Annotated in this window: 53 protein-coding genes and 1 pseudogene (2 of these 54 cut by a window edge); 29 read left to right on the top strand and 25 right to left on the bottom strand. The window is 50.2% G+C overall.

Annotated features, from left to right (window positions below):
* The 13 genes in view from EDF88_RS00520 to EDF88_RS00580 are tightly spaced (at most 53 nt apart) and all read right to left on the bottom strand, a layout consistent with a single transcriptional unit that may run on beyond the window.
* Window positions 1-552 carry the 5' portion of an AAA family ATPase gene (locus tag EDF88_RS00520; protein WP_134182178.1) on the bottom strand. The gene continues 1,026 nt to the left of window position 1, outside the view, so 552 of the gene's 1,578 nt are visible here — the first part of the coding sequence; the start codon lies at window positions 550-552; the stop codon falls past the left edge of the window.
* 24 nt (window positions 553-576) lie between these two features.
* Window positions 577-1,317: a type II secretion system protein N gene (locus EDF88_RS00525; protein ID WP_134182180.1), complete on the bottom strand. Its 741-nt coding sequence runs from the start codon at window positions 1,315-1,317 to the stop codon at window positions 577-579.
* Window positions 1,314-2,762 (bottom strand): type II secretion system protein GspL, encoded by a 1,449-nt coding sequence (gspL, locus tag EDF88_RS00530; RefSeq protein ID WP_134182182.1) that lies wholly within the window; start codon window positions 2,760-2,762, stop codon window positions 1,314-1,316. The genes EDF88_RS00525 and gspL overlap by 4 nt, the downstream gene beginning before the upstream one ends.
* Window positions 2,759-3,736, bottom strand: coding sequence for a type II secretion system minor pseudopilin GspK (gene gspK, locus EDF88_RS00535; RefSeq protein ID WP_134182184.1), 978 nt, complete (start codon window positions 3,734-3,736; stop codon window positions 2,759-2,761). The genes gspL and gspK overlap by 4 nt, the downstream gene beginning before the upstream one ends.
* Complete coding sequence (gspJ, locus tag EDF88_RS00540) at window positions 3,733-4,344, bottom strand: type II secretion system minor pseudopilin GspJ (protein WP_134182186.1); 612 nt, start codon at window positions 4,342-4,344, stop codon at window positions 3,733-3,735. Before gspJ ends, gspK begins: the two co-directional genes overlap by 4 nt.
* A complete protein-coding gene (gene gspI, locus EDF88_RS00545; RefSeq protein WP_208326112.1) occupies window positions 4,341-4,703 on the bottom strand; it encodes a type II secretion system minor pseudopilin GspI in 363 nt (120 codons plus the stop codon). The genes gspJ and gspI overlap by 4 nt, the downstream gene beginning before the upstream one ends.
* Window positions 4,700-5,215, bottom strand: a complete 516-nt coding sequence (gspH, locus tag EDF88_RS00550; protein WP_134182188.1) for a type II secretion system minor pseudopilin GspH — start codon at window positions 5,213-5,215, stop codon at window positions 4,700-4,702. The genes gspI and gspH overlap by 4 nt, the downstream gene beginning before the upstream one ends.
* Window positions 5,215-5,649: a type II secretion system major pseudopilin GspG gene (gspG, locus tag EDF88_RS00555; RefSeq protein ID WP_134182190.1), complete on the bottom strand. Its 435-nt coding sequence runs from the start codon at window positions 5,647-5,649 to the stop codon at window positions 5,215-5,217. Before gspG ends, gspH begins: the two co-directional genes overlap by 1 nt.
* A gap of 12 nt (window positions 5,650-5,661) precedes the next feature.
* Window positions 5,662-6,882 carry a type II secretion system inner membrane protein GspF gene (gene gspF / locus EDF88_RS00560; protein WP_134182192.1) on the bottom strand — a complete coding sequence of 407 codons (1,221 nt, stop codon included), beginning with the start codon at window positions 6,880-6,882 and terminating at the stop codon, window positions 5,662-5,664.
* A gap of 2 nt (window positions 6,883-6,884) precedes the next feature.
* Window positions 6,885-8,363 (bottom strand): type II secretion system ATPase GspE, encoded by a 1,479-nt coding sequence (gene gspE / locus EDF88_RS00565; RefSeq protein WP_134182194.1) that lies wholly within the window; start codon window positions 8,361-8,363, stop codon window positions 6,885-6,887.
* Window positions 8,356-10,317 (bottom strand): type II secretion system secretin GspD, encoded by a 1,962-nt coding sequence (gspD, locus tag EDF88_RS00570; protein ID WP_134182196.1) that lies wholly within the window; start codon window positions 10,315-10,317, stop codon window positions 8,356-8,358. Before gspD ends, gspE begins: the two co-directional genes overlap by 8 nt.
* Before the next feature lie 8 nt (window positions 10,318-10,325).
* A complete protein-coding gene (gene gspC / locus EDF88_RS00575) occupies window positions 10,326-11,114 on the bottom strand; it encodes a type II secretion system protein GspC (protein WP_134182198.1) in 789 nt (262 codons plus the stop codon).
* 53 nt (window positions 11,115-11,167) lie between these two features.
* Window positions 11,168-13,618 carry a glycoside hydrolase family 3 C-terminal domain-containing protein gene (locus EDF88_RS00580; protein WP_134182200.1) on the bottom strand — a complete coding sequence of 817 codons (2,451 nt, stop codon included), beginning with the start codon at window positions 13,616-13,618 and terminating at the stop codon, window positions 11,168-11,170.
* A gap of 726 nt (window positions 13,619-14,344) precedes the next feature.
* On the opposite strand from EDF88_RS00580, the gene EDF88_RS24625 reads away from it, so the two are divergent.
* The 4 genes from EDF88_RS24625 to EDF88_RS00600 all read left to right on the top strand — a co-directional run bounded on the left by EDF88_RS24625 (window position 14,345) and on the right by EDF88_RS00600 (window position 18,896).
* Window positions 14,345-14,902, top strand: a complete 558-nt coding sequence (locus EDF88_RS24625; protein WP_166671927.1) for a helix-turn-helix domain-containing protein — start codon at window positions 14,345-14,347, stop codon at window positions 14,900-14,902.
* A 337-nt stretch (window positions 14,903-15,239) separates the two neighbouring features.
* Window positions 15,240-16,256 carry an iron ABC transporter substrate-binding protein gene (locus tag EDF88_RS00590; RefSeq protein WP_134182204.1) on the top strand — a complete coding sequence of 339 codons (1,017 nt, stop codon included), beginning with the start codon at window positions 15,240-15,242 and terminating at the stop codon, window positions 16,254-16,256.
* A gap of 26 nt (window positions 16,257-16,282) precedes the next feature.
* Window positions 16,283-17,857 carry an iron ABC transporter permease gene (locus EDF88_RS00595; RefSeq protein WP_166671928.1) on the top strand — a complete coding sequence of 525 codons (1,575 nt, stop codon included), beginning with the start codon at window positions 16,283-16,285 and terminating at the stop codon, window positions 17,855-17,857.
* Between the two features lies 1 nt (window position 17,858).
* Window positions 17,859-18,896 carry an ABC transporter ATP-binding protein gene (locus EDF88_RS00600; protein ID WP_134182206.1) on the top strand — a complete coding sequence of 346 codons (1,038 nt, stop codon included), beginning with the start codon at window positions 17,859-17,861 and terminating at the stop codon, window positions 18,894-18,896.
* A gap of 9 nt (window positions 18,897-18,905) precedes the next feature.
* On the opposite strand, the gene EDF88_RS00605 is transcribed toward EDF88_RS00600, so the two are convergent.
* Both EDF88_RS00605 and EDF88_RS00610 read right to left on the bottom strand, forming a co-directional pair.
* A complete protein-coding gene (locus EDF88_RS00605; RefSeq protein ID WP_134182208.1) occupies window positions 18,906-19,382 on the bottom strand; it encodes a WbuC family cupin fold metalloprotein in 477 nt (158 codons plus the stop codon).
* A gap of 74 nt (window positions 19,383-19,456) precedes the next feature.
* Window positions 19,457-21,076: a phosphoethanolamine--lipid A transferase gene (locus EDF88_RS00610; RefSeq protein WP_134182210.1), complete on the bottom strand. Its 1,620-nt coding sequence runs from the start codon at window positions 21,074-21,076 to the stop codon at window positions 19,457-19,459.
* A 440-nt stretch (window positions 21,077-21,516) separates the two neighbouring features.
* On the opposite strand from EDF88_RS00610, the pseudogene arnB reads away from it, so the two are divergent.
* The 8 genes and pseudogenes from arnB (at window position 21,517) to nlpA (ending at window position 29,860) form a co-directional block, all read left to right on the top strand.
* Window positions 21,517-22,656: pseudogene (gene arnB, locus EDF88_RS00615) on the top strand (UDP-4-amino-4-deoxy-L-arabinose aminotransferase).
* A gap of 1 nt (window position 22,657) precedes the next feature.
* Window positions 22,658-23,641, top strand: coding sequence for an undecaprenyl-phosphate 4-deoxy-4-formamido-L-arabinose transferase (gene arnC / locus EDF88_RS00620; RefSeq protein WP_064511803.1), 984 nt, complete (start codon window positions 22,658-22,660; stop codon window positions 23,639-23,641).
* On the top strand, window positions 23,638-25,620 hold the full coding sequence (gene arnA, locus EDF88_RS00625) for a bifunctional UDP-4-amino-4-deoxy-L-arabinose formyltransferase/UDP-glucuronic acid oxidase ArnA (RefSeq protein ID WP_134182212.1): 1,983 nt from the start codon (window positions 23,638-23,640) through the stop codon (window positions 25,618-25,620). The genes arnC and arnA overlap by 4 nt, the downstream gene beginning before the upstream one ends.
* Entirely contained in the window at window positions 25,617-26,507 is an 891-nt protein-coding gene (gene arnD, locus EDF88_RS00630) for a 4-deoxy-4-formamido-L-arabinose-phosphoundecaprenol deformylase (protein WP_064511801.1), read from the top strand. The genes arnA and arnD overlap by 4 nt, the downstream gene beginning before the upstream one ends.
* 61 nt (window positions 26,508-26,568) lie before the next feature.
* A complete protein-coding gene (gene arnT, locus EDF88_RS00635) occupies window positions 26,569-28,230 on the top strand; it encodes a lipid IV(A) 4-amino-4-deoxy-L-arabinosyltransferase (RefSeq protein ID WP_134182214.1) in 1,662 nt (553 codons plus the stop codon).
* Window positions 28,227-28,550 (top strand): 4-amino-4-deoxy-L-arabinose-phosphoundecaprenol flippase subunit ArnE, encoded by a 324-nt coding sequence (gene arnE, locus EDF88_RS00640; protein WP_134182216.1) that lies wholly within the window; start codon window positions 28,227-28,229, stop codon window positions 28,548-28,550. The genes arnT and arnE overlap by 4 nt, the downstream gene beginning before the upstream one ends.
* On the top strand, window positions 28,547-28,927 hold the full coding sequence (arnF, locus tag EDF88_RS00645) for a 4-amino-4-deoxy-L-arabinose-phosphoundecaprenol flippase subunit ArnF (protein WP_074391969.1): 381 nt from the start codon (window positions 28,547-28,549) through the stop codon (window positions 28,925-28,927). Before arnE ends, arnF begins: the two co-directional genes overlap by 4 nt.
* Before the next feature lie 117 nt (window positions 28,928-29,044).
* Window positions 29,045-29,860, top strand: coding sequence for a lipoprotein NlpA (nlpA, locus tag EDF88_RS00650; RefSeq protein WP_064511797.1), 816 nt, complete (start codon window positions 29,045-29,047; stop codon window positions 29,858-29,860).
* Window positions 29,861-29,917: 57 nt separating this feature from the next.
* Here the strand turns inward: nlpA and EDF88_RS00655 are convergent, their stop codons facing one another.
* A complete protein-coding gene (locus EDF88_RS00655; RefSeq protein ID WP_064511796.1) occupies window positions 29,918-30,166 on the bottom strand; it encodes a DUF883 family protein in 249 nt (82 codons plus the stop codon).
* 136 nt (window positions 30,167-30,302) lie between these two features.
* Between EDF88_RS00655 and EDF88_RS00660 the strand changes: the two genes are divergently transcribed.
* Window positions 30,303-30,992, top strand: a complete 690-nt coding sequence (locus tag EDF88_RS00660; RefSeq protein WP_134182218.1) for a hypothetical protein — start codon at window positions 30,303-30,305, stop codon at window positions 30,990-30,992.
* 70 nt (window positions 30,993-31,062) lie between these two features.
* Here EDF88_RS00660 and paoC read toward each other — a convergent pair whose 3' ends face one another.
* The 5 genes from paoC to EDF88_RS00685 form a co-directional block, all read right to left on the bottom strand.
* Window positions 31,063-33,261, bottom strand: coding sequence for an aldehyde oxidoreductase molybdenum-binding subunit PaoC (gene paoC / locus EDF88_RS00665; RefSeq protein WP_134182220.1), 2,199 nt, complete (start codon window positions 33,259-33,261; stop codon window positions 31,063-31,065).
* 4 nt (window positions 33,262-33,265) lie between these two features.
* The gene (locus EDF88_RS00670) at window positions 33,266-34,216 is read right to left on the bottom strand and encodes a xanthine dehydrogenase family protein subunit M (RefSeq protein WP_134182222.1); all 951 of its coding nucleotides are present in this window, start codon (window positions 34,214-34,216) and stop codon (window positions 33,266-33,268) included.
* Window positions 34,213-34,836: an aldehyde dehydrogenase iron-sulfur subunit PaoA gene (paoA, locus tag EDF88_RS00675; RefSeq protein WP_134183210.1), complete on the bottom strand. Its 624-nt coding sequence runs from the start codon at window positions 34,834-34,836 to the stop codon at window positions 34,213-34,215. Before paoA ends, EDF88_RS00670 begins: the two co-directional genes overlap by 4 nt.
* Window positions 34,837-35,201: 365 nt before the next feature.
* The gene (locus EDF88_RS00680; protein ID WP_134182224.1) at window positions 35,202-35,990 is read right to left on the bottom strand and encodes a DeoR/GlpR family DNA-binding transcription regulator; all 789 of its coding nucleotides are present in this window, start codon (window positions 35,988-35,990) and stop codon (window positions 35,202-35,204) included.
* Window positions 35,991-36,028: 38 nt separating this feature from the next.
* Window positions 36,029-36,925, bottom strand: coding sequence for a PfkB family carbohydrate kinase (locus EDF88_RS00685; RefSeq protein ID WP_134182226.1), 897 nt, complete (start codon window positions 36,923-36,925; stop codon window positions 36,029-36,031).
* 172 nt (window positions 36,926-37,097) lie between these two features.
* Here EDF88_RS00685 and yihU point away from each other — a divergent pair, with 172 nt between their 5' ends.
* The 9 genes from yihU (at window position 37,098) to EDF88_RS00730 (ending at window position 46,587) form a co-directional block, all read left to right on the top strand.
* Window positions 37,098-37,988: a sulfolactaldehyde 3-reductase gene (gene yihU / locus EDF88_RS00690; RefSeq protein ID WP_134182228.1), complete on the top strand. Its 891-nt coding sequence runs from the start codon at window positions 37,098-37,100 to the stop codon at window positions 37,986-37,988.
* Window positions 37,989-38,015: 27 nt separating this feature from the next.
* Window positions 38,016-38,903: an aldolase gene (locus EDF88_RS00695; RefSeq protein WP_134182230.1), complete on the top strand. Its 888-nt coding sequence runs from the start codon at window positions 38,016-38,018 to the stop codon at window positions 38,901-38,903.
* A 33-nt stretch (window positions 38,904-38,936) separates the two neighbouring features.
* On the top strand, window positions 38,937-39,947 hold the full coding sequence (locus EDF88_RS00700; protein WP_134182232.1) for an alcohol dehydrogenase catalytic domain-containing protein: 1,011 nt from the start codon (window positions 38,937-38,939) through the stop codon (window positions 39,945-39,947).
* A gap of 69 nt (window positions 39,948-40,016) precedes the next feature.
* Entirely contained in the window at window positions 40,017-41,447 is a 1,431-nt protein-coding gene (locus EDF88_RS00705; protein ID WP_134182234.1) for an MFS transporter, read from the top strand.
* 92 nt (window positions 41,448-41,539) lie between these two features.
* Window positions 41,540-42,913 (top strand): MFS transporter, encoded by a 1,374-nt coding sequence (locus tag EDF88_RS00710; protein WP_134182236.1) that lies wholly within the window; start codon window positions 41,540-41,542, stop codon window positions 42,911-42,913.
* Window positions 42,903-43,790 carry an aldose 1-epimerase gene (locus EDF88_RS00715; RefSeq protein ID WP_134182238.1) on the top strand — a complete coding sequence of 296 codons (888 nt, stop codon included), beginning with the start codon at window positions 42,903-42,905 and terminating at the stop codon, window positions 43,788-43,790. The genes EDF88_RS00710 and EDF88_RS00715 overlap by 11 nt, the downstream gene beginning before the upstream one ends.
* A 336-nt stretch (window positions 43,791-44,126) precedes the next feature.
* Window positions 44,127-44,330: a hypothetical protein gene (locus tag EDF88_RS00720; protein WP_134182240.1), complete on the top strand. Its 204-nt coding sequence runs from the start codon at window positions 44,127-44,129 to the stop codon at window positions 44,328-44,330.
* Window positions 44,331-44,422: 92 nt separating this feature from the next.
* On the top strand, window positions 44,423-45,334 hold the full coding sequence (locus EDF88_RS00725; protein WP_166671929.1) for a LysR family transcriptional regulator: 912 nt from the start codon (window positions 44,423-44,425) through the stop codon (window positions 45,332-45,334).
* Window positions 45,335-45,498: 164 nt separating this feature from the next.
* Window positions 45,499-46,587, top strand: a complete 1,089-nt coding sequence (locus EDF88_RS00730) for an FUSC family protein (protein WP_134182244.1) — start codon at window positions 45,499-45,501, stop codon at window positions 46,585-46,587.
* A 110-nt stretch (window positions 46,588-46,697) separates the two neighbouring features.
* Here EDF88_RS00730 and EDF88_RS00735 read toward each other — a convergent pair whose 3' ends face one another.
* Complete coding sequence (locus tag EDF88_RS00735) at window positions 46,698-47,627, bottom strand: LysR family transcriptional regulator (protein WP_134182247.1); 930 nt, start codon at window positions 47,625-47,627, stop codon at window positions 46,698-46,700.
* A 150-nt stretch (window positions 47,628-47,777) separates the two neighbouring features.
* Here EDF88_RS00735 and EDF88_RS00740 point away from each other — a divergent pair, with 150 nt between their 5' ends.
* The 6 genes from EDF88_RS00740 to EDF88_RS00765 all read left to right on the top strand — a co-directional run bounded on the left by EDF88_RS00740 (window position 47,778) and on the right by EDF88_RS00765 (window position 52,891).
* Complete coding sequence (locus EDF88_RS00740; RefSeq protein ID WP_208326114.1) at window positions 47,778-48,563, top strand: gamma-glutamyl-gamma-aminobutyrate hydrolase family protein; 786 nt, start codon at window positions 47,778-47,780, stop codon at window positions 48,561-48,563.
* Window positions 48,535-49,620, top strand: a complete 1,086-nt coding sequence (locus EDF88_RS00745; protein ID WP_208326115.1) for a M14 family metallopeptidase — start codon at window positions 48,535-48,537, stop codon at window positions 49,618-49,620. The genes EDF88_RS00740 and EDF88_RS00745 overlap by 29 nt, the downstream gene beginning before the upstream one ends.
* Window positions 49,621-49,639: 19 nt before the next feature.
* A complete protein-coding gene (locus tag EDF88_RS00750; RefSeq protein ID WP_134182253.1) occupies window positions 49,640-51,001 on the top strand; it encodes an MFS transporter in 1,362 nt (453 codons plus the stop codon).
* Window positions 51,002-51,130: 129 nt separating this feature from the next.
* A complete protein-coding gene (locus EDF88_RS00755; protein WP_064511786.1) occupies window positions 51,131-52,276 on the top strand; it encodes a transglutaminase family protein in 1,146 nt (381 codons plus the stop codon).
* Complete coding sequence (locus EDF88_RS00760) at window positions 52,248-52,610, top strand: mercuric transporter MerT family protein (protein WP_134182255.1); 363 nt, start codon at window positions 52,248-52,250, stop codon at window positions 52,608-52,610. Before EDF88_RS00755 ends, EDF88_RS00760 begins: the two co-directional genes overlap by 29 nt.
* Window positions 52,607-52,891 (top strand): heavy-metal-associated domain-containing protein, encoded by a 285-nt coding sequence (locus EDF88_RS00765; RefSeq protein WP_064511785.1) that lies wholly within the window; start codon window positions 52,607-52,609, stop codon window positions 52,889-52,891. Before EDF88_RS00760 ends, EDF88_RS00765 begins: the two co-directional genes overlap by 4 nt.
* A gap of 75 nt (window positions 52,892-52,966) precedes the next feature.
* On the opposite strand, the gene EDF88_RS00770 is transcribed toward EDF88_RS00765, so the two are convergent.
* Complete coding sequence (locus tag EDF88_RS00770) at window positions 52,967-54,175, bottom strand: MFS transporter (protein ID WP_134182257.1); 1,209 nt, start codon at window positions 54,173-54,175, stop codon at window positions 52,967-52,969.
* 94 nt (window positions 54,176-54,269) lie between these two features.
* Between EDF88_RS00770 and EDF88_RS00775 the strand changes: the two genes are divergently transcribed.
* Window positions 54,270-55,205: a LysR family transcriptional regulator gene (locus EDF88_RS00775; RefSeq protein WP_134182259.1), complete on the top strand. Its 936-nt coding sequence runs from the start codon at window positions 54,270-54,272 to the stop codon at window positions 55,203-55,205.
* Window positions 55,206-55,230: 25 nt separating this feature from the next.
* Here EDF88_RS00775 and EDF88_RS00780 read toward each other — a convergent pair whose 3' ends face one another.
* A complete protein-coding gene (locus EDF88_RS00780; RefSeq protein ID WP_134182261.1) occupies window positions 55,231-56,202 on the bottom strand; it encodes a spore coat protein U domain-containing protein in 972 nt (323 codons plus the stop codon).
* Window positions 56,203-56,243: 41 nt separating this feature from the next.
* On the bottom strand, window positions 56,244-57,671 hold the 3' portion of the coding sequence (locus EDF88_RS00785) for a fimbria/pilus outer membrane usher protein (protein ID WP_243839563.1). It continues 492 nt past the right edge of the window; 1,428 of the gene's 1,920 nt are visible here — the last part of the coding sequence; its start codon lies beyond the right edge, outside the window — the gene reads right to left on this strand; it ends in the stop codon at window positions 56,244-56,246.

Here is a 57,671-nt window from a genome sequence, read left to right on the forward strand (position 1 = left end):
TGCCGACGGCGGTGTGAGGAAATAGCGTGTTGTTACCCGTTGCTTTACCTGAACCAGCCGAGGGCCATTAAGTTTATCTTCGAGTTCTGGTTGGCCGATAAGCACAATCGACAGCAATTTTCTGTCGTCAGTTTCAATATTGGTCAGGGCGCACAGTGTTTCAAGCTGTGCCTCGGTGAGATGCTGCGCTTCATCAATCAGTAATACCGCCTGTTTTCGCCCCCTGTGGTTATGACGTAAAAAGGTCTTCAGATCGGTTTCATCGGGCAAATGAAACGCGCGGCAAATTTGCGTCATTAGGGCTGTGGGGGAATTTAACGGGGCAATCAAATATGCCGTTTCGGTTTCGACTCCAGCTTGCAGGCAAATATGGCGAGTCAGGGTGGTTTTACCGGTGCCGGGTGAACCTACCAGGGTCATAAAACCGCCTGAGGAAATGGTGCGATGCAGCAGGTTCAGGGCTTCTCGATGCGCTGGGCTAAGGTAGAGATAATCAGGGTCGGGTGAGAGCGTAAAGGGTGCCGCATTCAGCGCGAAAAAATCCTGGTACATGGTTCATGTTCCTCTTACAGGCGCTTACCAACGCCCTGATGTTTCGAATGTATAACGGCCTTGTGATTCATGACCGGCACTTTGCGCCAGTAGCATCAATAACGCAGGAGGGAAAGCAGGGCCGGGCGTGACCTCACCTTGCAAACGATACTGTTGTGCTCCCTGTAACAAGAGCTGCCCTTTGCTGTGAAGTTGTTCGGATGTTTGCGTGATGTCAGCAAGCCATTGCTGGTTCACGCACTTGATGCGCAGGCGGGTATTGCCGGTATTCACAGTCGCGGCAATATCCACCAGGTTCCCATTACTCCAGCGCACATCGGCCACCGCCTCAATACAGTTGCGAGGAGTAAAACGAAGCTGTGTCAGATGAGCGTTTATGTCGCCACTGAGTTCGGCTGAAAGTCTCATGGCATTGCCCAAAACCGCCGCCGGGAAATGCAGCGTAGCCTCCTGAATGCTCCATTCGCCGTTCCAGCCAACAATCCCGCGCCCGTTGATCATGCGAGGATCCGCCAGTTCAATATCTGCCGCGATTTTTCCCTTGAGCAATGCCGCGCTACGCCAGTTCCAGCTAAGTGGGCCAACTTGTTGCTTGCCTAGCACTAAGGACTGCACCTGACCTTGCCAGAGCGTGCCGCTGGCACCCTGTAATGAGACTCCCGAGGACAAAGGCAGCCACTCGATGACAAAGCGGGCGGGTATCATCAATATCAGCCCCAGCAGATAACCCAGCACCACGGGCAGTAGCAGATATCGTTTTTTCATGAGCGGCTACGCCCGGATAGCACTAAACGCTCCACTTGCACGTTTCCCTGGCCTTTATCGGTCAGCTCAACCTGCTGTGGGACGATGCCATATTGAACTTCGAGGGTTTGTAGCCAGTTTGCCAACGAGGTAAAAGGCACTGGCGTGGCGTATTTGATCTCTAGTTCGTTGTCGTTGCGCGTCACCGGTGGGGCAGGCAAATGAGCAAGGGTACTGGTGCGGATCATTACATCGGCCATATTGGTGACTGGCTGCGAAATCGTCGGTTTTTGCCCGATCTCACTTTGCATCTGGGCCAGTTGAGCCTTCATTTGCTCAAGGTGCGACATTGCCGGGAGATTCTCTTTTTGGCGTTTTGGTTTCCGGCTGAGGTAAACCGTAATCGTGCCCGATTTGGTGTTTTCTTCACCAATACGCATTGAGAAACCAGTTGGAATTCGCTGTTCTATAGCCTGTAACGCGATAGCTGATGTGCCTGAAATTTGCACCTCCAACTCCTTTTGCGCAGCATCAAATTGCAATGTTTGCACGCGAACAGTAGCGGGAAGAACGCTATCAAGTGTTCGGGCTAAAGGCAGGAATTGGCTGTTTCGTCCCTCCATCTTCTTTTTAAATGCAAACCACGGGTCACTCATCGGTTTGCTACCCGGGAAGGCCTGGCGGTAGACAGATGTCATCTGCTCCTGAAGCGCAGATTGCTGGTGGCTCAAGTTGAGACTCTCCAACCCGCGGGCAGCAAGTACCATTACCAGGCTTGCGGCCAGCAAATACACTGGCGTTCGCCACATGCCGAAGCTACCGGATTTATTCCTCTGTGGGCGATATGTGCCTTGCAGCAAGGTGACGGGCGGAAGATGGACCGCACGCAGCGGCAAGGTTTGTGTTGTGGTTTGCCACCCCGAGACTTGCGTTGCGGGTAAACAGGCTATCAATTCATCTTCAAGCACCATGCCTTGCCAGCGCGATTCACGAATCAGATGCTGTTCATCAAGTGACCAGCGATATCCACCTACAGTTTGCGGCAGCGCTAAAACATCAGGCAGCATCCGGCTGGCTTGCAAACCTGCCTCATCCAGCCAACGCAACCACTCCTGCATTAAGGTGTGTTCTACCGCGGCCAGATGAACTAATGGTGATTCGTGGGCAAGCACCGCCATATGCAATCGGGCCGGGTCTTCAACCACTTCATCTTCAAGTAGAAAAGGCAGCGCGTTGCGGGTTTTATGCGTCAGTCTTCCTGGCAAATTAACGGAGCGCAGCACCAAATCACAGGCTGGCACCAGCGCAATTACCTGATTGCCAATAGCGTATTCCTGCAAGCTTGCGAGCGTTGCTGCATCGGGCAGTTCGCCGGAAAACAACAGCCGATCGTCTGCGGAGAATAGCCACCAGAACATAGGTTGATGTGCATGGCTTGCGAGACGGATTAATAAAGTTTCACTCATGGCCACACTCCCGTTTCACGGCTGCGAACGATAACCTTGCGGTCGCTGGCGCGATAAAAATGGCTGATCATTCGGCTGTGTTGTTGTTGGTTCTCGATGGTGAGTGACGAGACAAAATAGTCACTGTTCACCGTGAGTGAGTGAGAGATTTCTGGCCCGGCAATCCGCTCATCACCGCCAGGAATAAGGGCTAAAAACTCATCGACACTTTTCCAGCCTTCCGTTGGGCGGTGTTTAATCAGCTCACGGGCTGACTGAACGGACAGGATATTCAGAAACAGTGCTGACAACAGCGGGGCCTGTGGCTCCTCAAGTGTGTTGATATTCACCGCAAGAGAGCGCTCGGGCAGAGCACAAACTAGTGGCATGAGTGCTTGATATAACTCTCCACTTATACCTTTGACAGCACGTAATTCGCTCAGGTGTCTCATCGGTTGGTTAGCGGGTAAATAGGGCGGATTAAGGGCCATATAATCATGATCTTCTGCCCCTAATAACTGTGGGTCACTGTTAGCATCCAACCAATCTTCGATGGTCGCCGCGAGCGTCCGGGCGCGCAGGTTGTCTACCTCAAGCCCCTGTAAAAGCGAGACAAATACGTGTTCGCGATACTGAGCCAGATTGTCCGGGTTATTCTCGTCATGGTTTTGTAGGCTATTGAGATTAAAGCAGGCTTGCTCATCACGGATCTCAGCACGCAGCGTAACCTCGTTAATCGGCCAGACCTCTTGCTGCGTCGCCCAATACTGAGCGCGGGAGGTTTTTTGTGGGTTATCCATTATGTCCTGATACAGCACTCGGGCGACGAATGCTTCGCCTCCAAGAAGATACTCATGCATCTGTAATTGGCTCAGTAGCGTATGGCTACGCTGCCACATCTGCCGGTAACGGACCGTCATTTGCGAAGCCAGAAGCGCCATAACAGAAAGCAAAAGTAAGACGACAAGCAAAGCCATACCTCTTTGATATTTCATTGGGCATTCTCACTTGCTGCCAGCAAAAAGCGCCGCGTAATGAGACCGTAATCGGGTAAGTCCAGCGTGACTTCTACCGCTTGTGGCAGTTCGCGCACCGCGGTCCATTGTGTTAACCAGCGCCCGTCGCGGTAATAACGCAGGCGGAATTGCCGCACCGACTTGAGCACCACAGTTTGCTTAGGCTCGGTGCCCGGTAGGTTATCCGGGTAACGCCATGTCACTCGTTCAAGCTGGGAATCCTGTAAACGCCAGCCTAGTTTTTGCAGCTCGCTGCGGCGCAGGCGGGCATCGGGATTAAACCAACCGCTACGGGTAAACATCACACCATCACCTTTGCTTTGCAGTAGGCCATCGGCTGCGCTAAACACCGTGTTCCCCGGCGCTCCTGCTTCACGTACGGTGCGTGGGAAGCTCTGGATAAAGTCATTTTCCAATTGCTGCATGGCAAAACTGAGTTCAGTCAGGCGTGATATTTTCGCCTTGGTCACGGCGTTGTTTCGTAATACACCCTGGAATACCGCTTGAGCCGTGAGGCTTAGCAGGGCGAAAATCACCAATGCGACCAGCACTTCCAGTAACGTAAAACCACGCTGATTGCCGTTCATGGCTGACGGAAAAAATAGCTGCGCAGTTGAATACGTGGATCGTCGTCCGGCGTGCTTCGCACCTGGATTTCAACGGCGCGTAACAATGGATCTCTTGTTGTCTCTCCCATGCGTTGCCAGTACCAGTTGCGCCCTGCGAACTGCTCTTTTCCAGAAACCTTTTCCAGCGCTGGCCAACCTCCAGCGAGGCGAACATCGACCATCTGATTTTCCGCTACCCAACTGCTAAACAAGCTTTCTTCCATCGATTGCAGCGCCATCATTTGGCTACTGAGACTGTTCATTAATGCAAGGCTGGCACCGGCAAAAATGACCATAGCCACCATCACTTCGAGTAATGTCATTCCGTGTTGCTTCATGGTGTTGTCTCCGTAGCATCAACCAATTGCACTTCACCTGATTCGCTGACGATTAATGTCGCAATGGCCTTTTTTTGCGCGAAGGCGCGCAGCTCAAATGGAGTGACTTCACCACCGGGAAACAGCAGCAGCTGCGGCTTATTGTCCCGTTCATCTGCTGGAGATTCGTCAAGCAGCAGATCCTGTTGCGAAAGCTGTAATGTGATGGTTTCGCCATCAGGTTGCTCTAGGGCTGATATCACCCGCCAGCCGTGAGAACTGCTGGGATCCTGCACCATAAATTGATAGCCGTGAGCCTTGATGCTCAGGCCAAATAGTGAACCCTGTGCCATCGCTTCCATGCGTTGCACTGGAATGGCATCGGCAAGCCGGGCCAGCATTTCGCGCCCCTGTTTTTGGGGGGAGTTTGCTGGTAACGCCATCACAACCAGACTTGATGCCGTAGCGATGATTGCCACTACCAGCATCATTTCGATGAGCGTAAATCCCCGGTTGCTCGTAGCCCTGGTCATTAGCTTTTGGCTCCGCTCATATCCCAGTTGCCAATATCGTCATCGTTACCCGCTTGCCCGTCAGGGCCTGCGGAAAAGATATCAACCGAGCCATGCTCGCCGGGGCTGACCAGCTGATAAGCGTTTTGCCATGGATCTTCCGGAAGGCGTTTTATATAGCCGTTCAGTTTGTAGTTTTTCGGCACGGGTGCGGCTTCGGGTTTGTTGAGTAGCGCATCTAAACCTTGTTCGGTGGTGGGGTAGCGCCCATTGTCGAGGGTGTACATATCCAGCGCGTTTTCGAGTGCCACAATATCGGTGACCGCTTTTTGTCGGTCGGCCTGATTTTTATTACCCATCAGATTCGGCACCACAATACTGGCAAGAATGCCGAGGATGACGATCACCACCATAATTTCCAACAAGGTAAAACCTTGCTGCTGAGGCTTATGCATAACGACTCCTTTTCAATGACTGATCATGTTATTTAGTTGCAAAATGGGTTCGAGAATTGCCAGTACGATAAACAGCACCACGCTTGCCATGCTGACCACCAGAAGTGGCTCGAACAGGCTCAGTGCGAGGGTCATCTCTTGCTGCAACGCGTTATCCTGGTTGTCAGCTGCACGAGACAACATGCTATCCAGGGTGCCGCTTCGTTCGCCGGAGGCAATCATATGCAGCATCATCGGTGGGAACAGGCGTGTCTGTTCTAAGGCTCCGCGCAAGGTGCTGCCTTCGCGTACTCGTTGTTGGGCAAGATTGATGCGTAGACGCGCTTCAGCGTTTTGTAGCACTTCACCACTGATCTGCATGGCATCCAGTAGCGGCACGGTGCTGGCATTGAGAATGCTGAGTGTGCTGGCAAAACGGGCGGTATTGGTGGCCCTGCTGAGCCTCCCGGCTATCGGTAAACGCAGCACTAAATTATGATAACGCAGGCGGTTGGTCGGGGTTTTTAACCAGCGACGCCAGTAAAGTGCCGCACAGGTTATGGCGACCAGGAAAAGTACACCAAAACGTTGCAGCATTTCGCTGCATCCCATCAGCAGTCGGGTGCTTAGCGGCAATTCCTGTTTCATGTGGACAAACTGCTCCACCACATTAGGGACGACCGTCACCAGTAAGATGGCGATGACACCTACAGCCACCACGGTAAGAACACAGGGGTAAACCATCGCCTGGCGCAGTTTGTTTTGCATCTGCTGGCGCTGCTCGGTGTAATTTGCCAGCCGCATTAATACATCATCGAGATGGGACGACTTTTCACCGGCCGCCACCATGGCACAGTAAAGGTCATCAAAGGCGGCAGGGCTTGCAGCCATGCTTTTTGCCAGCGTTTGCCCTTCAAGGACGCGACTACGCACGCCGTTAATTACACTCTGAATTCGGGCTTTTTCCGTCTGGTGCGAGACCACATTCAGGGCTTCCTCCAGCGGAATTGCCGATCCCAGAAGCGTGGCAAGCTGGCGGGTAAACAGGGTTAATTCACTTTTGCGCATTCCCGGCGCGCGGCGAAAAGAAAAATGACGGGAGGCGCTTGTTGATACGCCCACTTCGCTAATTGAGACAGGCAGTAATTGCCTTTCGCGCAGTTGTTGACGAGCGTGACGGACGGAGTCTGCCTCGAGCGAACCTTGTTTTGACTTGCCTTTACTGTCCAGCGCCTGCCAGCGGAAATCAGCCATGATTATTCTTCCCGGCTCACGCGGAGCACTTCTTCGAGTGACGTCACGCCTTGCCGCACCTTTTCCAGACCGTCATCGCGCAAGGCCGGTGTACTGGTGCGAATAAGCGCTTCCAGCTCATCTTCCGTAGCATCGTGGTTAAGCGCTTTGCGAACGGATTCATCGATAACAACCAATTCGTGCAGCGCGGTGCGCCCGCGATAGCCTGTATGGTTGCAGCACTCACCGCCGACCGGTTGCCATAGATGGGTAACATCGCTACCAAAGCCGTAACGCAGGCGTTGTTGTTCATCCAACAATTGAGGGGTTTTGCAGTGCAGGCATAGTGTGCGCACCAGGCGTTGGGCAAGCACCGCCGTAAGTGAAGATGCGAGCAAAAAAGGCTCCACGCCCATATCTCGCAAGCGGGCAATGGCGCCAATGGCACTGTTGGTATGCAGCGTCGAGAAGACTAAATGCCCGGTCAATGAGGCCTGAACGGCAATCTTCGCGGTTTCGGTATCGCGGATTTCGCCGATCATCACCACATCCGGGTCCTGGCGTAGGATCGCGCGCAGCCCTCTGGCAAAAGTCATATCGACTTTGTTATTGACCTGCGTCTGGCCGATGCCATCGAGGTCGTATTCGATGGGGTCTTCCACCGTCAAAATATTGCGCTCGTGGTTATTAATTTCAGATAACGCGGCATAGAGTGTGGTGGACTTGCCCGAACCCGTTGGGCCGGTGACCAGAATAATGCCATACGGTTTACGTACCAGTGTGGACATGGTCTGCTGTAAACCCGCTGACATTCCCAAATGAGAAAGCGCCAGATGGACGGTGTTTTTATCCAGCAGGCGCAACACGACCCTTTCTCCGTGGCTGGAAGGCAGCGTTGAGACACGGACATCGACGGCCCGCCCGCCGATGCGCAGGCTAATACGACCATCCTGCGGAACACGTTTCTCGGCAATATCGAGACGTGCCATGATTTTGATGCGCGAGATAAATACCGCTGCCAGTTGACGCTGTGGCTGGATAACCTCACGTAAAACACCATCAATACGAAAGCGAATCGCCAGCCGGGACTCGTAGGTTTCAATATGAATATCGGAGGCAGCAAGTTTTATCGCTTCGCCTAGCATGGCGTTAATCAGGCGAATTATCGGCGCGTCATCCTCCATATCGAGCAGGTCCTGCGTACCAGGCAGCTGCCCGGCGAGATCGCTAAAACTCACGTCGTTGCCCAAATCCTCCATTAACTGGCGCGCTTCGCTGCCATCGCGTTGATACTCTTTGATCAAGAGTTGCTCAAACTGCGCTGTGGCGACGGCAGAGACGGAAAATGACTGGCGCAAGACACGACGTATCTCCAGCAGGATTTGTGGCCTGAGTTCTCCATGATGTACCAGCACTGGTGTCTCATTTTGCCACTGCACCAGCACGCCGTGATCGCGAGCAAAGCTAAAGGGGAGCTTTACCCATTTTCGCTCCTTACTCATTGAAGAAGCCTCCACGCGGCCGGGCACCCGGAGTTGCAGGCAGAGTCAGGTCAGGGGTGGGGAGGGCGAGAGGATCGCGATTGAGACGATCGGATTTTTGTTCGTCACGGAACTGACGGTATTTTTCATTGGAAACGCCGTTATAACTGGCGCCATCGCGCAGAATGACCGGATGAATGAACACCATCAGGTTTTGTTTACTGGTGCTGGTGCTGTTGTAGCGGAACAGATAACCGAGCAGCGGAATATCACCAAGGATCGGCACTTTGCTGACGCTCTCCGTCGTTTGGTTGTTCAGCAAGCCGCCGAGCACCACGGTTTCGCCGCTTCTGACCATTACCGCATTATTGATGGTGCGGGTGTTAAACGTGGCACCCAGATCGCTCCCGGCTGAAGATGAGTCAACGGAACTGGCAGAGGCCACGCTTGAAACCTCCTGCTCAATATTAAGCAGCACGCTTTCACCGTCATTAATCTGCGGGATTACCTTGAGCTTAGTGCCCACCGTTTTGCGCTCGACGGTGTTGTACACGCTGCCGGTTGTACTGGCCTGGCTGCCGGTAATGACCGGGACTTCCTGGCCAACGTTTATGGCTGCTTCTTTGTTATCGAGCGTAACGATGCTCGGGGTGGCGAGAATATTGCTGCGTGAGTTGTTGGCAAGTGCAGTGACCAGCCCGCCCCAATTACCGTTATAAAAACCGGCGGCGATACCGTTAAAACTGCTGAGTAACGCAGCACTGCCAGACGAGCCGTTTTTCCTGTTTTCGGCGGCGACCACGGCGCTTATCGGCAGCCCGGTGCTGGTAAATTGGGTTGCGCCGCCATTTTCGTTAAACCACTGCACACCGAAATTGAGCGCGTCGCCATCTTGCATTTCTACAATGACTGCCTCAATCAACACCTGGGCGCGGCGGATATCGAGACGATTGATGATTTGTTCCAGCGCCTGCATGGCATCAGGCTGCGTGGTAATAACCAGTGAATTGGTTTGCTCATCGGCAACGATGCTGACCTCTTTGCCATTAAATGTACTGCTGCTGGCACCGACACCCGTGCTGGCAGGCGTGGTTTCACCTTTGGCTGGTTGAGATGGCGATGAGTTTGCGCCGCTCAGGACCGCAACCAGGTTCTTCGCCTGGGCGTATTTAAGATAAAAAACGCGGGTGTTCCCCTGGTTTTGTTCTTCACGGTCAAGCTGACGGGCGATAGTGATTAAGTGCTGGCGGCCCTGCGCGCTGCCGGAAATCACCACGCTGTTGGTGCGTTCATCAGCCACCACGTTCGGTGCCAGACCACTGCCTTTACGGTCGTTTTTATTTAAACCATTAAGGATTAAGCCCATCTCACGTGCAGAGGCGTACTTTAATTTAATGATATCCGATTGCTGATTACCGGCTGAGTCTACGCGGCGCACAATTTCTGCCAGACGATTCACAACCGCCGCGCGTCCGGTCACCAGCAGCACATTGGCGGACTCGTAATGCACTACATTTCCGGCCCCGGCGTTATCGTTTAGCTGGCGCAACAGTGGGGCGAGTTCTTTCACATCGACGTTTGACACCGGAATAACGCGCGTCACCACTTCGTCTCCGGTTCCCGCATGGTAATCATCTGCTAGTGGGATGGCTGCGGTTTTGGCATTGACGGCTTTCACCACCTTCAGCACGCCACTGGCTCCTGGCACCACGGCGAAACCGTACACATCCAGCACGCTCAGGAAGAACTGGTAGTACTGCTCGTCATTGAGTGAGTCATAGCTACGAACGTTGACGACACCGCGTACGGCGGGATCGATAATGATGGTTTTATGCAGGTTTTTACTGACGATATTAATAAATTCCTGAATATCGGTACTTTTGAAACTTGCGCTGTAATTGGCTCCCCAGGCAGCAGGCAAGAGAGCAATCAGCAGAGTGAGGCTCTGGGCAATTCTTGTTATTTGTAATGACATACCCAACCTTACTTTATTGATAAATCTACAAAAATATTCTTCTCAGCATCATCACGCACAATAGTGATATCAAGCTGCGTCAATTCACTGAGCTGGCCCATAAACTTTGCGGCCTCTTGCGGCTCGCGCAGGTCAAAGCCATTGATGGCGATTGCTAAATCGTTGGGCTGTAATCCACTTTGCTGAAAAAGCGTGGCCTCTTTGCCTGGATTGAGGCGATATCCCTTCATCACGCCGTCTTTGTTCACCGGTGTGATTGCCACCATCTCCAGCAATTTTTTCGGCTCTTTCAGTAACTGATTCCGGGTGGTGGCAAGTGCGTCAGGCGCGCTTGTCGCACCGTCGTCATACAACCGTAGGATTTCATGCTGCCCCCCGTTAAGAAGTTCAACATGGTCATCCTTAATAGCGACTACACTCGCCTGTGATCCGTCGATAACATCATGAATACCGTAACTATTTTGATGTCCACCTTGTTCAATTATCACTAGCGAATTCTCAGGTGAGCTACTGACTATCACCCCGGTCAGTCGTACTTTTAGCGAGGAGAGTGTTGCCACTGGTGCGATCTCTTTATCCCCGCCAGGGAATAGCGTCTTGAACCTGATTTCAGCAGGTGTGGCCTGCGGGTTAGCGTTGTGTGCCTGAGCCGGGAGTGGTGCTTGCGGATAAAGCATTTCACCAATACACCATGTAGCCACAGCCAACTGATAGCCAAGGCCGCAGAGCAATACCACTGTCGCCATCTGCGCTAAAAATGGCTGAGAAAAACTCAGCCTGAACACCGGTTTACTCATTAACACTGATTGCCTTTTTGACCGGGGCGAGAGCGAACTCGCCCTGGATTGACTTACTGGCTTACGGTGACAAAATCAGCGGCGTTCACACCCGCCGGAAGTGCAAGCGCACCCGGAGTGGTGTTGCTGACCACAATTTCTTCGCTAACGTTGAAGGTCACAGGTTCACGACCCGTTACGTCGGAAGAAGGAGAAACCCAGGCCTTGTAAGTGCCAGGCTCAACAATCCACTGGTTCTTTTGCGGATCGAAGCTTGCCAGCGTTTTGGCAGGGATAGTGAAGGTTAGCTTCTGGCTTGCACCTGGTTGCAGGCTGTCTGTTTTGCTGAAGGATTTAAGCTCAAGAGCCGGTTTTTTCAGCTTAACTTCTGGTGCGTTGATATAGACTTGGGCTGCTTCTTTACCGGCAACGTTGCCGGTGTTGGTCACCGAAACGCTGAGTGTGATGCCACCTTTTGCGCCATTACCCAGGGTGTTCGACTCAACTGCCGCGCCGTCATAACCAAAGGTGGTGTAGGAAAGGCCGTAGCCGAACGGCCAGGCAACCGGTTTGCTGAAGGTGCTGTAGTAGCGGTAGCCCACGTAGATGTCATCGTTATAAGAGATTTCATCTGGTGTGCCGTCGCCGTTGGTGTCTTTGCCCGGGAAGGTGGTCGCAGAAGGGACATCGGCATAAGATTGTGGAATGGTTTGTGCCAGTTTGCCCCCTGGGTTGACGACGCCTGAGAGAACGTCGGTGATGGCAAAGCCCGCTTCCTGGCCTGGCAGATACGACAGCAAAATGGCATCGACTTTATCGGCCCACTCGCTGGTATCGACGATGGCAGAGACATCCAGCACGACAACCACTTTCTTGCCTGCAGCATGGAATGCATCAGATGTATTCTGAATCAAATTGAGTTCATTTTCGGTCAGCAGGTAGTCGCCACGGGTATTGGTGCGGTCCACGCCTTCACCCGCGATTCGCCCGATAGTGATCAGTGCTGCATCATTGTTCTGTGCGGCACTTTCAACCACTGCTGGGTCAATTGCCGGGTCGTCACAGGTAAAGTAGGTGCCGATCGAGGCCACAAAGCCCGGGTGCTCAACTTTATTTTGCGCGTAGTAATCGCGGTAGAAGGAGGTTAGCGACTCATCAACGGTGTACTGCTGTTGCAAGCCCTCGGACAGCATGATGGTCGCTTCATTGTTAACCTGGCCGCTACCGGTGCCACCTTTGATGGTTTCAATCTGGCTAACCCCAAAACTTGCGAGCTTCAAACGTGGCGTTAATGGCAGCGCCTGGTTGTCATTTTTTAGCAACACCATGCTTTCTGCCGCAGCCTGGCGTGCCAGTACACGGTGTTGTTCGAGATCAGGTTTATTGGACGCGGCGTAGTTGTTATAAGAAGGGGACTGGAAGACTTGCGAGAGAATATGTTCCACGTTAACCGTGACATCTGCTTCGCTGATATCCCCCTTTTTATAAGAGTCTTTCAGTGCGGCCAACACACCAGTATTGTTGAAAGCACCGGTTACCGGGTCGGTAAATCCACCTGGTTCAATCAGGTCATTACCCGCTTTTAACTGTTTCCAGCCCGTTAATTGCGGGGTGCCTGCCAGCCAGTCGGACATTACCAACCCTTTAAAATCCCACTCATTACGCAAAATATCGGTTAGCAGGTCGCGGCGTTCGTTGGTGTAAGTGCCGTTAAGTTTGTTATATGACGACATCACCGCCCACGGCTGCGCTTCTTCTACAGCTATCTGGAAACCGCGCAGATAAATCTCACGCATGGCGCGAGGCGATACGATGGTATCGATGGAGTTACGGTTGGTTTCTGAGTTGTTGGCAACAAAGTGTTTAATGGTGGTGCCGACATCATTTGACTCCACACCATCTACCATAGCGGCGGCAATTTTCCCGCTCAGCAGTGGGTCTTCAGAGTAATATTCAAAATTACGCCCATTCAGCGGGTTACGTTGAATATTCATACCCGGTGCGAGAATAAAGTCGACGCCATATTCTTTAATTTCTTCGCCCATCGCTTTACCCACTTGGGCCACTAATTTGGTGTCCCAGGATGAAGCCAGTAAAGAACCAATTGGCCAGGCGGTGGCATAGAAAGTTTCAGAACTGCCGTTACGCGTACTATTAATTCGCAATCCAGCGGGACCATCGGCTAATTTTGCCGCAGGAATATCCAGTTTGTCGCTTTTTACACCATTGATATAACCGGCAACACCGGATACATCATTTTTATTATTGGTTGCCGGATATTCGCCATTACCAAGATCCATTCCTGGCCCGACCACCATATTAAGCTTTTCTTCAACGCTCATTTTACCCGCGGCTTCTTTGGCCATTTTTTGGTAATACGCGGCGTCTTTGACTTGTGAGACAGGCGGTTCTTCCTGGTTGTCGTCATCATCGTCGTCATTACAACCAGAAACTATTCCGGCTAATGCCAGGGTGAGACAGATTGTCAGGGTATTCAATTTTGATTTAACGCTTAAGGATTCCATTGTTATTGGCCTTATTTATGTAGGGTATATATCCAGGTTTCGCAAAGGTAAGTACATCAACAGCAGCGGAATAATAACCAGATAAATGGCGGGCGACTTTGCAATGGAAAGCTAATTCTGTGCTCCTGGGAGCAGGGCGTTTTTTTGTGAGTGGTATCTCAAAATAATGCAGAATGCTACAATACATTAACATTACAAAAAGAATATTAACGTTCAACTTTGTGCAAGGTCCACATGCTTAGCAGAAGCGTATCTAATTCAATATATAGGACAAGTCTTAATAATTTACGTCAAAAAGGAATTGACACAAATAGCTTGTTAGGGGGCTTGGGTTTGTCAACTCATGAAATAGACAAACCCTTCGGGCGTATTACTGAACATAACCATTATCAATTAATGGCAAAAATTAGTGGGCTTAACAAAACGCTCTATGGAAGTGCTATTCCGGAAACTATTTACATTAATAGTGTTGAACATTCCCACGCTATTTTCCCCGAGTTAATAGGTCTGTGCCTGAATGAAAAAACACTGGAATCAGCATTATGGAGTTATTCGGATAACCGGTTTCTGATTGGTAATTGTGATGATCTTTTTATAGAAAAAGGGCAGTCACATACCCGTGTAAGATATAAAAACCATGCTCCACACTCTGTTAATAATCCTTCAGCCATCTTTAATCTGGTGTTGCTTGGCAGCATCTTGAAGAGTTATTCCCCAGGTATGAGTATGCAAATAGAACTGACGGAATCAGCGGTCCACCATCAGACGCTGGTGAACGATCTGTTCAATAAAAACTGCTTGCTGCGCCAGGAGCACGACGCCATTATTCTGGATAACCGCTATCTGGATTGCGAAAACACCACATTTAACCCGCTGTTGAACCGCTTACAAAAGAGCCATGTCAGCGCACTCAAAAAACAGATTTTCAAAGAGCCACCGCTTACAGCTGCGGTAAATACGTTGATTGAGCATTGCTATTTGTCAGGGCAGGAAACATCAGCAAATTCAATACTGGAAAAGGTATGCCAGGATCTGCGGATTAGCCGCTGGACACTCAACCGCCGTTTGCAACTCGAGTCAGCGACGTTCACTCAGCTTCTAAACCAGCAGCAGTTGCTACTGTCGATGCGCATGCTGCGTGAATCGACGCTCTCGATTCAGGAAATCAGCGACTGCCTGGGATTCTCTTCGCATTCCGTTTACTCACGTTTTTTTAAGAACCATGTCCAGCTTTCTCCTTTGCAGTTTCGGGATAAAGGCCGGAGCTGTGAAAGCGGTTGTTGAAGAGGCTAGCAAAGCACAGGCGGCCTATTGTGAACCCATTCAGAAAGAGATGAACCTGAAGAAAATCCTGTAAAAGACCCTTATTAACGTATGGAGCACGGAGGCTCCCGTTCAAATACACCCGATTTAGCAGTTTATTCTTAAGGTTTTTTTAATCTTCATAACTCCCGCAATGCTAAATCAGGATTTTTATCTTAGTAAACTTTCGTTCTGCAACATTTCTCACCTTTGTTTAAAAATGATAACAATTTTCATTAGCGTTCCCATTTTGCTGTGGTTTAATCCGCCTCGCTATGCATTCTGGTGTTATGTAATCATTATTATGAAGGATTAACTTATGAAATTTGGCGTATCGTCCCTGTGTTCAATCGCAATGGTGACTTCCTCTGTTTTGCTGACTTCGTTCGCCGGTGCAGCCGATAACAACGAAGGAATCGTGGTTTATAACGCACAGCATGAGAACCTGGTTCAGTCGTGGGTTGACGGTTTCACGAAAGAAACCGGCATTAAAGTCACACTGCGTAATGGCGGCGACAGCGAACTGGGTAATCAACTGGTTCAGGAAGGCAGCAAGTCTCCGGCGGACGTGTTTCTGACTGAAAACTCACCGGCGATGGTGCTGGTTGATAACGCCAAATTGTTCGCGCCTCTGGATAAAAGCACGCTGGAGCAGGTTGCACCAGCCTATCGACCTGAGCATGGTCGCTGGATTGGTATTGCTGCACGTAGCACCGTTTTCGTCTATAACCCAGCAAAACTGAGCGAAGCACAATTGCCGAAATCCTTAATGGATCTGGCGAAACCCGAGTGGAAAGGGCGCTGGGCCGCTTCTCCGTCAGGGGCTGATTTCCAGGCTATCGTCAGTGCTGTTCTGGCATTGAAAGGCGAAAAGGCAACCCTTGAGTGGCTCAAAGCAATGAAGACCAACTTCGTGGCCTATAAAGGCAACAGCACCGTGATGAAAGCGGTGAATGCCGGGCAGATCGACGGCGGGGTTATCTACCACTATTACCGTTTCGTTGACCAGGCCAAAACTGGTGAAAACAGCAAAAACACTGAACTCCACTACTTTAAACATCAGGATCCAGGCGCATTTGTCAGTATCTCTGGTGGCGGCGTGCTGGCCTCAAGCAAACACCGGCAGCAAGCTCAGGCATTCATGAAGTGGATTACGGGTAAATCTGGCCAGGACACTTTGCGTACTAATGATGCGTTTGAATATGCGGTCGGCGTGAATGCTGCCTCTAACCCGAAACTGCTTCCGCTGAAAGACCTGGATGCGCCAAAAGTTGAAGCATCTTCGCTCAACAGCAAAAAAGTCATTGATCTAATGACTGAAGCTGGCCTTCTTTGATTCCTTAATATAGCGATGAGTGCCTGATGTCCGTGGTCAATATTACCGATAGCCTCAATATTAACAGCCGAACTGTGCAACGCCGGCCTGCGTTTGTGATGGTGCTGCTTGCGATTTTCTTCTCGATGCTCGCGCTAATCCCGCCCGCTTTTGTTGTGATCATCGGTTTTGATACTGGCTGGGAAACAGTGAAGGCACTCATCTTTCGCCCGCGTGTTGCTGAGCTGCTCATCAACACGTTGCTGCTGGTGGCCATCGCTGTGCCACTGTCTGTGGCGGTGGGCACGTTACTTGCCTGGCTTACTGAACGAACCACGCTTGCGGGCAGGCGCATCTGGTCGATGCTTGCCGTAGCACCGCTTGCGATTCCTGCTTTTGTACAAAGTTATGCCTGGGTCAGCGCGGTGCCATCAATACATGGCTTATCAGCAGGCGTGTTTTTGTCTGTATTGGCGTATTACCCCTTTATTTATCTCCCTGTTGCGGCTGTTTTACGCCGGCTGGACCCGACGCTGGAAGACGTTGCCGCCTCGTTGGGTACACCGCCATGGGCGGTCTTTTTCCGTATTGTTCTGCCGCAACTAAAGCTCGCGATTTGGGGCGGGGCCTTGCTGGTGACGCTGCATTTGCTGGCGGAGTATGGACTGTATGCGATGATCCGTTTTGATACTTTCACCACGGCCATCTATGACCAGTTCCAGTCTACATTCAGTGGGCCTGCGGCCAACATGTTGGCAGGCGTACTGGCGCTATGTTGCCTGGTATTCCTGACACTTGAAGGTGTCACTCGGGGCAAGGCGCGTTACGCGCGAGTGGGAGCCGGATCCCCACGCGAACAAAACCGCCTGCATCTGAATGTGCCGTTGAGTGTTTTGGGGCAGCTATTTTCCCTTACCGTGATACTGCTGGCGTTAGTTGTCCCGCTCGCGGTGTTGTTCCGCTGGCTATGGTTGGGTGGTATAGAAAACTGGAATCATGCCGATCTCTGGCTTTCACTGCGCCAGACCTTGCTGCTGGCATCAGGCGGCGCGTTGCTTATTATTCTTGCCGGGGTCCCGATAGCATGGCTTTCAGTACGCCATCCGCGCCCGCTATTTCGTGTGCTTGAAGCATGTAATTACTTTACTAGCTCGCTGCCGGGGATTGTGGTCGCCCTGGCGTTGGTCACGGTAACTATTAATTACATGCGTCCTATCTATCAGACTGAAATCACGTTGTTTCTTGCTTATTTGCTGATGTTTACGCCAAGAGCGCTAATCAACCTGCGCGCTGGTATTGCTCAAGCCCCTGTAGAGCTTGAAAACGTGGCCCGTAGTTTAGGTAAAACTCAGGCTCAGGCCATTTGCAGTATCACTTTGCGGCTTGCAGCACCGGGTGCTGCCGCTGGGGCGGCGCTGGTTTTTCTTGGCATAACCAATGAGCTCACCGCAACGCTTTTACTGTCACCATTGGGCACACGTACGCTCTCGACGGGCTTCTGGGCGCTCACCAGCGAAATAGATTATGTTGCCGCCGCACCTTATGCGTTGCTGATGATTCTTATCTCGCTGCCGCTGACGGGAATTCTTTATGTGCAGTCTCAAAAACTAGCGGGTCTGTAAGATGATTGAACTTGCGAATATTTCTAAAAAATTTGGTCAGACATCGGTACTGGAAAATCTCAGCCTATCGGTACTGCCTGCGAGCCGTACGGTGATTGTTGGGCCATCCGGCTCGGGGAAAACCACGTTGCTGCGCATTCTCGCCGGTTTTGAAACGCCGGATAGCGGGCGAATCACGCTATCCGGGAAAACGCTTTTTGATGAGAACACATTTATTCCAGCACACCAGCGCGGTATTGGTTTTGTGCCACAGGAAGGCGCGCTTTTCCCACATATGAAAGTGGGCGATAACATTGCCTACGGCTTGAATGGTTCAAAACATGAAAACCGCCGACGCGTGGCGGAGTTGATGGAACTTGTATCGCTCGACAGTCGCCTGCAACACCACTGGCCGCATGAGATTTCTGGCGGGCAACAGCAGCGTGTGGCGCTGGCTCGGGCACTGGCACAAGAGCCGGTGTTAATGCTTTTGGATGAGCCTTTTTCGGCACTCGATACCGGGCTGCGAGCTGCGACCCGCAAAGCCACGGCTGAATTACTGACCCATGCTGGTGTCGCCTCTATTCTGGTCACGCACGATCAACATGAAGCCCTCTCTTTTGCCAGCCAGATTGCGGTGATTCGTGATGGGCGCTTTACACAGGTGGGCTCACCCGTCGAGGTCTATTCGCAGCCTGTCGATGAGGCCACCGCACTGTTTCTTGGCGATGCGTTGATATTCAAAGCGCAGCTGAGTGGGGGATTTGCACGCTGTGAACTGGGTAGTATCCCGGCGGATAATCCTCACTTTAGCGGCGAGAGGCGTATTATGCTGCGCCCGGAACAAGTGGTTATTTCGCTACTTAAGGGCGATTCAGAACCTCAGCCTGTTGTGACGATCATTGATGTGGATTTTACTGGTTATCTTTCGACGCTGACGCTGTCCTCACCGGGTTGGCCCACACCTTTGCAGGTGAAAACCATCAGCCAGCAAAACTGGCAAGTTGGGATGGCGGTGAAACTTGCGGTCAACGGTCATGCCTGCGTTCTGGTGGATTAAAGTTGGCAATTACCGCGTAAAACCGCCGTCACCCACCTGGGCTTGCGCACACCATTTCATTAATTGAACGGTGCCCACTTCACCTTCGGTGGGTGCCCAGGAGGCAGCGTCTTGTTCTGCAATGGGCTGATAGCCACCGTGTTTCACTTCAAAAATTACACCGCCCTTATCCAGTGACAATACTGTGTGCCAGGTTCCGGCGTCCATCTCCAGCGCCTTGCACTCTTCGCCTAAAACAACGCGGCGAGTCACTGTGCCGTGATCATCAAAATTCAATACCAGAAAGCGGCCGCTGAGTGATATCAATAGTTCAAATGTGTGGGGATGGCGGTGGGGGCGAACATAGGTTCCCGGCTCCATGGCAACAGCCAGTCGCTGCACCGGGTCGCTCAATTCGGGATGAAAACTACGGTGAGTGCGTAAGCGAGGGGAGTTTGCCGCCAGCTCACTTTGCTGTTGCATATCACTGAAAGTAATCTGTTTCATATAAGCCTTTATAAAGTTATGCGGCAACCCTGATTGCGGTTGCCGCAAAGCGTTATGCCTCTACCCGCTGTGAGTTAACCCCGGCATTCGCGGAACAGATCGCTGCCCGACTGGTAGACACTGGTGCTGATGTCCCAAAGCCCGAGAACCGATGAGAACAGGTTGTCATGGGAATACGGTTTTTTCGCCGCGTTATCTTGTAAACAAGAGATGTTGATGTGTTTCTCGGCGATAAAGCCCGGTGACATCCACACCTGCATCGGGATATGCGTTTGCTGATCCGGGGCCAGTTTGTACGGCGTACCATGTAGATACAGGCCACTTTCCCCTAATGACTCACCGTGATCGGAAACGTACAGCAGCACTGTGTTGTACTGGTCACTGTATTTTTTGAGCTTCTCAATCATTTGCGCTAACACATAGTCAGTGTGGCGAATGGTGTTGTCGTAGGTATTGACCAACTGCTCTTGGGTACAGTTTTCAATATCGCTGCGTGAACACTCCGGCATGAAGTGACGATGCTCTGCTGGGTAACGCTGGTAATAGGTCGGCCCATGGCTGCCAATCATATGGAAGGCGACCAGTTTGTCTCCGGCCATTTTAGCCACTTCAGCATCAAGATTTTCCAGCATCACATCGTCATAACAAGTTTCGCCATCACACAGTTTTGGGTTATCGGTTGGCTTGATTTCGATAGTCGGAATGCGGCTACACACACCTTTACAGCCTCCATCGTTCTCTTTCCAGAGCACAGAAACCCCCGTTTTATGCACAATATCGAGGAAGTTATCGCTGTTGTACGCTTTCTTGCCGTCGTACTCGGTGCGGTTCATATTCGAGAACATGCACGGTACGGAAACTGCGGTGGCGGTGCCACAGGAGTGAACATCTTTAAATGAGATAACGCCGCCGGATTGGCTGGTAAAGGCGTTGGTATCACGCGAGTAACCGTTCATCGAGAAATTCTGGCTACGGGCCGTTTCACCAATCACCAGAAACATCAGCGTTGGTTTTTCTTTATTGGCAACACGTTTGGCGTCATCGCCCAGCGACTGGAAGGGTTCTTTGGTCGTAAAGTACGTATCCTTCAGATAGCGAACGGTGCTGTAGACGTAGTTAGCCGGAATAATTTCTTTGTTAAGCGTTGAGTTGTTACGCCCAACAGAGGCGTAATCCTGGTAGTAAAGCGCTGCAACACCTGCAATAAGCGCCAGCGATGCCACCATCGACAACAGGCGATATGCGATGCCTTTGTACCATCTTGCTGGATATTCAATTTTAATTAAAAACAATAAGATAGCAGGCAGTACACCGGTCAAAAGAATCCATAAAATTATCGAACCATTCAGATAGGAATGAGCTTCTTGCGGGTTCGTTTCAATGATGTTTTCAATCATTGATTGATCAAACATCACTTTATATTTCAGCGTGGAGTAACTGACCATGGAGCCAGTAATTAACAGCAAGGCAAAAAATGGCTTCAATAGAAAGCGAATAGAGAAGGGCATAAAGACGAAATTGAGAGCCGCAACTAACACGAAAGGTATGGAGATAACGAAACCGATTTTTACATGCTCAAGATGGGTCAAAATATCGTAAAAATGCAGTAACACGGGCCAGTTGAGTAAGAAGGCAAAGACCACCGCCAACAGTAAAATCAGCGGGATAACCTTCATCCTGAAAAGTACGGGCATTAACATCTCCAACAGGTTCATTTTTATACTATTGATACACAGGCGAGCAGGATGGGTTTGCCATCGGCATTTCTACTGTAGACCACAAGCGGTGTATGTGTGAGTGTGATTATTAACGACCAACCTTAATTTAACCTTAATGTATTCCACGCGATAAAAACTAAACGGCTATTCAATGAATTCATATAAAGAAAAGAAGTGGGGAGCTTTTTGGTTTTTGGCTTTTGTGGCAATTGTGTGAACTTAATTGCCTGGTGTTTATCTCGATTTATTTATTCAAATTATTCATGTCTTAATATTGGCCTAAGAAATCTCTGCTAAGTTGGCTTTAATTTAATAGCGGTTTAGATAGCAGCATTGTGAATCAATCATGTTGTGCTTTTATTTAATTAACCTGCTTCATGATTAATACAGTTTCTACTTAATTACAGGGATATCCAATGAGTGAATTTCTGCCCTTCTCACGCCCCGCTATGGGGCAAGAAGAACTCGCTGCTGTGAGTGAAGTTTTGCAGTCTGGTTGGATAACAACAGGCCCCAAAAATCAGGCTCTCGAAGAGGCATTTTGCGAGTTAACAGGCAATAAGCACGCCATTGCAGTCAGCTCTGCGACGGCGGGCATGCATGTCGCATTGATGGCATTGGGCATCCAGGCTGGTGATGAAGTGATTACTCCTTCTTTGACCTGGGTTTCCACACTGAACATGATTGTGTTGTTAGGTGCCGAACCGGTGATGATCGATGTTGACCGCGACACCCTGATGGTAACGCCTGAAAGCATTGAAGCGGCCATTACACCACGCACACGAGCCATTATTCCTGTGCACTACGCTGGGGCTCCAGCAGATATCGACGCCATCCGCGCGGTAGGTGAACGTCACGGAATTCCTGTAATTGAAGATGCAGCACATGCCGCTGGAACCCACTATAAAGGCAAGCATGTAGGCGACCGTGGGACGGCAATTTTCTCCTTCCACGCCATTAAAAACATGACTTGTGCTGAAGGTGGGTTGATTGTCACTGACGACTAACAGTTTGCTAACCGGATGCGTAGTCTGAAGTTTCACGGACTCGGTGTTGATGCTTTTGACCGCCAGACCCAGGGGCGCGCTCCACAGGCAGAAGTGATCACTCCAGGGTACAAATACAATCTCGCAGATATTAATGCAGCCATTGCCCTGGTGCAGTTAAACAAACTTGAACAACATAACGCGCGGCGAACTGAAATAGCTGAACGTTATTTAGCTGAGTTGGTCAATACGCCTTATTTACCGCTAATTCATCCTCAATGGGCACATAAACACGCCTGGCATCTTTTTATTTTACGTATTGATGAATCTCGTTGTGGAATTACCCGTAATGAATTTATGGGGGCTTTAAAAGATAAGGGTATTGGCACTGGGCTGCATTTCCGAGCCGCACATACACAGAAGTACTACCGCGAACGCTATCCAACACTCTCTTTACCTGATACCGAATGGAACAGCGATCGTATTTGCTCCATTCCGTTATTTCCAACGATGTCAGATGACGACGTCTCACGCGTAATCAACGCATTACGTGAAGTTGCAGGAAAATAATATGATGACCCCTTTACCGATCCACAAAGTCTCTGTGGTTATCCCGATTTATAACGAACAAGAAAGCATACCCGAACTTATCAGGCGAACTACGGCCGCCTGCGAAACCTTGGGTAAGGATTACGAAATTTTGCTGGTCGATGATGGCAGTAGCGATGAATCCGCTTCCATGTTGAATGATGCGGCCCAATTGCCCGGTAGCCATATTGTTGCGGTGTTGCTCAACCGTAATTACGGCCAACACAACGCGATAATGGCTGGGTTTAGCCACGTCACCGGGGATTTGATTGTTACCCTCGACGCAGATTTGCAAAACCCGCCGGAAGAGATCCCACGTTTGGTGGCAAAAGCTGATGAAGGCTACGACGTGGTGGGGACAGTACGCCAGAACCGCCAGGATACCTGGTTCCGTAAGCGAGCTTCGCGCCTGATTAACCGCCTGATTCAAAGCACTACCGGCAAAGCGATGGGGGATTATGGCTGCATGTTGCGCGCCTATCGCCGCCATATCATCGACGCGATGCTTAATTGCCATGAACGCAGCACTTTTATTCCTATTCTGGCAAACACCTTTGCCCGTAAAGCGACCGAGATCCCGGTACATCACGCCGAGCGTGAGTTTGGCGATTCCAAATACAGCTTTATGCGTTTAATTAACCTTATGTACGACCTGGTGACCTGCCTGACCACCACGCCACTGCGCATGCTCAGTGTGTTCGGCAGCATCATCGCGGTGCTGGGCTTTACGCTTTCAGTTCTGCTGGTTGTTTTACGTCTTGCCTTCGGGCCGCAATGGGCGGCAGAAGGAGTGTTCATGCTATTTGCGGTGCTGTTTATGTTTATCGGCGCGCAATTCGTGGGCATGGGACTGCTGGGTGAATACATCGGCCGTATTTATACCGATGTCCGCGCCCGCCCTCGTTATTTTATTCAGCGCGTAGTTAGCCGCGACTCAGTTTCAACTTCAGAGGAAAATCATCAATGAAAGCTGTTGTATTTGCTTATCACGACATTGGGTGTGCAGGCATTAATGCACTGGTAGCTGCCGGTTATGACATTACCGCTATTTACACCCACCCTGATTCACCTTCTGAAAACCATTTTTTTGGGTCAGTGGCTCGCACCGCCGCAGAACATGGCATTCCAGTTTATGCCCCGGATGATGTGAATCACCCTTTGTGGGTTGATCGTATTAAATCCGCTCAGCCCGATGTGATTTTCTCGTTTTACTACCGCAATTTGCTGTGCGATGAAATTCTCAATAGCGCGACGGTAGGGGCCTTTAACCTGCATGGTTCGTTGCTGCCGCATTACCGTGGCCGTGCACCGCTGAACTGGGTGCTGGTGAAAGGCGAAACTGAAACGGGCGTCACGCTGCATCGTATGGTTAGCCGTGCAGATGCTGGTGCCATTGTGGCGCAACATCGAGTGGCTATTGCCCCGGAAGAAACGGCCTTAACGCTGCATCATAAATTGACTAACGCGGCGTCCCACCTGCTTGAAGGTATTCTTCCGGTTATCAAAACTGGGCATTTCCCGCAGGTTGAGCAAGACCACAGCGAAGCGACCATTTTTGGCCGTCGCACGCCACAGGATGGCTGCATTAACTGGCAATCTCCGGCGAACGAAATTAACAATCTGATTCGCGCGGTGACCGATCCTTGGCCGGGTGCATTTAGCTATGTGGGTGGTGCTAAATTTGTTGTCTGGAAAGGGCGCGTGCTCGAAGGGCTTCAGTCTGCGAAAGCGGGAACAGTGTTATCTGTAAGTCCGCTTGTCATTGCCACCGGTGGCGGTGCACTGGAAATCGTTACTGGTCAAACCGAAAACGGCGTCTACATGCAGGGTTCTCAACTGGCGCAAACCCTTGGCCTGGTAGCGGGTGCATTGCTCAGTAACCAGCCGGTATCCGCAATAAAACGTCGCACTCGCGTGCTGATCCTCGGAGTGAATGGTTTTATCGGCAACCACCTGACCGAACGCCTGTTGCAGGACGATAACTTCGAAGTTTACGGCCTGGATATCGGTTCTGATGCTATTAGTCGTTTCATCGGCAATGAGCGTTTCCACTTTGTGGAAGGTGATATCAGTATTCACTCCGAATGGATTGAGTATCACATTAAGAAATGTGATGTCGTGCTGCCGCTGGTTGCCATCGCCACACCAATTGAATACACCCGTAACCCGCTGCGTGTGTTTGAGCTGGATTTTGAAGAAAACCTCAAAATCATTCGTGACTGCGTGAAGTATCAAAAACGCATTATCTTCCCATCTACGTCGGAAGTTTATGGTATGAGCACCGACAAAGTGTTCGATGAAGATAACTCGAACCTGATTGTTGGACCTATCAATAAACAGCGCTGGATTTACTCGGTTTCTAAACAGCTTCTTGACCGCGTTATCTGGGCATATGGCGAAAAAGAGGGCTTACGTTTCACGCTTTTCCGTCCGTTTAACTGGATGGGTCCACGCCTGGATAACCTTAATGCCGCACGTATCGGTAGCTCGCGCGCAATTACCCAATTGATTCTTAACCTGGTCGAAGGCTCGCCGATTAAGCTGATTGATGGTGGTAAACAAAAACGCTGCTTTACTGATATCAGCGATGGTATCGAAGCGTTGTTCCGCATTATCGAGAATAAAAACAGCAACTGTGATGGGCAAATCATCAACATTGGTAACCCGGATAACGAAGCGAGTATTAAAGAACTGGCGCAAATGCTGCTGGAGAGCTTTGAAAAGCACCCATTGCGTAGCCATTTCCCGCCGTTTTCCGGCTTCCGTGAAGTGGAAAGCAGCACTTATTACGGCAAGGGTTACCAGGATGTGGAACACCGCAAGCCAAGTATTCGCAATGCCCATCGTTTATTGAATTGGAAACCTACGGTTGAAATGGAACAAACCATTGATGAGACCCTGGATTTCTTCCTTAAAACAGTTGAACTGACGGAACCTCAGGCATGAGAAAAGTTGGCCTGCGCATTGATGTAGATACATGGCGGGGTACCCAACAAGGGGTTCCGCATCTTCTTGAGATCTTAAGTTTGCACGGTATTCAGGCCACATTTTTCTTCAGCGTCGGCCCGGATAACATGGGCCGCCATTTGTGGCGGCTGGTGAAACCGCAATTCTTGTGGAAGATGCTGCGCTCTAAAGCGGCATCGCTCTACGGTTGGGATATTCTGCTGGCGGGAACCGCATGGCCTGGGCGCAAAATTGGCGCAGGCAATGCAGAGATAATCTCGGCGGCGGCAGATCATCATGAAGTCGGCTTGCACGCCTGGGATCACTTCGCGTGGCAAACCTGGGCGGGTGTCTGGGACAACAATCATCTCGAGACGCAAATTCGTCTCGGGATGGACACCCTGGCGCAAATTATCGAACAACCCGTGACATGTTCAGCAGTTGCTGGCTGGCGAGCAGACCAGCGGGTCGTGCGGGCAAAAGAGCCATTCGGCTTCAGCTACAACAGCGATTGCCGTGGAACAACACCCTTTCTACCGTTACTTCCTGATGGCAGTACGGGGACGGTGCAAATTCCGGTAACGCTCCCAACCTGGGATGAAGTGATTGGCGAGGGTGTCAGTCGTGAAGGCTATAACCGTTTTATCCTTGATCGCATTAAACAAGATGCCGGAACCCCGGTGTATACCATCCACGCTGAAGTGGAAGGGATTGTAATGCGTAAGGATTTTAGTGAGTTGCTCACCATGGCTGCGCAGGAAGGTATTCAGTTTTGCCCATTGAGCGAACTGTTACCTGAAGATTTATCTACATTGCCGTTGGGCAAAGTGGTGCGTGGTGTTATTTCTGGCCGCGAAGGCTGGCTGGGTTGCCAATCCCCATCATAATTCAAGCTGCGGGGTGTTGGCTGCAACTCGAATTATTTTGGGCATATTTGGATATAGATGGATGAAATCAGTCAAATATTCGCTTTTTCTGATCCTGGGTTTTGCATTGCTTTACCTGCTGCCATTGGAATTTCGCGCGCTCTGGCAACCGGATGAAACGCGCTATGCGGAGATAAGCCGGGAAATGCTGGCTGCGGGGAACTGGATTGTCCCGCATTTTCTGGATGTACGTTATTTTGAGAAACCTGTTGCCGGATACTGGATCAATAACCTCAGCCAACTGATCTTCGGCCATAACAACTTTGCGGTACGTTTTGGGTCCGTTTTCTCCATTACGCTCAGTGCGCTAATGGTGGCCTGGCTGGCATTTCGTTTATGGCGAGATAAAACAGTCGCAGTGCTCTCAGGTGTCATATTCCTGACCTGCCTGCTGGTTTACGGTGTCGGCACCTATGCGGTTCTTGACCCGATGATCACACTCTGGCTGGTGGCTGCTATGTGCAGTTTCTGGTGGGCGGCAAATGCGCAAACGACGGCGGCAAAAGCAGGGGGCTATTTGTTGCTTGGCCTCGTTTGCGGCATGGGGGTTATGACAAAAGGTTTTCTGGCGCTAGCCGTCCCAGTATTAGGCGTGTTGCCGTGGGTGATTGCACAAAAACGCTGGAAAGAGGTGCTGTTGTTCGGGCCACTTGCAGTATTGAGTGCGACTGCCATTACCTTGCCATGGGCACTGGCTATCGCTAAAGCGGAGCCAACTTTCTGGCACTATTTCTTCTGGGTTGAGCATATCCAACGCTTTGCTGAGAAAGATGCGCAGCATAAAGCGCCATTTTGGTATTACATCCCGTTCCTGATTGCCGGATGTTTGCCGTGGGTTGCTTTGTTGCCTGGCGCGTTAAAGCGTGGCTGGCAAGAGCGCAAAATAGAGAGCGGAACGCTTTATGTCCTGGGTTGGGTGGTCATGCCGCTGCTATTTTTCAGTATCGCGAAAGGTAAGCTGCCAACCTATATTCTGCCGTGCTTCGCACCGCTGGCTATCTTGCTTGCACGCCACGCGACACAACTGGCTGCATCTGCAAAAACGCTAAAAGTGAATGGCTGGATTAACACTGTTTTTGGTGGGATTTGTACGCTGGTTATCCTGTTGGTGCTGGCACCATGGGGGCTTGCGAAACATCCGGTCTATGCCAGCAATGAAGTACTCAAAGTGATTCAGGCCAGCATCGCGTTTCTGGTTTGGGCACTGGTGGGGTATTTCACCACGCGCAACCACGCGAAACTCTGGCAGTGGGCCGCACTGTGTCCACTAGGCCTGGCACTACTGGTTGGCGGGGTTGTTCCAGACAAAGTTATCGATTCTAAACTTCCGCAGCCCTTTATCGATGTGGTACGCCCGGAATTGGAAAACAGCCGCTACATTCTTGCCGACAGTGTTGGCGTTGGTGCCGGCATTGCCTGGGAGCTAAAGCGTGATGACATTACGATGTATGCAAAACCAGGTGAGCTGAACTACGGCCTGACAAACTTCGCTGATGCCAAAGATAACTTTGTCTCTCGCGAAGACTTTGCCAACTGGCTGGCAACTCACCGTAAAGAAGGGAATGTTTCTTTGGTTATGTTGCTGTCGAAAAACAAAGTGCCAGAAGATAATGATGTACCTGCGCCAGACCAACTCTATCGCAAAGGGCGCTTTGTTCTCTTCTTCTACGAACAAACGCCATGAGTTATTTGCTGATTGTGCTGGCCAGCCTATTGAGTTGTGGAGGCCAGCTTTGCCAAAAACAGGCCACCTGGCGGCCAGGTCGCCGCCACTTATTCGGCTGGCTGGCATTAAGCGTTACGTTACTCGGTTGCGCTATGCTGTTGTGGTTGCTGGTCTTACAGCGCATCCCCGTCAGCGTGGCCTACCCGATGCTAAGCCTGAATTTCATATTTATCACTCTTGCTGCGCGCTTTATCTGGCATGAGGTTGTTTCGCTTCGCCATTGGTTGGGGATTTTGTTGATTATCGTTGGGATCTCCATTCTGGGAGGGGCTGCCTGATGGGCTACTTCTGGGCATTGATGAGCGTGCTGTTAGTCAGTTGCGCGCAGCTCATCATGAAATGGGCGATGATGGCACTGCCCCCGGTTGAAAAGCACGACGAACTGTTTGCCGCTTTTATGAGTGCAACCCCTGGCGCGCAAGCGTTGCTAGTCGGGTTACTTGCCTATGTCTTTTCAATGGCTTGTTGGTTTTTTGCATTGCGGCAAATAGCGCTGAGTAAAGCTTACCCGCTACTGAGTCTAAGTTATGTTCTGGTGTGGGCTGCGGCCATTTGGGTTCCGTGGCTGGGCGAGAGTTTCAGTATGGGCAAACTTGTCGGCGTGAGCGTGATTTTCCTCGGATTGTTGTTGGTTTGTCTGCCAGAAAAAAATTGATTACGCGTATATGCTTTTTCCTTCTAATTGATACCTTTTTGGTTTTATAAACCACAACAGGCATCCTGCTATAGTCGTTTCATTACACATTGGCAGTTATTTTTTAAGGAAAAAAGCGTGCGATTGACGATACCTCACTTACGGATTGGGGCTGTCTTGTTGGCAGGTTTGATGCTGGCGGGCTGTGACCAACAAAGCAGTAATGCGAAACATATTAAAGTCGGTGTGATTAACGGCGCAGAGCAGGATGTGGCTGAAGTCGCGAAAAAAGTCGCTAAAGAGAAGTATGGCCTGGATGTGGAATTGGTCGGGTTCAGCGGTTCATTGCTACCAAATGACTCCACCAACCATGGTGAGTTAGATGCCAACGTTTTCCAGCATCGCCCATTCCTCGAGCAAGACAACAAAGCGCATAACTACAAATTAGTGGCCGTGGGTAATACCTTCGTGTTCCCAATGGCCGGTTATTCGAAAAAAATAAAGACGGTAGATCAGCTACAAGACGGTGCCACTGTTGCAATCCCGAATGACCCAACCAATCTGGGGCGTGCTCTTCTGCTGCTGCAAAAAGAAAAGCTTATCACCCTGAAAGAGGGTAAAGGACTGCTGCCAACCGCGTTGGATATTACTGAAAACCCACGCCATCTGAATATTATGGAGTTGGAAGGGGCACAGCTACCACGCGTGTTAGACGATGCGAAAGTTGATGTGGCGATTATTAGTACGACTTACATCCAGCAAACAGGCTTGTCGCCGGTGCATGATAGCGTCTTTATCGAAGATAAAAACTCGCCATATGTGAACATCCTGGTTGCTCGTGAAGACAACAAAGATGCGGAAAATGTGAAAGAGTTCCTGCAATCTTATCAGTCACCGGAAGTTGCGAAAGCGGCTGAAACTATCTTTAATGGTGGGGCCGTTCCTGGCTGGTGATCACTGAAATCATTGAAAAATAGTAGGTTGATGGGCTGTTGCTAACAGCCCATTTTGTTATTTACGACCCAGCAAGAAGCCAAATACCACACCAACCGCCGCGGCAATCGCTAAACCGGCAATAGGGTTGGTTGACACCTGATCCCGCACATTATCTGTTGCATCTCTTACTGCGTAACTGGCTTGCGACGCATACTTTCTGGCCGCACCCTTAAATTCATCATCAGGGTTGTTGGTATGTCTGCCATATAACTCCCTGGCAGTACCTGCTGCTTCGTTGAGTTTGTCTGTTGTTTTGTCAAACATGCTGAGCTCCTTAGATTTAATTGCGCAACTAAGTGTAGTTGAGAGAATCGGTCTGAAATGTTTTAAACCGAGAATTCAGACAATGAGAAAAAAAGAGGTATTTTGAACGGGTGTAAAGTCAGTGGAAGAGGTGAACTTGTTAAATTCTGAGGAACTACAACAGCTTTATACCCGGACCAGTGAGAAAGCTCTCGCTAAGTGGAAAACGCATCCCGATATCGGGCGAGTGCGTGAAGAGGCTTTTTACGAGCCACATAAGCTTGCGATTACGAGCGGAATACAGCCCGCGCTGACTCCGCCATTGAGCCAACTTCTGTATGAGTTACATGAACTTGTACATAACGACTCGCTCGCTGATGTTATGCCTTACACCGGGCTGCATTTTACTTTTTTTGCTATCACAATGCCGCTTTATCAGTTCCGCGACATTTCGATGCTCGATCAGCAATTACCGGCTATTTTCGCCGAGCATGCGCAGAACCTGGTTGCCACTATTAGCAATCTGCGGCTGGTGGCGTTACCTAATCAATTGCTGATTGCAGGAACACCAGACGTCGAAAGCCAGTCGGCTAAAGCAGCCTTTGCGCACCAACTGCTGGATTCGCCCTGGCGTGAGAAGTTACGTGACCGACATGGTGACATCCCGTTACCCCCGCCGTTCTGGCACAGCACACTCTTACGCTATCAGGCAGAGTTTATTCCTCAACGCTTCAGAGACTATTTTCTTGCCCATCAATCCCATAATTACGGCAATGTTACTGCGCAAGTTCAAATGGCATTTACCAATTACAACTGGACGGAAGTTCATAGCGTTAGCGGTGATTAATCAAGATGGCAGGAAAAACTGGCAACTGCACCTTCGCGCAGTTGCCAGTTTTTAGAGGCAGAAAGACGTATCAAATTAACTCGGGCAACCCTTTCAGGAGTTTATCGAGCGTAACGGGATAATCTCTCACCCGCACACCTGTCGCGTTATAGACGGCATTGGCGATGGCAGCACTTACGCCACACAACCCCAGCTCACCGACACCTTTGGCTTTCATGGGTGAGGAGACCGGATCGGCATCGTCGAGGAAAATCACCTCCTGCACGGGGATATCGGCATGTACCGGTACTTCGTAGCCAGCAAGGTCGTGGTTAACGAAATAACCTAGTCTAGTATCGACGGCTAGCTCCTCCATTAGCGCAGCCCCGACCCCCATCGTCATCGCACCAATAACCTGGCTGCGGGCTGTTTTAGGGTTAAGTATTCGGCCAGCAGCGCACACTGCTAACATTCGGCGAACGCGCGTTTCCCCGGTTGCAATATCCACTCCGACTTCAACGAAATGCGCTGCAAAAGTGGATTGCTGGAATTTTTTTTCGAGCTCACCAAATTCGATGTCATCCTCAACCGTCAGCGTCCCTGTTGCAGCAGCCTCATTAAGAGGAGCTGAGCGCTCACCTATGCGTATTTGTTCATGACTAAACACCGCCTGTTGCGGATCAAAGCCCAGTTTGTTTGCCACGGCCTCGCGCAACTTCACACAAGCAGCATAAACCCCAGCCGTTGAACTATTGGCACCCCATTGACCGCCTGAACCTGCCGAAACAGGGAAATCTGAATCCCCCAACCGCACCACGACTTTTTCAAGCGGCACGCCCAACATTTCAGCGGCTGTCTGGGCAATGATGGTGTAACTGCCGGTGCCGATATCCGTCATATCGGTTTCAACGGTGACGATGCCTTGTGCATCAAGATGAACGCGCGCGCCCGATTTCATCACCAGGTTGTTACGAAAACCTGCCGCAACACCCATGCCGACAAGCCAACGCCCATCGCGGATTTGTGCAGGCTGAGCGTTGCGCTGCTTCCAGCCAAAGTGGTCGGCTCCGGTACGCAGGCATTCAACCAACTGGCGGCGTGAAAAGAATCGCTCAGGGTTTGCAGGGTCAACCTGGGTATCGTTGAGAATGCGAAACTCAACCGGGTCGATACCCACTTTTGCTGCCACCTCATCAATAGCGATTTCCAGCGCCATCAATCCCGGCGCTTCTCCAGGTGCGCGCATGGCATTGCCTTCTGGCAGGTCAAGTTTTGCCAGACGCAGCCCGGTATGGCGGTTGGCACCGGCATACAGCAACTCGCTTTGCTGAACGGCTGTTTCCGATGGGCCTCCAGCAAGATTACCTGACCAACTCTCATGTGAGATTGCGCTAATCCGCCCGGTGTTATCCGTGCCGATGCGAAGATGTTGAATGGTTGCCGGGCGGTGAGTGGTGTTATTGGGAATAAAGGGTCTTTGCAAAGCAATTTTGACGGGGCGTTTTGCCGCGCGAGCACCAAGGGCCGCCAGCAGCGCATCGCTACGTAAGAACAGCTTCCCACCAAAACCACCGCCAATATAAGGCGAAAACACCCGTATATTTTCTTTGGCGAGCTTCAGGGTTTTTGCCAGGTCACTACGACACCAGTCAATCATCTGATTGGAAGTCCATAGGGTTAGTTTATTTCCATCCCACGCAGCCATTGAGGCGTGCGGTTCCATCGCCATGTGGCTTTGATCTGGGGTGGTGTAGGTGGCATCAAACTGCACCGCAGAAGCGGCAAAGGCACTGGCAAAATCGCCGGTTGATTTGTCAGGCTCTTCTTCAGTTGCTGTGGTAACGCTGGTTTTTTCCTCGGCAAGATTGTATGCACCCTGTTCGCGACGATAATCGACCTTAATCAATTCTGCCGCCGCACGAGCTTGCTCGAAGGTTTCTGCGACCACCACGGCAATGGCCTGGTGATAGTGTTCAATCGTCGGGCCTGCGAGTAGCTTTGCCGGGTTTTTTTCACCTTTTCCAAGCGGGCCGGCATTATCCGCCGTCACAATAGTTATCACGCCCGGGGCATTGCGCGCTGCTTCTAAATCAATTGAGTTGATATGCCCTTTAGCAATGGCGGAGCCCACCACATAGCCATATGCCACATTGGCTGCTTCGTTATGCCATTCGTAGGCATAGCGAGCAGTGCCGGTCGTTTTCAGGTGGCCATCAATACGGTCATGGGGCTGCCCAACAACGGTGAGCTGGTCTATTGGGTTGTCTTTTGCCGGAGTATCAAATTTCATTGGTTTATCCCCGTGCTTGCATTAATACCGAGGCGAGCGTGCGCTGCGCCAGTATCAGCTTGAATTCGTTTTCAGGAGTAGGGCGCGCATCAGCGAACAGCCTTTCATAAACGCTCTGGCTACCGTTGCTCAATTGCCGGTCAGCTTCTTCAAGCCGCCACGGTTTGTGCGCAACACCACCAAGAGCGACACGTCCGGTTCCATCGGGCTGCACAATGGCGGCAACCGAAACCAGAGCAAAGGCGTAGGAGGCGCGGTCTCGAACTTTACGGTAGATATGAGTGCCGCCCAGCGGTGGAGGCAAGGTAACGGCGGTGATCAATTCACCTGAAGTCAGTGCCGTCTCCAGATGTGGCGTGTTACCCGGTGCACGATAGAAATCTGCCAACGGGATTTTGCGCACCTGGCCGTTCGGGCTGACCGTCTCTACCACAGCATCAAGCAGGCGCATAGCGACGGCCATATCGCTGGGGTGGGTTGCGATACAGGCTCGACTGGCCCCGACCACCGCATGTTGGCGGCTAAAACCCTCAAGAGCGGCACATCCACTGCCGGGAAGCCGCTTATTACAAGGTTGGTTGGTATCATAAAAGTAGGGGCAGCGAGTGCGCTGGAGCAAATTACCAGCAGTGGTTGCCTGATTGCGCAACTGGCCTGACGCGCCCGCGAGCAGCGCTCGGGAAAGTACCGCATAGTCGCGACGAATACGTGGGTCTGCCGCGAGGTCTGTATTGCGCACCAGCGCACCAATGCGCAGACCACCTTCGTCCGTCGACTCAATTTTGTTCAGCGTAAGAGCGTTCACGTCAATCAGATGGGTTGGCGTCTCTATTTCAAGCTTCATCAAATCAAGAAGATTCGTTCCCCCGGCAATAAATTTGGCACCAGGATTACGTAGGGCGCTCGCTGCCGCTTCAGCCGGGGTTTTTACTCGCTCAAAAGTAAAAGCTTTCATGATTTTTGCCCCCCGGCGACATCTTCAATGGCTGCAAGAATGTTGGAATAAGCGCCGCAACGGCAGATGTTGCCGCTCATACGTTCACGTATTTCTTCTGTGGTGGCCTGAGGGGGGGAATTCAAATCGGAGGTGACGTGGCTTGGAATGCCCATTTCGAGCTCTTTGAGCACCATAACGGAGGAGCAAATTTGCCCTGGCGTACAGTACCCACATTGAAAACCGTCATGCTTGATAAAGGCGGCCTGCATAGGGTGCAAGTTATCCGGTTTACCGAGACCTTCAATGGTGGTGATTTCGGCATCCTGCTGCATCACAGCAAGGGTCAGGCAGGCGTTTATCCGGCGACCGTCAACGATAACCGTACATGCGCCACACTGGCCGTGGTCGCACCCTTTTTTGGTCCCGGTAAGGTGCAGGTTTTCGCGCAGCGCATCCAAAAGTGTGGTTCGTGTATCAACGTCCAGTTGGTGGGATTCGCCGTTAACATTTAACGTTACGCGCGCTAATTCAGGCGAGGGAGTGGTGGCGTTCGCGCCCGCTCCAAAAGCATGAGTTGGCGTCATCGCCACGGTTGCGGCCGACACAACACCGACCTTGAGAAGCTCCCGCCTTGTCAGGCGAAAGCCATAATATTCAATATTAAGGTAGTGATTACCGCTCCTGTTGCTGCTTGCACTATACAAGTGCCTTTTATTCGCTTCATGGTCATGGTTGCTCATACCGCCTCCAGTGTTCGAAAGATTGCATCAGGAAAATGGAACTCTCTGCGATGCTCAAATTTTTATAACGAACTATTAATCATAGACGGCGCAGGCGTTGGGATTATTCCTGAATTCTGCAAAGAGGGGGTGAGGGAATGAATAGGGGCGGCGGTAGTTTCCGGGGCGAGAAAAATCAGCTAGTTATTGCATTTCGGTGGTTTTGCTGGTCTGGCAACTAGCTACCTTTAAAAAAGGCAGCTAGTTCGTTTTTACGGATATCCTCAAGAGACTTCCTGTTCCGCAATGATCAATTCCACTTTTTCCTGTTCCAGAAGCTGGATAAAGGTGGCGGGTGGATTAACATCGGTAAAGAAGGCTTTTACTCTGCGCGCATTGCCAATGGCAACTGCGGCAGATGCGTGGAATTTAGTATGATCAGCAACCAGGAGTGTATGCCTGGCGTGCGTCATCATTGTTCTGGCAATCGTTGCTTCATTGACATCAAATTCCAACAGAGTGCCATCGCTTTCTATCGCACCAATACTGGTTATCAGGTAGTCGGCTCTGAACCCTTCAACAAAACTCACTGCACTTGGGCCCACGATACCACCGTTGTGCGAGCGTAACGTTCCTCCTGGTACCATCACTTCGATGTCCTGGTTCTTATACAAAATTTGTGCAACGCGTAGGCTGTTAGTAATAATTCTGAGATCGCGACGCCCTAACAGGGCCCTGGCAATCGCTTCAACCGTAGTGCCAATGGTGATAAAAACCGTACATCGTTCGGGAATGTAATCGGCAATCGCTTCCGCCATTGCCTGTTTTTCTTGCGTGAGTGAGAGTTCTCGCTGCTCGAAGGCAGTGTTCATCACGCTGGAAACTCGGCCCGCTCCACCATGATGGCGGGTAATCAAGCCTTGTTCGCTAAGCTTTCGAATATCGCGTCGCACCGTTTGTGTAGAAACATCCAGCAATTGTGCAAGATCTTCAATATTCATATATCCGCGTTCAGCAATATAGTGAACGAGCTGATCGTGCCGTGGATTACCGGTTAGTTCAGTGATACTCATGAACACTCCTGTTTGATTCCCTATCAGTACGCACTATTTTACGCACAAATTGACAAAAATGATTCGGTTTGCTCACGATTAGGAATACCAGCGCGCCCGCCCGGCTGAGTACACTTCATCGCAGCTACTGCACTGGCAAAGCGAATAGACTGATCTATAGGCCTTTTTTCTGCAAGTGCTGCAGCAAGTGCACCGTGAAAGACATCCCCCGCTCCCGTGGTATCAATGACATTCACAGAATAAGCCGGAAGGTGACACAAACGCTCATCATCCATCCACTGCGTGCCTTCTGCACCTTGAGTGACATACACGCTGCCATCAGTACTCTTTGCTGCTTTTTTGAGGCCTTCACAGGCATCGGAAATACCCGTCATTCGGCATAAGCCTGGAGCGGAAAAGACGGCATGGTCGGCAAGAGCCACTAATGGCGTAATATCTTGTTGCGTGACGTCTGCATCAAGTAACGTAGCAACTCCCGCCTGATGCGCCAGAGTAAACGCAAGCAGTGTTCCGTCATGCCAACGGACATCACCCAACACCATGTCGTAAACAGAAAAATCTATGCTTTCAATCCATTTAGCATCCATCGGCAAATCAGGGCTTGGGTAGTTAATGATGATACGTTCACCCTGTTGGTCCACCAAAATGGCTGATTGTGATGAGCGGGCCTGTGGATATTGACGGCAGTAGCGTGTATTCACGCCAAAACTGTTCAGCTCTGAGATCAGCGTATTTCCGCAACTATCGTCACCCACCCGGCCAATGAAATCTACTTCCACCCCTAATCGCGCTATCGCGACAGCCGCTGTAGCGGCGGGGCCACCTCCTGTTTCGAAATACTGTTGTGCCTGATATTTCCCACCTCCAGCCGGCAGGGCTTTGATTGAATAAATACGATCCTGAACGGCGATCCCTATACATGCAATTTTGGTCATATTTGTCTATTCCATTGTGTCGTTGTCATTGTTTACTCATTTTAATGACATAAATGATCAAATTGGTGATGCATGTCTGGTTTTTAACCATAAATTACAAATATGCTCAAAAACAGACGGAAATGGTTCTTAGGTGTGTTTATTTTTACTCACTCAATGCAGGAGATGATGAATGACAACTATCGCTTTTCTCGGACTCGGTCAAATGGGATTTCCCATGGCCAGTAATTTGGTTAGCAAAGGGCATAGCCTGAAGGTTTTTGATCTAAATCCACATGCAGTCGAGCAACTTGTCAGTGTGGGGGCCGTTGCGGCACTTACACCTGCGGATGCCGCGCAGGATGCAGAGCTGGTAATTACTATGCTGCCCAATGGTGACATCGTCAGGCAGGTATTGATGGGAGATAAGGGGGTCTGTGAAACCCTTTCATCTGATGCGCTGGTTATTGATATGTCCACTATTCACCCCTTGCAGACCGATGCACTTATTGCGCAGATGAAAGAAAAGGGATTTTCCATGATGGATGCGCCAGTAGGCAGAACATCCATCAATGCAAAAGATGGCACTTTGCTCATTCTGGCTGGGGGTTACCCGGATCAGGTCGAACGTGCCCGCCAGGTATTGCTATGTATGGGGTCGGAAATTGTTGAGGCCGGTGGGCCAGGAATGGGGATCCGCGTGAAACTCATCAACAACTATATGAGCATCGCATTAAATGCTCTCTCGGCCGAAGCTGCAGTGCTGTGCGAGTCGTTAGGTCTGGATTTGAACGTGGCAATTAAGGTGATGAGTGGGACCGCTGCCGGAAAAGGTCATTTCACAACAACCTGGCCGGGCAAAGTCCTGAAAGGCGATCTTTCTCCTGCATTTATGGTTGATCTGGCATTAAAAGACCTGCGAATCGCTATTGATGTCGCGCAACAAACAGGTGCTCCACTGGGGATGGGGGCGGTTGCCGAAACCTATTACCAGGCTGCAACACAATCTGGGCGTGGGCGACAGGACTGGAGCGCTCTGTTATCCGAAGTTCGCGAAATGTCCGGGCGTGTAAACAAACATTAATTTTTTTGATAATTATCAGGAGTTCTTATGTCATCCCAGAAAACCCCATTTAGCCTGCTGGATATTTCGCGACCAGACGGTGGATTTGCCATGTTAGCCGTCGACCAGCGCGAAGCCATGCGCTTAATGTTTATTGCAGCAGGTCAGCAGAAACCTGTTGCTGATAGTGTACTTACCGATTTTAAAGTTGCTGCAACGCGCATTCTTTCACCGTATGCCTCTGCGGTGTTGGCAGATAAACAGTATTGTCTTGATCAAATTGTCGAACAGCGTGCGGTTGCCGATTCGTGCGGCTTGATTGTTGCCGCAGACCACTTTGTCCCCGGCAATGGTATTCCTGTCGACAGTGTAGAAATTGATTACACCATCGATCCTCATACTGCCCGAGCTATGGGGGCAAAAGCGATGAAGTTATTAGTGCTGTGGCGTGAAGATGAAGAGTCGCAGATACGACTACAAATGGTGGATGACTTTGTGGCTCGCTGCCGCAGTGCAGGTCTTGTGAGTATTATCGAACCCGTTGTTCGCCCGCCACGCCGCGGATGGGCATTCGACCGCGAAGCAGCCATTGTTGCCGCGGCGGCAGAATTAGGAAGTACTGGAGCTGACTTGTACAAAGCCGAGATGCCAGCCGGTGGCAAAGGGGATGAAAAAACACTACTGGCGGCCTGCCAGAAGCTCAACGATCAAATGTCCATGCCTTGGGTCATCCTGTCATCGGGTGTCGAAGCGGATATATTTGGCCGTGCAGTACGTATTGCGATGCAGGGTGGGGCTTCAGGTTTCCTCGCCGGACGTGCGGTATGGGCATCTGTCATTGGTGCAACTGATCCACAAACGATGCTGCGGGATGTTTCTGTACCTCGTCTTCAGAGACTGGCTGAAATTGTTGATGAAGGTATGTCTCAGCGTTAATCCCCGCAGTTCAAATGTGTTTGGAGAACGGTAATGGATAAGATAACTCAGGTTTTATTTTCAGATATCGGCAAAGTCACAACCGAATACCTGGAGCTGCCGCATCACGAACTAAAGGCGCATGAAGTTCGTATCGCACCCGTTTTTTATGGTATTTGCGGATCAGATTTGCATGTCCTCAAAGGGGGGCACCCTTTCGCTAAACCACCTGTTGTTCCTGGACATGAAATTGCAGCGAGAGTCACGGAAGTGGGAAGTGGCGTGACGAATGTGAGTCCAGGGGACCATGTAGTTGTCGACCCTATTATGGCCTGTATGGAATGCCGTGCCTGTAAGGCCGGTCGTTTTAATCTGTGCGAGCCACCGCAGGTTGCAGGTTTCAGGGCTCCAGGTTTTGCTCGCTCACAGCATATTGTTCCGGCAAGAAATTGCTATGTTGCTCCAGCCTCGCTGCCGTTAAAGGTACTGGCTTTTGCAGAACCAGCAGCCTGCGCGCGTCACTGCGTCAATCGTATGCCAGAAAGTTCACTGGAAAGCGTGCTGGTGATAGGCGCGGGTACGATTGGACTCTCCATCGTTCAGGCGTTGCGCATTATGGGGGCTGAGAAAATAACGGTCATCGAACCTGATTCATCAAAACGTGCCCTGGCACTGAAACTAGGGGCAGCGGAAGTGTATGCACCGGGTAAGTTGGAGAGTTCAGTCCGCTTTACCGGAGCCATTGATGTTGTAGCCGCACAGACCACCCTCAATGATGCCTGTACACGTGTATATGCTGGTGGCACGGTGGTTTGTATGGGGGTTCCTGCGGGTCCTCGCGAAATTCCTCTGCCAAGTATGCAACGTTTCGAACGTGATCTCTTGAACTCTGGAATGTACATACCTGAGGATTTCGATGTGGTTATCAAATGGCTGGCGGAAGGGTTGTTCGAAACTAGCGAGTTGGTAACGGATCTTTATCCAGTTAGTGAAGCGGCTCGAGCGTTTGAGCGTGCTCAGCAAAACGATTCCATCAAAGTCATGCTGCAGTTTGCTGACGAATAAGGCTCACGGCCTCTGTAGGCGCTGTACTATTGCGGCGCCACCCTGATAACAATGAAAAAGGATAACGTGATGTCACAAATCACCAGTCCTGCGCCTTACATAATCAGCAGACCACAAGATGTAATTGATATTGTTAATAAAAACTCTGCTATTAATACAAGCGTAGGTGTTATTTTTATTGCTCTTGGCGGTATCTTAATTGATGCCTACCAGGCGGCAATGGTTGGATTTGGAAACAAATACATTGCGGTGCAGTTCGGTATTTCTCCCGGACTTGCGGCAACCGTCAATGCTTCCGTACTTATAGCTGCGCTAATTGGTGGCTTGCTCGCAAATCGAGTGATTAATCGATTTGGTCAGCGTCGTGCTTTTTTGATTGGTATGGCACTGTGTACCTTAGGGGCCGCAGCAGTAGCCATCGCTCCCAATATCTGGTGGGTTCTTGTGTGCCGGGTTGTAATGGGATTTGGGTTGGGGATCGACTTTCCTCTTGCTACCAATGCGGTAGCTGAGCTTAGAGGGTCATCCTCGAAGAAAACAGGCTCCTCGGTCAATTTGTGGCAAATGGCGTGGTATGTCTCGACAACAGTGGTCTATCTCGTTTTGATGCTGTTCTTTATGTCGGACATTGCAGAAGCTGATTTGTGGAGGTACGGGATTTTTGCGGGTGCTATCTTCGCAGTTATCATCATGATTTTTCGCTATTTCTTTATTGGTGAATCGGCAATGTGGGCGGCGCGAGTCGGGCGATACGATGAAGCTTGTTCGATTTTGCGTCACCGCTATGGTGTTCAGGCAAGTGTTGGGACGACAGTTTCTGGTCAACAAGCCTCAAGCACAGAACACAAAATTCACGGTGGTTACGGCCTTTTATTTAATAAACGCTACCGTAAAAGAACCATCCTCGGATGCGTGGTTGCCACCATGCAAGCCTGGCAGTACAACGCTGTGGGCGTCTATCTACCATTAACACTAGCGGGTATTCTCTCCGGTGGATTGGCTGGTGCACTTTCTGGTTCAGCTGTGGTAAATGCACTTTGTGGAATTACCGGTGGATTAATCGGTTCGCTTGCCCTTCAACGCCTCGGTACTCGTCGGCAGTCTATGTATGGTTTTATCGTCGTAACACTTGCGCTGCTGGCACTCGGAGCACTGGCGACTGCAAGCCCATGGCTTTCTCTTGGGCTATTAGGTTCGATAATCTTCTTCCATTCTGCAGGCCCTGGCGGTTTAGGAATGACCATCGCGACGCTCTCTTATCCACCTAGCATTCGCCCGACTGGCGTAGGTTTTACTCGCGCCATCATGCGCACAGGAGCGATTGCTGGATTGATTATTTGGCCAATGTTGTGGGGTACTCTGAAAACCGATGCTTTTTATTGGTTGGCAGCGGTTCCGTTTATCGGGTTTGTGACTTGCTTGCTGATTAAGTGGGAACCATTGGGAGCAAACGTAGATGCAGAAGACGCAGAAGTATTAAGTGAGCTGGAACAAAAATAACACTAAGCGCCGGTATACCGGCGCATTGCTTACCTCTATCTACTTGTGAATAGCAATTTCACATTTTTCTCACCAACTGGAGAGGAAATAAAATGTCTGAAAGCTTAACAAAGCCAGAGCCAGGCTTGTCCGGAAAAGCGCTGCGCCGTGTCGTTATTGGTAGTTTTGCTGGCGCGCTGTTGGAGTGGTATGACTTCTTTATTTTTGGCACCGCAGCAGGCCTTGTTTTTGCACCTCTATTTTTCCCTGATAGTGACCCTTTTATTGGGTTGATCGCTGCATTTGCTACCTTTGGCGTAGGCTTTTTAACACGCCCTTTGGGCGGGATTGTTTTTGGGCACTTTGGTGACAAGGTTGGCCGGAAGATAACCTTAATCTGGACGTTAGGTATTGTTGGCACCTCAACCTTTCTAATCGGTTTTATTCCCACCTATCAGGATATTGGTATTTGGGCTCCCATTACCCTTATGGCATTGCGGCTAATCCAGGGTTTTGGCCTGGGTGGAGAATATGGTGGGGCGGCGCTGATGACGATTGAATCTGCGCCAGAGTCTAAACGGGGCTTTTTGGGGTCGCTACCGCAAACGGCGGCATCAGTGGGCATCATGTTAGCAACCGGTGTTTTTGCTTTGTGTAATTCCTTGCTAACGCAGGAACAGTTTCTATCGTGGGGTTGGCGTATCCCGTTCTGGTTGTCTGCCATTATGCTGGTGGTTGGGATGTTCATCCGCTTGCATACGGAGGAAACCGCTGATTTTAAAAAGCAGCAGCGGCAACCAGAGTCATTAAAAGCACCCCCACCACTGATTGAGCTTTTTCGTAAACACCCCCGCAATATTTGGCTGGCCTTAGGTGCCCGCTTAGCGGAGAGCGTTTCTTCTAATATTATCAACGCGTTTGGTATTGTTTATATTTCGACGCAGTTGGCACTTTCTCGTGATATACCACTTACCGGAATGCTAATTGCGTCAGCAGTTGGGATTATCTGTTGCCCATTGGCGGGGTGGATTTCTGACCGGGTAGGTCAGCGTAAAATCTACTTGCTGGGTGCAGGTTTCTGCGTGCTTTATGCCTTTCCGTTTTTTCTTCTGCTGGATACCAGAAGCACCCTCATTATTTGGTGTAGCATGATTGTGGGCTACAACTTTGGGCCAACGATGATGTTTGCCGTTCAACCTACACTTTTTACCCGTATGTTCGGCACTCGCGTACGCTATACAGGCCTTTCCTTTGCTTACCAGTTTTCTGCCATTCTTGGTGGAATGAGCCCACTCATCGCCTCAAGTTTACTCGCGTTGGGAAAAGGGGAAGTCTGGTATGTCTCTCTGTTTTTATTGATTGTCTCTGTCGTGTCATTTATCTGCGTCTGGCTAATAAAACCCGAAAAAAATGAATCGCAAAGGGTGGCACGAAATAAGGTTCATCATACTTATCGACATATAAGGAAACAGTACAATGGAAGATAAAATATGCTTTGATCATCATCGGGCTTTACGTAAGGCATTTGACACGCCGTGGCCTGGTCCTGAGGAGGCAGATATCACTCTTAAGCATGGCCCAATAAGTTTGCGTATTGCTTCGCATGATGGAGCGAGAATCACATCACTACAGGCATATGGCTATGAGCTTTTGCGGCAATGGCATAGTGAACGACGTGCATTTCAGTATGGATGTTTCCCCATGGTGCCTTGGGCTGGACGCCTGGGGTTTGGTATCCTCAACTTCAAAGGGAATGATTACGCGCTGCCGGTTAATAAACCGCCACATGCACTACATGGTATGGCGTGTTATACCCCATGGGAGGTGGTTGCATGTGGCACAGACTCAGTGACCATGCAAATGAAACTGGCTGCTCCCTGGCCTTGGCGAGGAGTCGTGACGCAAAAGATAGATGTCACTCACGAAGAAGTGCGTCTGCGTCTTGAAATTCACTCATCAGATGAGGATTTTCCGGCTTCAGCGGGTTGGCATCCATGGTTTGCAAAAGTTATAGGTGAAGAGGGGAGCAAGCAACTAAACGTTCATTTTGATGCTGATTGGCAGGAGCAGACGGGTGAAGATGAATTGCCGACGGGCTTGCGTACCTCTATGCGTCCAGGTCCATGGGATGACTGTTTTGGTTTTGACCAAGGGCTGCAAACGCGCCTGGAATGGCCCGGGAAAATCAGACTTGAAATGACCTCAAACGGCAAAAGCATGGTCATCTTTGACAAACAACCGGATGCCACCTGCGTTAATGCGATGAGTCAGGCCCCTAATGCGATAAACATTTCGCCGGAAGTCGTATCCGTTCAATCGCCACTGATAATAGAAACGCGTTGGAAAATAACACCATTAGCATAATCAATAAGGGCGGTTACTCATCAGTTTAATCGCCCACTTACCATCACTTTTTTCGGCATGTAACTCTGCGATATATAAGCGCTTGTACATATCATTGCTTAATGCTGTAGTGAATAATACACAACATTAGGCCTTCATAATCTTCACCTGTTTGCAACAAATCAACATTCATGATCTGTATCAAAATCATACCATCCATATAAAATATATATACCAAAGCTATGCGCCATATCATTGCTTGAGGATAGGGGGATATATATATTCAGCTCATCGCCTACCGGTGTGATAAATACACGGTTTTAACTATATTACGCAGATGTAACGAGGTTAATTTTCATGATTAAAAATGCATTCGTGGAAAAAAATAGTGAAGGAAATATTGTCGTTCGTGTAGAAGATAAACAGTTATCGACATTTGATGATTATAATTCCGCATTAGAATGGGCGTTTTCAATTGGTTATCGTGTTTACAAAAAAGAACCTACTACCGATAAGCACGAAGAGTGTTGGGTTAAATATATGCCTACGAGCCATCTATAATTTTGTGTCAGATATACTATCATCATCTGGTTGCAATAGAACCTTTAAGCATCTGATCCGCTTTAATTAATATTGATTTAATAGGCATGCGAATGGAGTTAAGACATATTCGTTATTTTCTGGCCGTTGCCGATGCCAAAAGTTTTACCTATGCAGCAGAAGTGCTGGGTATTGGCCAACCGCCTCTCAGTATACAAATACGAGATTTGGAAAATGAAATTGGTACCAAATTGTTTCATCGCATCGCCCGAGGCGTTGAATTAACCTCCGCGGGTACCGCATTTTATGATGCGGTAAAAGTGTTGCCGGGTTTGGTAGAAGAAGCAAAATCATCAGCACTTCTCGCTTCGCGAGGCGAACTGGGGGTGCTTAAAGTTGGTTTTACTTCATCTTCGGCATTTAATTCCGTGGTCACGCGCAGTATTAAGAAATTCAAAAGCGATTACAAAAATGTCAGTCTGCAATTAGATGAGGCACATACCGATAATCTCATTAAAGCCGTCGAAAATGGCGCTATTGATGTGGCTTTTGTTCGTACTGACCATCTATATAGTGAGCTACTGGAGCTGCATTTAATTCTCCAGGAGCCTTTGACCATTGTGTTGCCTGAGCAGCATTCGTATATCGCGCAAAGCCATATCACATTGAATCAGCTGGCAAACGAAGAGATGATTTTGTGTCCGCGAGATTACAGTGTGCACCTGCACGACACTATAGTTGCGTTGTTTGAAAAAGCAGGTTGTGTGCCTACGGTGAAGCAAACTGCACCACAATTATCATCCATTATTAATCTGGTTTCTGCAGGCATTGGGGTCTCGATTGTTCCCTCCTCAATGAAAGCCATGAGTCACTCATCCTCCGGTGTTGCATTTTATGATATCGCGGAAGAGGGCGCTTATATTCCATTGTCGATAGTCAGCCGGGTACATGAACGCTCGCCAATTGTGAAAAAGTTTATTAATAATGTCGCTGCAACACAGGCTGAAATAATTGCTGGCAAATAAAAATATCAACTTAATAATATATATCAATAAAAACGGTATCTGTCTTATGTCTGACAGGTATCGTTCAGTCCATGAAGTATAAAGCAATAGCTTAAATGCAGGGTAACCCAATGTACTTGTCAGTTTTTATTGCCAGGGCACTGTTTATCCAGAGTAAAGAGTGAATGAAAAAATCTATCTTTGCAGTGCGTCGTGACAGGCCATTAACTCCTCGTGAATTATATATCCATCGCAATTACCGCATAATACATGGCATCCGCATCGCTGTAGCATTCGTACTGACATTCCTGATAATCAGGATGGCGAATTTACCAGACCACTCCTGGCCACTTATTACACTCGTGGTGGTTATGGGGCCAATAAGCTTTTGGGGGAATGTTATTCCTCGCGCATTTGAACGTATTGCAGGTACGTTAACCGGTGCGATATTGGGTATCATCGCTTTGCATATTGAAATGTACTCCTTGCCTTTAATGATGGCATGGTGTGGTTGTGCACTATTTATATGTGGTTATTTAACAATGAGTAAGCGCCCATATGCCGCCTTACTTATTGGTATCACAATGGCAGTGGTAAGTAGTGCTCCGGCTGGTGATTTCCAAACTGCGTTATGGCGAAGTACAAATATTATCCTTGGTTGCATTCTGGCGATGGTTTTTACCAGTATCTACCCGCAACGGGCCTTTATTCACTGGCGTATTCAGTTAGCGGACTTTTTGACTGATTTTTCGAAAATAAGTGCTACGGGCTTCTCCTGGAATGTTCTGAGCCGCCCGAATTTGACGAAACTGGACTCACGAATACTCGGGAATGTAGTGAAAATGCGCAGCCTGCTTATGCCGGTCAGTCGAGAGGCAGGAATATCTAAAACGCTTCTAAATGAGATTCAGTCCATTGCCCGAGATATGATTGCTACACAAGGATTACAGGCTAATGCTCATTGGGCCTCGCGCAGCAGCCGCTTTCTTATTCTGAATTCGCACACTCTTGCACAAGTGCAGCAGATGACTCAGCAAACGTTGCAAACACTGGCCGTGGCGCTGCATGAGGGAAATCCATCACCCGCAATGGCAAATAGTGAGCGCTTGACTGACATAACGAAAGAATTGCATGAATTGTTAGTAGCACACGCCGGGGATGAACTCGTTGAGAATGCTATCCACGGGTATGTCTGGTTGAGCCTTCAACTTGCTATCAAACTTGAAAAACTATCAACTTTAATCACTGAAGCCTTAACCGAGCAGAGAGGTTAATACATCTGGGGTGAACCAAAGTTTAGTGGAATCATTTCAGCTACCAGGCTCGTTTTGATACCAGGCACTGTGGGGACGGGGTTTTCATTTATACATAATAAGATGACGAACTAAAGCTGAGTGCGGCGAATTTCCGTCTGTTTAAGTCGGTTACGAATGAGTGTCATCACGCGTTCTGTGACCGGTGGCAGAACTCTGTCCGTAAGCCGAAGTATTCCGAGCGTCAATGTCAGAGAAAGTGGGGGAGTAACATGAAGTTTCACCACTTTTCCTGCCTCCACGTCATTGATCATTGAGATATCAGTGGCGGCGAGGATAGCGTTACTTGAACTGAGCAAGTATTTGACGATTTGGAAGTCGTTACTTTGCACATCGAAATTGTTGTAAAGCCCCGATGATAACCCGTACAGCTCTTCCATATGTTCAACTACTGCAGGGTCAAAATACCCTGAAGCAATCACCATTGGCCAGCACTTGAGCTGGGCGATATCAATGTTCTTCTGCTGCGCGATAGGATGTTGGCGACTGGCGTACCATGCAAACCCGCAGGTAAAAAGAGCTTCTACGGCGAGGTCTTGTTGATGGCGCGCAATACTTGTATCCCCCACGAAGAAGTCAATTTGTCGGTCGCGTAGCAAATATAGCAACGGGCCTGATGTTTCCACGCTGACTTTAATCTGTACTTCCGGAAGCGTCTTGAGCATCGTCTCGATAAGCGGGCCAAGTAATTCATCTATGAGTGACGATCCCATTCCCAACGCAACGCGCCCGGTTTCCCCTGATTGCATCATCTTCAATAAACGTTTGCCCTCCTTCTCATTCATCAGCATCCGACGTGCCGTCGCCACCCATGCTTGCGCGTAGGGTGTTGGGCGCAACCGGCGGTCAGTACGGATAAAAAGCGGCACGTTTAGCTGCTCTTCCAGTGCTTTGATACTGCGTGAAAGTGCGGGTTGGCTTAGATGTACAGCCTCCGCCGCGGCACTGAGTGAGATGTTCTCCATCAGTGCAATAAAGTGCTGTAGCTGGCGGGTATTCATACTTCCTCCACTTGCAGTTTATGCATGGAAACCGTCCTGATTCTGCATTTCACGCAATCAAAACAAACCATTAACATTTAATTAATCTTTGTTCAATGGGAATCCCCTATGCAAACGGTCAAACCCGAATTACCCCGTCCTGTGGTGGCAGTGATCTGCGATCGAATTAGCTACTTCCAGCACAATGTTCATGCTGTACCTGAAACCTATTTGCGCGCTTTGCATGAAGCAGCAGGTGTTATGCCTGTTCTTATTCCAGCCTGTCCTGAGCTGCTGGATTTAACAACACTGCTAGCCACTGTTGACGGTGTATTACTGCCTGGAAGCCCCTCGAATGTGGCGGCGGAACGCTATAAAGCTGAGCCGCTTCCTATAGAAACACTGATAGATCTGCATCGCGATGAGGCGGTCTTCTCACTCTTGCCGTCGGTTATTGCGCAGGGCATTCCCTTGATGGCGATTTGCCGAGGATTTCAGGAGTTGAATGTCTTTTATGGCGGCACTTTGCATCGTGCCGTCCATGAAAGGCCGGACGCGATAGACCACAGGGAGGGAGATCACGCGCGTGCCATTGAGGAATGGTACGGAGACAGTCATCTGGTCAGCGTTACGCCGGGCGGGTTGCTGGCAACGTTATCAGGAACTCAGGCCGTCAGGGTGAACTCACTACACCACCAGGGGGTTGATCGCCTCGGGCAAGGATTACGTATCGAGGCTTTTGCGCTTGATGGACTGGTAGAAGCGTTTACCGCACCTGAGGCCCCTGGTCTTGTGCTCGGATTACAGTGGCATCCCGAAATGTCGCTTGGACACAGTCCGCTTGCACAACAACTCTTCACAACATTTGGCGACTCATGCCGCCGCCGTCAGCAATCCAGACTTTCCACTAAATCGACAGGAGACAATGATGAGTTCATTAGCGCATATGCTGTTTAGCAGGAACTATGCGATGTCACGGCAGGCATTCCTTGCTGCTGCTCAAGCCCGAGGACTCGCTGTTGATAGCTACATTTTGGACTTGCCCGGTGTTGAGGGAGAAACGCTGGCGACAGACGTGGTGCTTGATGGCCCGGAAGATGCGGAGAATTTGATTATTACCATCAGCGGTGTTCATGGTGTAGAGGGATATCCTGGCTCGGCAATCCAAAAAGGGTTGTTGGAGATGGGGCCAATAAACGAGCGCAATACCGCTATTTTGCATGTTCATGCAATCAATCCGTGGGGATTTTCCTGGTCGCATCGTACCACTCAGGAAAACGTCGATTTGAACCGCAACTTTGTCGATTTCAATCAAACACTACCTGCTAACGAACGTTACAGCGAGATTCACGATCTGTTGCTACCTTCAAGTTGGCCTCCACCGGTAGATAGCGAAGATAAACTTCGAGAATTGGCAAAACTGTGGGGTGCTAAGGGTTTCCAGTGTGCGGTAAGTCTTGGGCAATATCGTTTTGCTGATGGGCTTCACTATGGCGGAGATAAACCGACCTGGAGCAATGATACCTTCCGTGCGATTTTGCGTCGTTATGCAACACGCTGCCGTCGGATAGGCTCACTGGATATTCATACTGGGCTTGGCCCTTATGGCTATGGTGAGCGGATTTTTGGTTGTGAAGATGAAGGGATTTCTATTAAGCGGGCTCGTGACTGGTGGGGCGACACTATTACTTCGGTGAATACCGGTAGTTCTACCAGCGTTCCGTTAACGGGGCCGATTCAAGCCGCTCTGTATCGTGAGTGCGAGCAGGCACAGCAGACCAATATTTGTCTGGAATATGGCACTTATCCGCAATCACAAACGGTGCTGGCAATGCGCGGAGCGCACTGGCTAACACGTTATGGTAGCGATGACCCACGACAATGTGCCGCTATCCGTCAGACGCTAAAAGATGCTTTTAACCCGCAAGATCCCTGGTGGCAGGAGGCTATCTGGGCCCAGGGGAAACTGGTGTTCCAACAAGCCGTAGCGGGTATTAATCGTAATCAAGACTGACATATTCCTGGAGAGTCGCATGAATCACAATACCGAGCGTTTGGCGCAGGGTGGTGGCGCAGTACCAGCACAGCCAGTTCATTGGCGGGTGATTGTTGCCGCCGTCGCAGGCAATGCTTTTGAAGTTTATGATTTTGTTATTTATGCCTATTTTGCTGTTTATATTGGACAGACATTTTTCCCTATTACCGGGGATTACGGCAGTCTGCTGGTGGCAACGGCGACCTTCGGGGTCGGATTCTTCACGCGTCCATTGGGCGCACTGCTTATTGGTAGTTACGCAGACCGTGTCGGGCGTAAACCCGCGATGATTCTTACCGTATCGCTGATTACGCTAGGTACGATGGGTATAGCACTCACGCCCAGTTACGCCAGTATCGGTATGATTGCTCCGGTGATTGTTGTGTGCTGTCGCCTGTTACAGGGGATTGCTCTGGGCGGCGAAATTGGCCCAGCGACATCGTTGTTAATCGAATCAGCCCCGGCAGACAAACGTGGCCGCTATGCATGTTGGCAGATAGCAAGTCAGGGTATTGCGGTCACTACCGGGGGGCTGATCGGCGTGATTATTACGCTTGCGATGTCGCCTGAGAATTTGCAAAGTTATGGCTGGCGCATTCCGTTTATCTTTAGTTTGCTGATGGTTCCACTGACCATTTATATTCGTCGCAATGTTCCCGAGACGCTGCATGCGGAGGATAAAAAGGAAGATAAAACCGTTGATATGCTCAAAGGCATGTGGCGTGACCATCGCCGTTTTCTGATTATCGGGTTGGGTGTCATGCTCGTCGTCAACGTCACATCGCAGTTGATAAACTACATGACATCTTATGCCATCAAAACGCTTCATCTTGATCCGAGTATTGCCCAAACCAGTATCCTTATTGCCGGGCTAATGTCGTTTTTTGGCGCGCTGGCAGCGGGAAGGTTGTGCGATAAATATGGGCGTAAGAAGGTGCTAATCTTGCCGGTAGTTGTGTTGTGCATCGTAGTCGTGCCACTGTTTTCATGGCTGCATGAAGCACCGGATGCGACACGTTTGCTGACGGTGACCTTCGTCATATCGGCTCTGATTGTTTTCCCGACTACCGCCGTGTTGGTTATTGTGCCGGAGATTTTGCCTGCCGGTTATCGCAGCACTGGCACATCGCTTATCTATGCGCTCGGGTCGGCACTATTTGGTGGGACAACACATTTTATTCTGACGGCACTTCTTGCGTGGACTAATCATCCTGTGGCCCCTGCCTATTATGTATTGTTTGCTGCAGCCGTCAGCTTGTGCGCGATGTCGTTGCTGCCGGAAACGCGAGACCTCGGCGTAACGGCAAGCCCGATACGGCAAAAAAGGGTGGCAAGCCTGCCCATTCCAAAGCAGGAATAGAGGTAATAAACAGCCGACCAATTGATCCAGTTTATAATTGAGCAAAATACTTAACTGCATAATACTGGCCGACCTCCGCAGGTGCGGGGTTAAGCGCCAGCTTTTTCTGGCGACCGAAGGTATATCTCAATGGAAAGGCGAAACTTTCTGAAAAGCGTTGCAGCACTATCAACTATTGGTTTGGTTCGTCCGGCATTTTCAGGAACCAAACGTGTTGATGATCCGGCAATTGCATCTTCTGATACCTCCCGCCGTTTTGTGGTCACACAAACATATAGTCTCAAAGCGCCGGCAGGTTCCCAGGGCAAAGTTAATTTGTGGATACCTGTACCAGAAGACACTTCATTTCAGACCTTGCTCGACCTTTCCTTCAACGGTAACTACCAGAAAGCCAGCCTGACGGCTAATAACCGTTATGGTGCCAGAATGTTATTTGTTACCTGGCCGGACTCTGAAGGCTCGCTGGATATTCGCGTTGATATGACGGTCGAAACCCATGATTGGGAAGTGCTAAAAGACAATAAACTGGCCGACTGGTTGTTGCCTGAGCAAGATGCAGTCATCCCGGACGAAATTAAACCTTTCTTGCTGGCAACTCCCCATATTCCTGTCGACGGTATCGTAAAAGAGACTGCACTGAAAATTGTTGGTGGCGAAAAAGCACCGATAAAACAAGCTCGTTTGATTCACGACTGGGTTAGCACACACATGCATCGCGATGATGCTGTGATTGGTTGCGGTACAGGTGATGTGGGCGAAATACTGAAAGCGGGTAAATTGGGTGGTAAATGCACCGACATTAACTCCGTCTTTGTCGCGCTGTGTCGCGCAGTTGGGATTCCTGCGCGCGAAATGTTCGGTATTCGCCTTGGTGCCAGCCGCCTCTTGGGGCAGTATTCGAAGAAAGCTTTCGGCAGCGCAGATGAGCAGGGTATTGCAAAAATAAATGGTGGCCAGCATTGCCGCGCGATGTTCTGGCTGGCGGGCTTTGGATGGATCCCAGCTGACCCGGCAGATGTCACCAAAATGCGTTTGACCGAGAAGAAAGAGAATGGTGATCCGGCTGTAAAAGCGGTTAGCGATTATCTCTTTGGCAATTGGGAAATGAACTGGGTGGGCTTTAATCACGCACGTGATTTCGCGCTTTATCCAGCAGCAGAACAAGGTGATGTCAACAACCTGGGTTACCCATATGCCGAAGTAGATGGCGATCCTTTAAACTTCTACGACCCGGCAGCATTTAGCTATGACTACGTCAGCACCGAACAGCATTAAGGGTAATTTAGTCACGTTGCTGGCGGCATTAATTGCCGCTGGCGCTTCAACACTGTGCTGCATTGGGCCGTTGCTGTACCTGTTGTTTGGTATTTCAGCTGCAGGACTCACAGGGATCCCGACGCTACCCTGGTTACAAATTCCCATGGTAATTGTCTCCCTGGGATTGATGGTTCGTGGATTCTGGCGGCTCTATTTGTCCCCTAAGCCAATATGCACAAGTGTTGTCAGCCGCCGCGTGCTGGTCTTGTTGTATTGGTTATCAGTGCCATTGGTACTGTTCCTGACCACTTATCCGTATGTCTTACCCTGGATTTGGGAAAGTATGGAATGAAGAGATTTTTATGCCTGGGGCTGCTTTTGTTGACGCCTCTAAGTTGGGCGGCCAATAAAATGGTCACTATAGATATAGGGCAGATGAACTGCCCGCTCTGCGTGATTTCGATAAATCAGGCTTTGCGCAGTACCGATGGGGTTATCAAAGCAAAGGCGTCATTAAAAACGCATCAGGCACAAGTCATTGTTCCGGACAATTTTGATAATCAACAACTGCTATCGGCGATTGCTAAAACAGGATTTACTGGCCAAATTCACGCGGTGACTGAGACGCAATAATTCCTGTTACCGCGACGATTGTGATTGCTGGAAGCTCATTGGCGAATCACCACCTCCCGTAGAGGTGGTGATTGTTTATTTGGCGGAGCGCCCCATTAAGCGGATAAGCAATCCGCACAGTGCCGCGAACGTTGCCAGCCCAACCATTCCCGTCCAGCCGAAGGTTTCCAGCGCTTTACTACCCAGCGTTGCACCTACTGCCATGCCGATAAACACCACGGTAAACATAATGGCGTTCAGGCGACTACGTGCAGCCGGATTTAACGCATAGATGATGGTTTGATGTGCCACCAGTGAGGCCTGAATACCCAGGTCAAACCCGACCGCACTAATGGCGATAATAGCCAGTTGCACAGGGACGGGAACAAACGGCATCACAAACATCAGGGCAAAGGAGATAACAACCAACGCGGCTGCAATTTTCGTGACGAAATCAGGGCCACGACGGTCAGCAAGTGAACCTGCCAGCGGTGCGGCGAGCGCTCCTGCTGCACCTGCCAGGCCAAAAGTACCGGCTACGGCGGAGCCCATATGGAAGCGCTCTGCCAGCATAATCGCAAGCGTTGACCAAAAAGCGCTGAACGCAATCGACAACAACCCTTGTGCCAGAGCGGCACGACGTAAAGCCGAATACTCCATCCACAGTTTGCCTAATGAACGCAGTAGTGCGGGATAGCGTAGTGTGGTTTGCGGCTTGAAAGAGGGTAGTACGTACCAGAGTGTCAGCGTGACGACCCAAACACCTACTGCTGCAATAGTATAAACACTACGCCAGCCCCATAGTTCTGCCACGATGCCACTAAATACACGTGAAAGCAGAATGCCCGCCAGAAGCCCAGTCATTACCATTCCCACGGTTTTACCCCGATTGCTGTCAGAGGCCAGTGTGGCGGCGGCAGGGATAATATCTTGCGCAACGGTCGCAACCAGGCCAATTGCCAGACTGCTGAGTAATAGCACATGCCAGGAAGAGGAGAATCCACACAGCAGTAACGTCAACGAAAGCAGGGTGCCTTTAATCAGAATGATACGACGGCGGTCAAAGCGATCCCCAAGTGGGGCGAGCAACAAAATGCCGAGCGCATAACCAATTTGCGTCAGTGTGGGTACCAGGCCGACATCACCGACACGGGCATGGAACGTGCTGCCGATAATCCCCAACATTGGCTGGCTATAATAAATTGAGGCAACACTCAGGCCCGCGCCAAGGGCGAGGAGAAAAACGATTTTGCCAGACAGCATGGTGTTGGATGTTGATGTGGTCATTGTGGAAAGCTGGCTCATGGCTCGCTCCAGTGGGTTAATGTGCGGCCATTCTTGTCGTTTTTTGCTTTCGGCTGTAGCCCCCGCAGGGGTAAAACTGTTATACACTTAACGTATGAATAAAAACTTTAATCCCGCCGGCGACCGTATAGCCATTTTGCAAACCTTTGTGCGAATCGTTGAGAGCGGCAGCCTTTCAGCCGCAGCCGCACAAATGGATACTACCCAGCCAACAATAAGCCGACGCTTGCAAAGCCTCGAACAAATGCTTGGCGTTAAGTTAATCCAGCGTACTACCCACACCATGAAGCTGACAGATGACGGCGAACGCTGCTATCAGCATGCCCGCAGGTTGATTGAAAACTGGCACCTTCTGGAAGATGAAGTCAGTGGTGCAAGGGACGAACCGGCCGGGGTGCTGCGCGTACGTGCGCCACACGCATTCGGTCAGGATCAACTGATTGGGCCGCTTGGCGATTACCTGGCGCGCTATCCGCAAATCAATATTGAGTGGATTCTTAACGATCGTTCGCCGGACTTTATCCCTGAAGGAATTGATTGTGCGATTCATGTTGGGGCAATCACCGATCCTTCTGTGGTCGCCATTTTACTGGCGGAAGTGCCGCGTATCGTGGTGGCTGCTCCTTCACTACTTGCAAGCCATGGGCCGGTTAATGAAGCCGCGGATTTGGTGAAATTCCCCTGGGTGGCGCTGAGTAGTTTTTATCGCAATGAAGTGACGTTAAACGAGGTAACCAGCGGCGACCCTTTCCGCTTCGATATTACCCCGAGACTGAGCACGGATAGCCTGTACGCGGTGCGTAAGGCAGCTTTAAACGGAATGGGTGTAGGGATGGTTTCATCATGGGTTGTGGAAGAGGATTTGGCGGAGGGCACGTTGCAGCATGTTCTCCCTAACTGGCAGGCTGCACCTTTACCCATCTATCTGCTCTATCCTTACGCGAGTTACTATCCGGCACGTCTGCGCAAATTTATTGAGCTAATGAAAGAGGTGATGCCAAGTCTAACCGGCACCCGATCTGCGCGTTAATCAGGCCGCGAGCCATTTACCTTTTTCAGTACGTCACATTAATGGTGACGGTATCGGCGTAATTATCCGGGGCGTAATTTGCATTGGGTACGGTTGCGTAAACGGTATATGCAGTGGTCGATCCGGTACCGGTGCCATTGACACTGTTTGCTGTAATACTTCCCCATGGAGTCCCGGACTGGCCCGACGTTGAACGCAGTTGATACGGGACTAAATCGGTATTGCTCCCGCTCCCGCTGGTTTTCATTTGCCCGCTGCCTGTGGTACTGCCGTTCGATGGACTAAGCCCTATCGAATAAGGGGTATTATTCGAGCAGGCGACACCAAGAGTATTACTCGATCCGATATTGGATTGATTCATTGTTACCGGGCCAATACTTATATTATTGACGAAGCTAATGTTGCATTGCCTGGTCACGACTGCGGTCACGTTAAACGGGAAACTCGGGCCGGTTCCATTGCCGCAGTCAGCTGGGGGGAGAGCCAGGCCTGTATTCATGGTAACACTTGCGGTGGCAGAGTTAAAAACATCTAAATAGCTACCGGGAGCCGCGGTGATTTGGGGGGTCGTAAGCTTTGCGTAAACTGTCAGACTACCCGTTACGGGCGTGAGATTGAGGAGCGCTATTTGGGCCATGGGAGGAGGGGTTCCAGCCTGGTTCTGATTTCCCCAAATTACAGTATGAGCTTGGTTTTGATAGAGTTGATAGTTCAATGTGCTGGCTGGTGGGCCAGCAAAAGACATGCCGTGAGGGTTAGTCTGGCCATTACTCGACGCGCCAATATTAAAGCAAAGAGTGATCGCGCTAAGCACATCTGTAAGGACTTTGCTGCACGAATAGCTGAACGTCATCGACGTTTCAGCACCTGTGCTGGACAGTGGATTTACATTCCCAAAATTAATGGGCTGCACGCCACTGATTGAGCAACTTAGCGCGTGGCTAACACCAGGAAACAAACTTAAGACTGCGAAGAAAAATAACGCTCTGAAACGCATATAGGTTTCCTTTCTCTTAACAAGTGCAATTCATCTCGTCCTTAACGACAAACGAGTGGGCCAAGTTGCGCAATGCTGGCAGCCTTCTGCGGGTAATCGAACTGCACTGAGCAAGTGCCTTTGGCGGCCATCACTTTTAATGTGTTATGCAGTTCCAGCGTATCGAAATAAACCAGACCATCAAAACCCACGATGGTTTGCTGGTTTTGCTTAGCATTCAGCTCTACCTGTGTCCCTTCCTCAATCGGTTTTCCTTGTGCATCAACCACGATTATTTGCGCGGCGCGAACCGGTGTAATACCAAATTTGACTAGCGAACCAGAACGGTCGGCAGGTGTTGCGTAAGCATTAACCTGGTCGATACGCGTATTGGCGGGTAAGTTCATCGGGTCGATGCTTAACAGATTATTTTCATAGCTTTTAATTGGCGTCACTAGCAGCAAGCCCTGGCTGTTGCTGGTGCCGATGAGATTGTTTTGCAGTTTGATTGGCAAATCAGGAATACCGTCGGTGGAGACAACGGCAAAGCCATCATCAATTGTGCGCGCGGCAAACAAACCGCCCCCCATCATCACCAGGGCGCCGCTACCACCAGCATAGGCATACTGCGTATCGGAAGTGCGGTTAAAACCGCTGTAAACTTTGCCATAGCGACCCAGGTAACCCAATTCTCCCTGGCCGTTTTGTTGGGAAGATTGTTGGCTTGCTGCAAGATTCCAGCCCCAACCCCCATCTGAAGGTTGGGTACGGCTGGCATTAAGCATATAACCGTTTTCATCATTCGTGCGTTGTACTGTGCTGCTGGCGCTAAGGTTATTACTAAGGATAAATGTGGCAGTCAGGTAGAGGTTCCGATCCCGGCTGTCGTCTACGTTTTGATTCACGCCAGCAGTGAGGTAAATATTATTTGCTACCGCCGCATACCAGTTTGCACCCGCGTAACGTACTGAGGTTTCCTGTGGGTAGCGATATTGCAGGTAGCTCAGACTGACATTGCCATATGAGGGCATGTTGTAGCCAACGACAACATTGCTATTAAGTGATGGCGGTGCTGAACCATAGCGGCTGGCGATATCACGGTAATCACCTGCGGTGGCAATCGTCGAGGTGCTGAAGTTAAAATTGCTGCCAATCCAGCGATAACCCAGGCTATACAACATTCCGTTGTCACCCGCGTCGGTGCTCATAGCCAGAGACGTTGATAGGGTGCCAACACGACCGCCAGGTATCCAATCCATACTGAATCCAGAATTGAGCAACTGTTTGCTTACTTCAGAATGAACGCCACCTGTAAAACTGTTACTGATACCCCGCCGCCAGGTTCCACTAAAGGAAGGTGTGCTGGCGTAATCAAATGAAGAGATCCCGTAATTTTCGCGTACCACCCCCAGTTCAGCTGACCATTGTGTCAGCCCTTCGCGTAATAGCTGCTGATCCTGGTAAAAGGAAAAGCTCTGTGTCGTCGTTCG

Origin of the sequence: Buttiauxella sp. BIGb0552 (assembly GCF_004366275.1) — a bacterium.
Classification (GTDB): domain Bacteria; phylum Pseudomonadota; class Gammaproteobacteria; order Enterobacterales; family Enterobacteriaceae; genus Buttiauxella; species Buttiauxella gaviniae.

Coding starts and splice junctions, on each gene's coding strand:
- EDF88_RS00605 (WP_134182208.1), bottom strand. CDS start 19,382: ATGAAACAGATTACTTTCAGTGATATGCAACAGCAAAGTGAGCTGGCG.
- EDF88_RS00610 (WP_134182210.1), bottom strand. CDS start 21,076: ATGCCCGTACTTTTCAGGATGAAGGTTATCCCGCTGATTTTACTGTTG.
- EDF88_RS00725 (WP_166671929.1), top strand. CDS start 44,423: ATGGAGTTAAGACATATTCGTTATTTTCTGGCCGTTGCCGATGCCAAA.
- gspD (WP_134182196.1), bottom strand. CDS start 10,317: ATGTCATTACAAATAACAAGAATTGCCCAGAGCCTCACTCTGCTGATT.
- yihU (WP_134182228.1), top strand. CDS start 37,098: ATGACAACTATCGCTTTTCTCGGACTCGGTCAAATGGGATTTCCCATG.
- EDF88_RS00730 (WP_134182244.1), top strand. CDS start 45,499: ATGAAAAAATCTATCTTTGCAGTGCGTCGTGACAGGCCATTAACTCCT.
- EDF88_RS00710 (WP_134182236.1), top strand. CDS start 41,540: ATGTCTGAAAGCTTAACAAAGCCAGAGCCAGGCTTGTCCGGAAAAGCG.
- arnE (WP_134182216.1), top strand. CDS start 28,227: ATGAGTTATTTGCTGATTGTGCTGGCCAGCCTATTGAGTTGTGGAGGC.
- EDF88_RS00600 (WP_134182206.1), top strand. CDS start 17,859: ATGATTGAACTTGCGAATATTTCTAAAAAATTTGGTCAGACATCGGTA.
- gspL (WP_134182182.1), bottom strand. CDS start 2,762: ATGAGTGAAACTTTATTAATCCGTCTCGCAAGCCATGCACATCAACCT.
- EDF88_RS00525 (WP_134182180.1), bottom strand. CDS start 1,317: ATGAAAAAACGATATCTGCTACTGCCCGTGGTGCTGGGTTATCTGCTG.
- EDF88_RS00715 (WP_134182238.1), top strand. CDS start 42,903: ATGGAAGATAAAATATGCTTTGATCATCATCGGGCTTTACGTAAGGCA.
- EDF88_RS00595 (WP_166671928.1), top strand. CDS start 16,283: ATGTCCGTGGTCAATATTACCGATAGCCTCAATATTAACAGCCGAACT.
- arnA (WP_134182212.1), top strand. CDS start 23,638: ATGAAAGCTGTTGTATTTGCTTATCACGACATTGGGTGTGCAGGCATT.
- EDF88_RS00720 (WP_134182240.1), top strand. CDS start 44,127: ATGATTAAAAATGCATTCGTGGAAAAAAATAGTGAAGGAAATATTGTC.
- EDF88_RS24625 (WP_166671927.1), top strand. CDS start 14,345: ATGCAAATAGAACTGACGGAATCAGCGGTCCACCATCAGACGCTGGTG.
- arnC (WP_064511803.1), top strand. CDS start 22,658: ATGATGACCCCTTTACCGATCCACAAAGTCTCTGTGGTTATCCCGATT.
- EDF88_RS00680 (WP_134182224.1), bottom strand. CDS start 35,990: ATGAGTATCACTGAACTAACCGGTAATCCACGGCACGATCAGCTCGTT.
- EDF88_RS00750 (WP_134182253.1), top strand. CDS start 49,640: ATGAATCACAATACCGAGCGTTTGGCGCAGGGTGGTGGCGCAGTACCA.
- EDF88_RS00685 (WP_134182226.1), bottom strand. CDS start 36,925: ATGACCAAAATTGCATGTATAGGGATCGCCGTTCAGGATCGTATTTAT.
- EDF88_RS00770 (WP_134182257.1), bottom strand. CDS start 54,175: ATGAGCCAGCTTTCCACAATGACCACATCAACATCCAACACCATGCTG.
- arnT (WP_134182214.1), top strand. CDS start 26,569: ATGAAATCAGTCAAATATTCGCTTTTTCTGATCCTGGGTTTTGCATTG.
- gspE (WP_134182194.1), bottom strand. CDS start 8,363: ATGAGTAAGGAGCGAAAATGGGTAAAGCTCCCCTTTAGCTTTGCTCGC.
- EDF88_RS00590 (WP_134182204.1), top strand. CDS start 15,240: ATGAAATTTGGCGTATCGTCCCTGTGTTCAATCGCAATGGTGACTTCC.
- gspK (WP_134182184.1), bottom strand. CDS start 3,736: ATGAAATATCAAAGAGGTATGGCTTTGCTTGTCGTCTTACTTTTGCTT.
- paoC (WP_134182220.1), bottom strand. CDS start 33,261: ATGAAATTTGATACTCCGGCAAAAGACAACCCAATAGACCAGCTCACC.
- gspC (WP_134182198.1), bottom strand. CDS start 11,114: ATGAGTAAACCGGTGTTCAGGCTGAGTTTTTCTCAGCCATTTTTAGCG.
- EDF88_RS00765 (WP_064511785.1), top strand. CDS start 52,607: ATGAAGAGATTTTTATGCCTGGGGCTGCTTTTGTTGACGCCTCTAAGT.
- EDF88_RS00780 (WP_134182261.1), bottom strand. CDS start 56,202: ATGCGTTTCAGAGCGTTATTTTTCTTCGCAGTCTTAAGTTTGTTTCCT.
- gspF (WP_134182192.1), bottom strand. CDS start 6,882: ATGGCTGATTTCCGCTGGCAGGCGCTGGACAGTAAAGGCAAGTCAAAA.
- EDF88_RS00705 (WP_134182234.1), top strand. CDS start 40,017: ATGTCACAAATCACCAGTCCTGCGCCTTACATAATCAGCAGACCACAA.
- EDF88_RS00670 (WP_134182222.1), bottom strand. CDS start 34,216: ATGAAAGCTTTTACTTTTGAGCGAGTAAAAACCCCGGCTGAAGCGGCA.
- gspG (WP_134182190.1), bottom strand. CDS start 5,649: ATGCATAAGCCTCAGCAGCAAGGTTTTACCTTGTTGGAAATTATGGTG.
- EDF88_RS00775 (WP_134182259.1), top strand. CDS start 54,270: ATGAATAAAAACTTTAATCCCGCCGGCGACCGTATAGCCATTTTGCAA.
- EDF88_RS00735 (WP_134182247.1), bottom strand. CDS start 47,627: ATGAATACCCGCCAGCTACAGCACTTTATTGCACTGATGGAGAACATC.
- EDF88_RS00755 (WP_064511786.1), top strand. CDS start 51,131: ATGGAAAGGCGAAACTTTCTGAAAAGCGTTGCAGCACTATCAACTATT.
- arnD (WP_064511801.1), top strand. CDS start 25,617: ATGAGAAAAGTTGGCCTGCGCATTGATGTAGATACATGGCGGGGTACC.
- EDF88_RS00655 (WP_064511796.1), bottom strand. CDS start 30,166: ATGTTTGACAAAACAACAGACAAACTCAACGAAGCAGCAGGTACTGCC.
- gspJ (WP_134182186.1), bottom strand. CDS start 4,344: ATGAACGGCAATCAGCGTGGTTTTACGTTACTGGAAGTGCTGGTCGCA.
- EDF88_RS00745 (WP_208326115.1), top strand. CDS start 48,535: ATGAGTTCATTAGCGCATATGCTGTTTAGCAGGAACTATGCGATGTCA.
- EDF88_RS00580 (WP_134182200.1), bottom strand. CDS start 13,618: ATGGAATCCTTAAGCGTTAAATCAAAATTGAATACCCTGACAATCTGT.
- gspI (WP_208326112.1), bottom strand. CDS start 4,703: ATGAAGCAACACGGAATGACATTACTCGAAGTGATGGTGGCTATGGTC.
- EDF88_RS00760 (WP_134182255.1), top strand. CDS start 52,248: ATGACTACGTCAGCACCGAACAGCATTAAGGGTAATTTAGTCACGTTG.
- gspH (WP_134182188.1), bottom strand. CDS start 5,215: ATGACCAGGGCTACGAGCAACCGGGGATTTACGCTCATCGAAATGATG.
- EDF88_RS00700 (WP_134182232.1), top strand. CDS start 38,937: ATGGATAAGATAACTCAGGTTTTATTTTCAGATATCGGCAAAGTCACA.
- EDF88_RS00695 (WP_134182230.1), top strand. CDS start 38,016: ATGTCATCCCAGAAAACCCCATTTAGCCTGCTGGATATTTCGCGACCA.